At 53.6% G+C, this 43,052-nt stretch carries 37 protein-coding genes and 1 other RNA gene; 34 read left to right on the top strand and 4 right to left on the bottom strand.

The window, feature by feature from the left end; genetic code table 11:
* Nucleotides 1-362 precede the first annotated feature (362 nt).
* The 7 genes from ftsE to Pmgp_RS13100 all read left to right on the top strand — a co-directional run bounded on the left by ftsE (nucleotide 363) and on the right by Pmgp_RS13100 (nucleotide 6,945).
* Complete coding sequence (gene ftsE, locus Pmgp_RS13130; RefSeq protein WP_134214436.1) at nucleotides 363-1,049, top strand: cell division ATP-binding protein FtsE; 687 nt, start codon at nucleotides 363-365, stop codon at nucleotides 1,047-1,049.
* Complete coding sequence (gene ftsX, locus Pmgp_RS13125; protein WP_345789148.1) at nucleotides 1,027-1,926, top strand: permease-like cell division protein FtsX; 900 nt, start codon at nucleotides 1,027-1,029, stop codon at nucleotides 1,924-1,926. The genes ftsE and ftsX overlap by 23 nt, the downstream gene beginning before the upstream one ends.
* Nucleotides 1,927-2,032: 106 nt before the next feature.
* Entirely contained in the window at nucleotides 2,033-3,163 is a 1,131-nt protein-coding gene (locus Pmgp_RS13120; RefSeq protein WP_243119845.1) for a murein hydrolase activator EnvC family protein, read from the top strand.
* 157 nt (nucleotides 3,164-3,320) lie between these two features.
* Nucleotides 3,321-4,478, top strand: coding sequence for a S41 family peptidase (locus tag Pmgp_RS13115; protein WP_134214434.1), 1,158 nt, complete (start codon nucleotides 3,321-3,323; stop codon nucleotides 4,476-4,478).
* A 130-nt stretch (nucleotides 4,479-4,608) separates the two neighbouring features.
* Nucleotides 4,609-5,862: a PDZ domain-containing protein gene (locus Pmgp_RS13110; protein ID WP_134214433.1), complete on the top strand. Its 1,254-nt coding sequence runs from the start codon at nucleotides 4,609-4,611 to the stop codon at nucleotides 5,860-5,862.
* A gap of 135 nt (nucleotides 5,863-5,997) precedes the next feature.
* Complete coding sequence (locus tag Pmgp_RS13105; RefSeq protein WP_134214432.1) at nucleotides 5,998-6,192, top strand: CooT family nickel-binding protein; 195 nt, start codon at nucleotides 5,998-6,000, stop codon at nucleotides 6,190-6,192.
* A 144-nt stretch (nucleotides 6,193-6,336) separates the two neighbouring features.
* The gene (locus Pmgp_RS13100) at nucleotides 6,337-6,945 is read left to right on the top strand and encodes a uracil-DNA glycosylase (RefSeq protein ID WP_427910037.1); all 609 of its coding nucleotides are present in this window, start codon (nucleotides 6,337-6,339) and stop codon (nucleotides 6,943-6,945) included.
* A 26-nt stretch (nucleotides 6,946-6,971) separates the two neighbouring features.
* Here Pmgp_RS13100 and Pmgp_RS13095 read toward each other — a convergent pair whose 3' ends face one another.
* The gene (locus Pmgp_RS13095; RefSeq protein ID WP_134214431.1) at nucleotides 6,972-7,310 is read right to left on the bottom strand and encodes a DUF2508 family protein; all 339 of its coding nucleotides are present in this window, start codon (nucleotides 7,308-7,310) and stop codon (nucleotides 6,972-6,974) included.
* 154 nt (nucleotides 7,311-7,464) lie between these two features.
* Between Pmgp_RS13095 and Pmgp_RS13090 the strand changes: the two genes are divergently transcribed.
* The 4 genes from Pmgp_RS13090 to uvrA all read left to right on the top strand — a co-directional run bounded on the left by Pmgp_RS13090 (nucleotide 7,465) and on the right by uvrA (nucleotide 14,485).
* On the top strand, nucleotides 7,465-8,985 hold the full coding sequence (locus tag Pmgp_RS13090) for a substrate-binding domain-containing protein (protein WP_134214430.1): 1,521 nt from the start codon (nucleotides 7,465-7,467) through the stop codon (nucleotides 8,983-8,985).
* Entirely contained in the window at nucleotides 8,930-9,415 is a 486-nt protein-coding gene (locus tag Pmgp_RS13085; protein WP_134214429.1) for a hypothetical protein, read from the top strand. Before Pmgp_RS13090 ends, Pmgp_RS13085 begins: the two co-directional genes overlap by 56 nt.
* Nucleotides 9,416-9,426: 11 nt before the next feature.
* Nucleotides 9,427-11,448, top strand: a complete 2,022-nt coding sequence (gene uvrB, locus Pmgp_RS13080; RefSeq protein ID WP_134214428.1) for an excinuclease ABC subunit UvrB — start codon at nucleotides 9,427-9,429, stop codon at nucleotides 11,446-11,448.
* A gap of 160 nt (nucleotides 11,449-11,608) precedes the next feature.
* Nucleotides 11,609-14,485 carry an excinuclease ABC subunit UvrA gene (uvrA, locus tag Pmgp_RS13075; RefSeq protein ID WP_134214427.1) on the top strand — a complete coding sequence of 959 codons (2,877 nt, stop codon included), beginning with the start codon at nucleotides 11,609-11,611 and terminating at the stop codon, nucleotides 14,483-14,485.
* A gap of 97 nt (nucleotides 14,486-14,582) precedes the next feature.
* Here uvrA and Pmgp_RS13070 read toward each other — a convergent pair whose 3' ends face one another.
* On the bottom strand, nucleotides 14,583-15,062 hold the full coding sequence (locus tag Pmgp_RS13070) for a coiled-coil domain-containing protein (RefSeq protein ID WP_134214426.1): 480 nt from the start codon (nucleotides 15,060-15,062) through the stop codon (nucleotides 14,583-14,585).
* An 80-nt stretch (nucleotides 15,063-15,142) separates the two neighbouring features.
* Between Pmgp_RS13070 and uvrC the strand changes: the two genes are divergently transcribed.
* Nucleotides 15,143-17,005 carry an excinuclease ABC subunit UvrC gene (gene uvrC, locus Pmgp_RS13065; RefSeq protein WP_134214441.1) on the top strand — a complete coding sequence of 621 codons (1,863 nt, stop codon included), beginning with the start codon at nucleotides 15,143-15,145 and terminating at the stop codon, nucleotides 17,003-17,005.
* A 29-nt stretch (nucleotides 17,006-17,034) separates the two neighbouring features.
* On the opposite strand, the gene Pmgp_RS20920 is transcribed toward uvrC, so the two are convergent.
* Nucleotides 17,035-17,856, bottom strand: a complete 822-nt coding sequence (locus Pmgp_RS20920; RefSeq protein WP_134214425.1) for an REP-associated tyrosine transposase — start codon at nucleotides 17,854-17,856, stop codon at nucleotides 17,035-17,037.
* 628 nt (nucleotides 17,857-18,484) lie between these two features.
* Here Pmgp_RS20920 and Pmgp_RS20595 point away from each other — a divergent pair.
* From Pmgp_RS20595 to ssrA, 22 genes are all read left to right on the top strand, one after another.
* A complete protein-coding gene (locus Pmgp_RS20595; protein ID WP_282432905.1) occupies nucleotides 18,485-18,610 on the top strand; it encodes an HD domain-containing phosphohydrolase in 126 nt (41 codons plus the stop codon).
* 80 nt (nucleotides 18,611-18,690) lie between these two features.
* Nucleotides 18,691-19,500 carry a Cof-type HAD-IIB family hydrolase gene (locus Pmgp_RS13055; protein ID WP_134214424.1) on the top strand — a complete coding sequence of 270 codons (810 nt, stop codon included), beginning with the start codon at nucleotides 18,691-18,693 and terminating at the stop codon, nucleotides 19,498-19,500.
* A 440-nt stretch (nucleotides 19,501-19,940) separates the two neighbouring features.
* Nucleotides 19,941-21,953: an amylo-alpha-1,6-glucosidase gene (locus tag Pmgp_RS13050; RefSeq protein ID WP_243119843.1), complete on the top strand. Its 2,013-nt coding sequence runs from the start codon at nucleotides 19,941-19,943 to the stop codon at nucleotides 21,951-21,953.
* Entirely contained in the window at nucleotides 21,946-23,022 is a 1,077-nt protein-coding gene (locus Pmgp_RS13045; protein ID WP_345789149.1) for a bifunctional phosphoglucose/phosphomannose isomerase, read from the top strand. Before Pmgp_RS13050 ends, Pmgp_RS13045 begins: the two co-directional genes overlap by 8 nt.
* The gene (locus Pmgp_RS13040) at nucleotides 23,019-23,753 is read left to right on the top strand and encodes a PHP domain-containing protein (protein WP_134214421.1); all 735 of its coding nucleotides are present in this window, start codon (nucleotides 23,019-23,021) and stop codon (nucleotides 23,751-23,753) included. Before Pmgp_RS13045 ends, Pmgp_RS13040 begins: the two co-directional genes overlap by 4 nt.
* Nucleotides 23,754-23,912: 159 nt before the next feature.
* Nucleotides 23,913-24,785, top strand: a complete 873-nt coding sequence (gene rapZ / locus Pmgp_RS13035) for an RNase adapter RapZ (protein ID WP_243119842.1) — start codon at nucleotides 23,913-23,915, stop codon at nucleotides 24,783-24,785.
* A 42-nt stretch (nucleotides 24,786-24,827) separates the two neighbouring features.
* Nucleotides 24,828-26,171 (top strand): gluconeogenesis factor YvcK family protein, encoded by a 1,344-nt coding sequence (locus Pmgp_RS13030; protein WP_134214420.1) that lies wholly within the window; start codon nucleotides 24,828-24,830, stop codon nucleotides 26,169-26,171.
* Nucleotides 26,172-26,392: 221 nt separating this feature from the next.
* On the top strand, nucleotides 26,393-27,337 hold the full coding sequence (whiA, locus tag Pmgp_RS13025; protein WP_134214419.1) for a DNA-binding protein WhiA: 945 nt from the start codon (nucleotides 26,393-26,395) through the stop codon (nucleotides 27,335-27,337).
* Nucleotides 27,334-27,816, top strand: coding sequence for an acyltransferase (locus Pmgp_RS13020; RefSeq protein WP_134214418.1), 483 nt, complete (start codon nucleotides 27,334-27,336; stop codon nucleotides 27,814-27,816). The genes whiA and Pmgp_RS13020 overlap by 4 nt, the downstream gene beginning before the upstream one ends.
* 262 nt (nucleotides 27,817-28,078) lie before the next feature.
* On the top strand, nucleotides 28,079-28,681 hold the full coding sequence (locus Pmgp_RS13015) for a DUF1405 domain-containing protein (RefSeq protein WP_134214439.1): 603 nt from the start codon (nucleotides 28,079-28,081) through the stop codon (nucleotides 28,679-28,681).
* Between the two features lie 137 nt (nucleotides 28,682-28,818).
* Nucleotides 28,819-30,234, top strand: a complete 1,416-nt coding sequence (gene rpoN, locus Pmgp_RS13010; RefSeq protein ID WP_134214438.1) for an RNA polymerase factor sigma-54 — start codon at nucleotides 28,819-28,821, stop codon at nucleotides 30,232-30,234.
* 318 nt (nucleotides 30,235-30,552) lie between these two features.
* A complete protein-coding gene (gap, locus tag Pmgp_RS13005; RefSeq protein WP_134214417.1) occupies nucleotides 30,553-31,587 on the top strand; it encodes a type I glyceraldehyde-3-phosphate dehydrogenase in 1,035 nt (344 codons plus the stop codon).
* A 213-nt stretch (nucleotides 31,588-31,800) separates the two neighbouring features.
* A complete protein-coding gene (locus tag Pmgp_RS13000; RefSeq protein WP_134214416.1) occupies nucleotides 31,801-32,982 on the top strand; it encodes a phosphoglycerate kinase in 1,182 nt (393 codons plus the stop codon).
* A 176-nt stretch (nucleotides 32,983-33,158) separates the two neighbouring features.
* The gene (gene tpiA / locus Pmgp_RS12995; RefSeq protein WP_134214415.1) at nucleotides 33,159-33,926 is read left to right on the top strand and encodes a triose-phosphate isomerase; all 768 of its coding nucleotides are present in this window, start codon (nucleotides 33,159-33,161) and stop codon (nucleotides 33,924-33,926) included.
* A 73-nt stretch (nucleotides 33,927-33,999) separates the two neighbouring features.
* Nucleotides 34,000-35,544 (top strand): 2,3-bisphosphoglycerate-independent phosphoglycerate mutase, encoded by a 1,545-nt coding sequence (gpmI, locus tag Pmgp_RS12990; protein WP_134214414.1) that lies wholly within the window; start codon nucleotides 34,000-34,002, stop codon nucleotides 35,542-35,544.
* A 198-nt stretch (nucleotides 35,545-35,742) separates the two neighbouring features.
* Complete coding sequence (eno, locus tag Pmgp_RS12985; RefSeq protein ID WP_134214413.1) at nucleotides 35,743-37,038, top strand: phosphopyruvate hydratase; 1,296 nt, start codon at nucleotides 35,743-35,745, stop codon at nucleotides 37,036-37,038.
* A gap of 63 nt (nucleotides 37,039-37,101) precedes the next feature.
* Nucleotides 37,102-37,335 (top strand): preprotein translocase subunit SecG, encoded by a 234-nt coding sequence (secG, locus tag Pmgp_RS12980; protein WP_134214412.1) that lies wholly within the window; start codon nucleotides 37,102-37,104, stop codon nucleotides 37,333-37,335.
* Nucleotides 37,336-37,378: 43 nt separating this feature from the next.
* Nucleotides 37,379-39,442, top strand: a complete 2,064-nt coding sequence (locus Pmgp_RS12975) for a sodium-translocating pyrophosphatase (protein ID WP_134214437.1) — start codon at nucleotides 37,379-37,381, stop codon at nucleotides 39,440-39,442.
* A gap of 72 nt (nucleotides 39,443-39,514) precedes the next feature.
* Nucleotides 39,515-39,949: a PaaI family thioesterase gene (locus Pmgp_RS12970; protein ID WP_134214411.1), complete on the top strand. Its 435-nt coding sequence runs from the start codon at nucleotides 39,515-39,517 to the stop codon at nucleotides 39,947-39,949.
* Nucleotides 39,946-40,497, top strand: coding sequence for an HDIG domain-containing metalloprotein (locus tag Pmgp_RS12965; RefSeq protein WP_134214410.1), 552 nt, complete (start codon nucleotides 39,946-39,948; stop codon nucleotides 40,495-40,497). Before Pmgp_RS12970 ends, Pmgp_RS12965 begins: the two co-directional genes overlap by 4 nt.
* Before the next feature lie 244 nt (nucleotides 40,498-40,741).
* On the top strand, nucleotides 40,742-41,203 hold the full coding sequence (smpB, locus tag Pmgp_RS12960) for an SsrA-binding protein SmpB (protein ID WP_134214409.1): 462 nt from the start codon (nucleotides 40,742-40,744) through the stop codon (nucleotides 41,201-41,203).
* A 49-nt stretch (nucleotides 41,204-41,252) separates the two neighbouring features.
* Nucleotides 41,253-41,605: a transfer-messenger RNA gene (gene ssrA, locus Pmgp_RS12955) on the top strand.
* A gap of 374 nt (nucleotides 41,606-41,979) precedes the next feature.
* Here the strand turns inward: ssrA and Pmgp_RS12950 are convergent.
* Nucleotides 41,980-43,017 (bottom strand): tyrosine-type recombinase/integrase, encoded by a 1,038-nt coding sequence (locus tag Pmgp_RS12950; RefSeq protein ID WP_243119841.1) that lies wholly within the window; start codon nucleotides 43,015-43,017, stop codon nucleotides 41,980-41,982.
* Nucleotides 43,018-43,052 lie beyond the last annotated feature (35 nt).

The following is a 43,052-nucleotide window of genomic DNA, read 5'->3' as shown; positions in this document are numbered from 1 at the left end:
TTTACCCTCGAATACCTCTTTTAAAGAATGGCTATCATTGGCGGCGGCCCCTGGTTTCATATTGTCTTTTCATGGGTTTGCTTAGTTTCTTTCCATTTTTCAAAGATACTTGGACTTAAGAGCCTAATGTAACGGTTTTGCCTCATGATTCATCCTATCTTTCTGTAATGGCTCTCCCCTCCCGGGCTTAATTCATACTGCATAGTATTATCTCCCTATTTTCGTCAACAACTGCTTTTTGCCTTCAAACTATTAGTCCCCCTTTGCTTTTTGTCCCTTTTCAGGAAGGATTCAACGCTTTTGCCGTCGAATTTTTCTATAGTCTGTAGTATGCGTCGATTTTAAATTGAGAGGTGCGGGGATTGATTCAGCTGCAAAATGTGACCAAGGTTTACCCAGGTGGCAACAAAGCGCTCTCTGATGTTACCCTGCGCATTAATAAAGGCGAGTTTGTCTTTCTGGTCGGCCCCAGCGGGGCGGGCAAATCTACCCTGACCAAGCTTTTATACAGAGAGGAGCTTCCTTCTCGCGGCCAGATTATCTTCAACGGGAAAAACGTGGTGCGTATGCGCCAAAAGGATATTCCCTACCTGAGGCGTAAAATCGGTATGGTTTTTCAGGATTTTCGCCTGCTTTCGCAAAAAACCGTAGCAGAAAACGTAGCTTTTGCTTTGGAAGTAACCGGCGCTTCCAATCGGGAGATAAAAAAGACGGTGCCTGCCGTTTTAAGCATGGTAGGTCTAGCTGAAAAGGCGGGTGTTTTCCCGGGCCACCTGTCCGGCGGAGAGCAGCAGCGGGTGTGCGTGGCGCGGGCGATTGTGAACAACCCGATCCTGATCATCGCCGACGAGCCCACGGGCAACCTGGACCCGGAAACGTCCTGGGAGCTGATGAAGCTCTTTAAAGAAATTAACAGGCGTGGCACCACTATCATCATGGCCACCCACGCCTGGGATATCGTGAATGCCATGAAAAAACGGGTGGTTGAACTCACAGGCGGTAAAATCGTGCGGGACGAGGAAGAAGGTGCTTACCGCTATGAGGATTAAGACCATTTCTTATTATTTCCGGGAGGCCTTTCAGTCTGTAGTGCGCAACAGTTGGATCTCCATCGCGTCGATTGGAGTTGTAGCTGTTTCTTTGCTGATTTTAGGCAGTTCCATGCTGCTGGTGATGAATGCCAACAACATTGCCGCCAACCTGGAATCCAGCGTTGAAATCAGTGTGTTTCTAAAAGATCAGACCACTCCCGATCAGATTAAGGATCTTGAAAATAAAATAAGAGCCATGCCTGAAGTGACCCAGGTTGTTTTTATAAGCAAGCAGCAGGCTCTGGAAGAGATGAAGGAAAGCTTCGGTGATAAAAAAGATATCCTGTCCGGCCTGGAGGAAAAGAATCCGCTGCCTGACACTCTCCGTATAAAGACAATCACCGCCGGCCAGGTGGCGCCGCTGGCCGGTGAGTTTGAGTCGTTCGCCCAGGTGGACCAGGTACGCTATGGCCAAGGCGTGGTGGAAAAGCTGCTGGCCATGAGCAAGTGGGTCCGGGCGGCGGGACTGGCTACCATGATCCTGCTGGGAATCGCAGCGGTATTCCTGATCGCCACCACTATCCGCCTTTCTGTTTATGCCCGGCGCAAGGAGATCGGCATTATGAAATTCCTCGGGGCAACCGACTGGTTTGTCAGGTTTCCTTTCATCCTGGAGGGCATGGTGCTCGGGCTGGCCGGCTCGCTTATAGCTGTGCTGGTTGTTTACTTCGGATACCTCTCCCTGATCGGAAATATTCAGCTCTCACTGCCTTTTATGCAGCTGGTGACAGACCGTGATTTGATTAAACCGCTGATGGGAGGGCTTATTGGGCTGGGATTGATTATCGGTGCGACAGGTAGCTTGATCAGCATGCGCAGGTTTTTGAGGGCGTAGATAAGCTGAATTTCTAATTAAATGTAGGTTCGGATTTATCCGAACAAAATCAGTTAAGCAGTTGATAATGTTAGCCGGCAATATCTTATTTTAAAGGGTGATTTGTTTGTTTGCAGGTTTTTTTAAGAAAAAAACGTTGTTCCTGGTAGTGGCGATGGTGATACTGACGGGCACACTGGGTATAGCGTACGGCGAAGACCTGGAGGATCAGTTGAACCAAACCAGGGAGCAGTTGGAGCAGACGAGGTCTGAAGCCGACCAGGCCAGAGGCATTGTCAATGATTATGCGGGGCAGGTGGCTAACCTAAACAGCCAGATCACTCAGAGAAGCCTTCAGCTCAAGGAGTTGGAAGACAACATGGCCAGGGTCAGCGAAAATCAACGTCAGACCGAGGCCGAACTGAGAGATGCCGAGAAAAAACTTGACCAGAGTACGGAGATGTTAAACAAAAGGGTGCGCACTATGTACGAGGCGGGTAATGTCAGCTACCTTGAAGTTCTTTTTGAAGCGAGTGATTTCAGCGACTTCATCAACCGCCTTGAGATGTTAAAGCGGGTGGTGCAACAGGACGTATCAACTGTTAATCAGGTTAAAGCCGACCGTCAGAGACTTGACAATAAAAAGGCCGACCTGCAGGTCCAGCAGGAAATGCTCGCAGCTTTGATCACCGAGCAGGATGCGGCCCGCAAAGATCTTGCGCTCAGGCAAAAAGAGAAAAATATTCTATTAAGCAAGGCGGAGTCCGACTTGTGGGATATTGAAGCCGAGGAGGCCAGGCTGGAAGCTCAGGAACAGTCTATTTTGAAAGAGATCGCCCGACTGCGCTCGAAAGACCGTCCTGCCTCCAGCGGCGGGTTCGCCTGGCCGGTGCCCGGCTGGACTGATATTTCCTCACCCTTCGGCTACCGCGTACACCCCATCCTGGGCTCGACCCGTTTTCACTCGGGCATTGACATTCCCGCGGATTACGGGGACACCGTGGTGGCGGCTCAGGACGGCACCGTTATAGATGCGAGTTCCATGAGCGGTTTCGGCAATATTGTGATGATCGATCACGGCGGGGGCGTCACGACTCTGTACGCTCACCTGTCTAGCCAACTGGTTTACCAGGGTCAGGAAGTAAGAAAAGGGGACCCCATTGCCAGGATTGGCAGCACCGGGCTTTCCACGGGCCCGCACCTTCATTTTACTGTTTATGTCAACGGTGAACCGGTAGACCCGATGAACTATTTTTAATAAAACCTAAAGATTGTATGACTCCAACTATGCCGCCGGGATTATTGATCCCGGCTTGTGCTTCTAATAAGGGTAGAAATCCTTAATTATTGGACATGTTTGCCACAGTAATGTAGTATAATAACGTATGTGAAGACAGGAACGGCAGGTGTGAGTTTTGGACTATAATAATTACAAGACCAGGTCTGGCGGCGGCAAGTGGCTTAAGACGGCGGGGATTATACTGGTTGTCCTGTTTGTGTTGGTGGGCGGCCTTCTAGCCAGCGATTATAAACATTTCGGCAATTTGATTAAAGTGATCACTCTGGTGCGCACGCAGTACCTGCAGCCGGTAAACTCCACCCAGCTGGTGGACGGCGCCATAAAAGGCATTGTAGACTCGCTGGATGATCCCTACTCAGTGTACCTGGAACCGAAAACCTACGCGCAGCTCAAGGAGCAGATCAAAGGTTCTTTTGGGGGTCTGGGCATACTGGTGGGCTTAAAGGAGCAAAAGCTCACAGTAGTGCGCGCCTATCAGGGGACGCCGGCGGCCAAGGCGGGCATTCAAGCCGGTGATGTCATTTCCAGAATCGACGATAGAGACACCAGCGGCATTGATATGGAAACCGCCTTAAAGCTGATGAGGGGGCCTGTCGGTTCGTCTGTAAGCCTGACTGTAACCAGGCAGGGTAATGCCGAGCCGCTGCAGTTTGCCCTGGTCAGGGAGGAAATAAGTGTGCCTACGGTGGAAGGCCAGGTGCTGTCAGGCACGAAAATCGGCTATATTATTATCAGCCAATTTACGGAGCGGACAGCTGAAGAAATGAAAGCAACGCTCAGCAAGCTGCAAGGTGAGTACATTACCGGCCTGATTCTGGACCTCAGGGATAACCCGGGCGGCGAATTGGGCACCGCGGTAAATGTGGCGAAAAACTTTATACCCAAAGGCCCGATTGTTTTTATTGACTACCGTGTCGGTGAGGACCAGGAGTTTTCCTCCGAGGGCCGTACAATAGGGCTCCCTCTGGTTGTTTTGATCAACGGCGGCAGCGCCAGCGCTTCCGAGATACTGGCTGGAGCGGTGAAAGACACGGGCGCGGGTACACTGGTAGGCACTAAAACTTTTGGCAAGGGCGTTGTCCAGACTGTTTTCCCGCTGAACAACGGGGCCGGTCTGAAGTTGACTACCGCCCGCTATTTAACACCCAATAAAAATGATATCAACCAAAAAGGGGTCGAACCGGATGTCCTGGTGCAGCCCCTGGAAGACAAGTCCCGCGACGTGCAGCTTGACCGGGCGCTCGAAATAATTAAACAAAAAACCGCCGGTTAAATCCAAATACTGTACATTACTAACAGAAGTATTAAAAGATTTGGGGACATTGCTCTAAAAGAGGTGTCCCCTTTCCACAGATGAGTAAACTCGCAGCGGGAAATACTTTTCAGAGTTGAGGTGACGCCGCTTGTTTCCTTTTTCTGAAGTGCTGCCCTTAATCTTTATAAGTTTCCTGCAGGCCTTCGCCGACCCGGCTTTCCTGTTTCTTTTCCTGGTGGTGTTCGCTTTGATCGCCGTGCAGTACAACCGGATGGAAAGGTTGAGGACGGACTTTTTTGGGGTAAAGACCAGGCGGAGTGGGATCGACATACTCGTGGCCACGGGTTTCGGCCTGCTGGGCGGCCTGGCCGGCAGCTGCCTGCTGGTTTTTGTGGGCTTGACCATTTCCGGTGACTTGTATTACCTGTGGCCGGTGGCCGTTTTACTTATGCTGGTCAATATCCGCTTTTTATGCTTTGCCTACGCCGGGGGCATCCTGGCCCTGTCCAGCCTGCTGCTGGGATACCCGCAGATAAGCGTACCGCAGATCCTGGCCCTGGTGGCCATCCTGCACATGGTGGAGAGCTTTTTGATCCTGGCCAGCGGCCATTTAGGAGCGGTGCCCGCTTACGTCAAGGGGCCGGAGGGTAATGTGGTCGGCGGCTTCACTTTGCAGAAATTCTGGCCTATCCCCATTGTGGCGCTGGTGGTACTGGCCGGGAGTTCCATTGAAGGAAGCAGTGTGGCAATGCCTGACTGGTGGCCTTTAATCAACCCGGTTGTTCAGGGGGACCTCCAGAACCTCATTTTTATGCTGCAGCCTCTGGTGGCGGGGCTTGGCTATGGTGATATCGCCATTGCCAGGAGCCCGGTTGAAAAGAGCAGGCTTTCCGCACTTTTCCTGGGTATCTACAGCCTGACCCTGCTGGCGCTCGCGTTATTGGCCGGGCAAAGCAGGATAGTGGCTTTTTTCGCGGCGCTACTTTCTCCGCTCGGGCATGAAGCGGTAATATATATAGGCAAAAGGATTGAATTGAAGGGAAAGCCCCTTTATGTTCCCTCGGAGCAGGGATTACGAGTTATGGATGTGCTGCCGGGAGGACCGGCCTGGCGCTCCGGACTGCGCCCGGGGGATGTCGTTATGTCAATAAACGGGATCAGGCCTCTGAGTAATGCTGAATTCCGTTATTTGATGCAGAACTCCATACCGCCCGTGGCGGTAGACTACCATAGCCGCTCTGCCGGGACGTCCAGGAGTGTAATTGTGGCCCAGGCTGTACCGGGGCAAACCTGGGGCTTGGCGCCAGTTCCTGAAAGCAACGAAAGCCGGTACCTGGAACTGCTCACAACTGGCCCCTTGGGGCGGTGGCTGCAACAAGCCTGGGGCAAATTTATGCGTTGACTCTAATAGTGGGCGGGGATATAATCAAGTCAAAAGGCCCGGATGATATCAGTCTGAATAAGGAACATTGCGCGGCAGGACGCGAAGGCCTGTCCGGGTGACAGGCCGCAGCTGTTTTACGGAGGTGAAGATATTTTGTGTGAATCTAACGCTTATCTGAGGAAGCAGGGAGAGCAGGATGAGCTTTTCCTGGAAGCGGTGGACCGGGTTGTGCCATACGAGGATGGCTTGCTGCTGGAGGATATCTTTGGGAAGAGGAAAATGATCAAAGCCAGGATTGCTGAACTGTCCCTGGTTGACCACAAGATCATTCTGGAAAGGATTGAATAAGGAACAAGAATACAGAATTCAGGAGTCAGAATTCAGAATAGAGAATAAAAACAAATCACGCTGATCTGGGATGGACCGGTTGCGTGATTTTTTTTGCAGGAAAATCCGGGGTGCGGGAGAAAAGAACTTTTAGGGGGTGGTGTCGTGAACAAGGTTACTTACAGGGAAGACCACGATCTGAGCGGTGTTAACAGCCTTGAGGAGCTAAAAGAAATGGCTTTGCCCTGCAAACGCTGCGCTTTACGGGCCGGTTGCACCGGCGTGGTTTTCGGGGAGGGGAATCCCAATGCCAGATTGATGCTGATCGGTGAGGGACCAGGCGCTGACGAAGACCTGCAGGGGCGTCCTTTTGTCGGCAAGGCAGGCCAGCTGCTGGACCAGATCCTGGCTGCAATTAACCTGGACCGGTTCACACATACCTATATTGCCAATGTAGTAAAGTGCCGTCCGCCGGGCAACAGGGCGCCGCGTCCGGAAGAAGCCGGGCAGTGCCTGCCCTGGCTTTACAGGCAGATCGAACTGGTTTCCCCGGATCTGATCGTCCTGTTGGGGAGCACCGCCCTGCAAAACCTGATCGATCCGGAAGCAAGGATTACTAAAATGCGCGGCCAGTGGCTGGTCAGCAAAAGCGGCATAAAAATCATGCCCACCTACCACCCGGCCGCCCTCTTGAGGGATATGAACAAGAAGCGCCCTGTCTGGGAGGACTTCCAAAAGGTCAGGGATGAATACAAGATCATAGCTGAAGGATAAAGAGCCGGCCGATGTGCCCGGCTTTTTCATCCTGTGCAGATGGGCGCGTTATCCGCGTTGCCGGCAGGGGTGTGCACCATGTTTTCACAGGGATATTCCGCCAGGGCCGGCCAGGCCCGCACGCCCTCTCTCCTGGCCTGTTCCAGCAGCGCCATGTAGCGCCTTTCAGCCGCGTTAATTTTGAAAATAACATATTCGTCGAGGTCCCGGTCGATGTGGTCCAGTTCTCTGAGTGCCTCCCGCCAGTCGCGCCGGGCGTTCTCCACAGCAGTTACTAAAAAGGGAGGAGCAGGTCCTTCCAGTGCCTCTTTGATCCTGGTTATTTCTCCCTGGTACAGGTTTTTAAATGCTGAAACAACCTTCATCAATTATCACCTCATTATTAATTATAATGCAAAATATGGAAAATAGAAGATTAAATAACATAAATTGTAATATAATCGTTCGACTTACCGCTCAATATTTAGACAGGATTTTAGACATAATAAAAAATCAATAGCGGTAAACGGGGTGAAGGCCGTGTACGGTATAAAAAAATGCCTTTTATACTTGTTAGTCATGATTATCTTTATCACTACCATCCCGTTTTTATACGGGTGTTCTAAAAAGGGACAGCAGCAAAAGAAGATAGTCAGCAACGGCGGCCAGGAAATTAAAATAGCAGTCAGCCTGGCCGATATGGAAAGAGATGGCAACCGGATCATCAAAAAAATCATGTCGGACCGCCAGAGCGGCCAGGGCCAAAACAGCCAGCAGAATGGCACTCAAAGTCAGCAGGGAGGGCAGCAAGGCGGCCAGGGGCAAAGCGGTCAGCAGGCCGGCCTCGATGTTGTACCGGTGCAGGGCGGCGGACAAGGAACTCAGGGACAGCAGGGGGGACAGGGGCAACAGAGCGGCCTGCAGGGGCAGCAGCGGGTGAATATCAGCTGGCTGGATGCTAAAAACGATCCGGCTCAGCAGGAAAAGGACCTGGACCAACTCATAAACCAGAATGTTAAGGCGGTGGTTCTCCAGGTGGTGGACCCAGCCGCCGGACCCAGGCTGGTGCGCAAGCTGGCCCAGGCCAATATCAGGGTAATCGCTCTGGAAACACTACCGGTCAACTCACCGGTAGATGGGTACATTGCCTCCGACCATGCCCGGACCGGGGAGCTCATGGCCCGCTACATTCTTAGCGCTGCCCAGGGGCGCCCGTCTCCGCTGAAGACGGTCATTCTCCAGGGCGATAAAAATGACCGGGTTTCGCGTGACATCACTTCATCGGTGCTGGAATATTTGCGGGATCAGCCGCAGGTACAGGTGGTTCAGGTAAAGGAACACACACAAGGGAACCCGCAGCAGGCTACGGCTACTCTTGAGCAGGCGCTGGCTTCAGCCAACAACCAGATCGACGCTGTGCTGGCCACTGACAGCCGTATGGCTGCGGCAGCCGCCTCCTTGCTAAAGAGCCGGGGCCTGGACCAGCGGGTGATTACTGTGGGGGTGGGCGCTGACCAGCAAGCCACCCGCGCGCTGGCGGCCGGTGAGCATGACGCTGAAATTGATGTGATGCCCGATTTGATTGCGCAGTATGCTTTTGACGCTGCGGTGGGTATGGCCACCACGGGACACTGGCAGTACGATACCCAGGTTAAAAACGAGGACTTTGACGTGCCTGCCAAGGTAACCCCGGTACGCTTGATCACAAAAAGTGAAGCTTACCTTCTGGAGCAGCGCTGGAACAAGATGGGCGGCCAGCAGGCGCAGCAGGGACAGCAAGGGCAGCAAGGCCAGCAGGCACAGCAGAGTGGCCAGGGCCAACAGTCCGGCAGCCAGGGCAGCGGAAGTGGCAGCGGGCAAGAGGCTCAAGGCAGTTCAGGCCGTAAAACAACACTAAGGGTCACCACCCGGGATGGAAAAACCGTGGAGATGCAGATAAACGGTGAAATCAAAAAAATTGAGACTATAGACGGCGCCGGCGCCGGCAAAGCAGGCGGCGGACAAAGTGAAGGGAGCGGCTCCGGCGGCGGCCAGTCCGGCGGCGGGGGTGGGCAGTCTTGAAGGTTTATGTGAACCTCCTCCGGGACAAGCCCGTGGGTTTTCAGGGGCGAAGTTCTATAAAATTACCTATCAAACAGAGATAGCTGTAAATGAAATCAGAGTGGCGCCGGCGGCTCCCGCGGCAGCCAGACTTGTCCTGAAAGGTGACCTGTACGATGTGGAGCATGCCGAGCCGGCTGAAGCCAGGGTTAGTGCCAGGGAAGCCGCGGAAGCAAATGAATTTGCAGTTGTTGCCGCTGCTCCCGGTGTGGCGGTTGAGACGGTGGTTGCCGCGGGAGAGATTGCGCTGGAGGATACTGCCGCGGCGGCAAGCAGGCAGCACATACAAGGAGGACATTCCCTGCGGGGGTGTCCACTTTTTTTGCTAAAAAACAGAACATACTTTTGGTCTGTGGGTGCTTATGGTATACTAATAATATACTGCGAATAAGAGGTTAAGCCATGCGCACCTTTGAACTGAAGTCAGAATACAAGCCGCGGGGGGACCAGCCCGGGGCGATTGCCGCGCTGGTGGAAGGACTCAACAGAAAGCAGCGGGGACAAGTGCTGCTGGGCGCTACCGGCACCGGCAAAACCTATACCATGGCCCAGGTCATCCAGGCTGTGCAGCGCCCGGCCCTGGTGCTGGCGCCGAATAAGACCCTGGCCGCCCAGCTGTGCGGCGAGTTTAAGGAATTCTTCCCGGACAACGCGGTGGAGTATTTCGTCAGCTATTACGACTATTACCAGCCTGAGGCTTATATTCCGCATACAGACACCTATATTGAGAAAGACTCGTCTGTGAACGACGAGATCGATAAGCTGCGCCACTCGGCCACCTGCGCCCTTTTTGAGCGGCGGGACGTGATTATTGTGGCCAGTGTTTCCTGCATCTACGGCCTGGGCGACCCGGAGCAGTACAGCACCCTGGTGCTGTCCCTGCGCAAGGGCGAGCGTTACGACCGGGATTCTGTCCTGCGCAAACTGGTCAGCATCCAGTACGAGCGCAACGACATGAACTTTATCAGGGGCAAGTTCCGGGTACGGGGCGATGTGGTGGAGATCTTCCCGGCCTCAGCCTCGGAAAAGGCCATCCGGGTAGATTTCAACGGCGATGAAGTAGAGAGAATGCTGGAGTTTGATGTGCTTACCGGCGAAGTCCTGGGGGAGCGCCGGCATGTCTCGATCTTCCCGGCCAGCCACTACGCCATCTCCAACGAGAGAATGGAGCGGGCGGTTATAACCATTGAAGCGGAATTGGAGGAAAGGCTGGCCGAACTGCGCTCTGCGGAAAAGCTGCTGGAAGCGCAGCGCCTGGAGCAGCGGACCAGGTTCGACCTGGAGATGATGCGGGAGATGGGGTTTTGCAGCGGGATCGAGAATTACTCCCGCCATCTCACCGGCCGGGAGCCGGGACAACCCCCCTATACCCTGCTGGACTACTTCCCCAAAGATTTTATCATGTTCATAGATGAGTCCCACTGGGCGGTGCCTCAGGTGGGGGCGATGTACGAGGGGGACCGTTCCCGCAAGAAGGCGCTGATTGAATACGGCTTCCGGCTGCCGTCCGCCTATGACAACCGGCCCCTCACTTTTAAGGAGTTTGTTTCCCATTTAAACCAGGTGATCTACGTTTCAGCCACACCTGGCCCATATGAATTAAGCAACTGTGACCAGGTGGTGGAACAGATTATCCGCCCGACCGGGCTGGTGGACCCGGAAATCTTCGTGCGCCCCACCAGAGGCCAGATTGACGACCTGATCGGTGAAATCCGCCTGCGGGTCAGGCGGGAGGAAAGGGTGCTGGTAACCACCCTGACCAAGAAGATGGCGGAGGATTTAACAGACTATTTGCGTGAGATCGGGATCAAAGTGCGCTACCTGCACTCGGATGTCAAGACCATCGAGCGCATGGAAATACTAAGGGATTTGCGGCTGGGGGTATTTGACGTGCTGGTTGGGATTAACCTTCTGCGGGAAGGCCTGGACCTGCCGGAGGTCAGCCTGGTGGCTATACTTGACGCTGATAAAGAGGGCTACCTGCGCTCCGAGCGCTCATTAATCCAGACCACCGGGCGGGCGGCCCGCAATGTCGAGGGAAAGGTCATCATGTACGCGGACAGGGTCACAGACTCGATGAACAGGGCTATCTCAGAGACCAACCGCCGCCGCAAGGTGCAGATCGAGTACAACCAAAAGCACGGCATCACCCCGGAAACGGTGCGCAAAGCTGTACGTGATGTGATAGAAGCTACCAGGGTCGCCGAGCCGAAGGCTCTTTACGAGGCTGTGCCTCTCACAGGCAAAAGGATGACCAAGGCCCAGCTGCGGAAAACCATCGCATCCCTGGAAAAAGAGATGGCGCAGTCGGCCCGCCAACTGGCCTTCGAGCGGGCGGCCCAGCTCAGGGACATGATTATCGAGCTGCGCCTCCAGCTGAGAGGAGAAAAAGGCATCGGCCCCGCCATCCCCGACGCCCAGTAGTTGGGTGATGGGAAGTGGGAAGTGGGACGTGGGATCCAGGCAGTCCTCTTGGGTAGCAAACTGGGGGACGCAGGCAAACGGAGGGGGTGAGACAAGGGAACGGTTCTCTTGTCTCACATATGAGAAATTTATCTTAATAAGGATTTTGCAAGGAGATTTTATGCTGGACAAAATTGTAGTCAAGGGCGCCCGCGCCCATAACCTTAAAAACTTAGATATAGAGATTCCCCGGGACAAGTTTGTGGTGATTACCGGTATTTCCGGTTCGGGCAAGTCCTCATTGGCTTTTGACACTATCTATGCCGAGGGACAGAGGAGGTACGTGGAGTCGCTCTCCGCGTATGCCCGCCAGTTTCTCGGGCAGATGGACAAGCCGGACCTTGATTATATCGAGGGACTTTCACCGGCCATTTCCATTGACCAGAAGACGACCAGCCACAACCCCCGCTCTACCGTGGGTACGGTTACAGAGATTTACGACTACCTGCGCCTGCTTTACGCCAGGGTGGGGCGCCCGCACTGCCCGCGCTGCGGCAGGTTGATCGCCAGGCAGGCGGTGGAGCAGATGGTAGACCACCTAGCCTCCCTGACTGAAGGCACGCGGCTGCAAATCCTGTCTCCGGTAATTCAGGGTAAAAAGGGTGAGCATACGAAGATCTTTGAGGACATCCGGCGCAGCGGTTTTGTCCGGGTAAGAGTAGACGGCGAAGTGCTGGATGCTTCCGAAGAGTTTAAGCTTGACAAGAATAAAAAGCACACCATTGAAGTGGTGGTTGACCGGATTATTGTGCGGCCCGGCTCCGAAAGGCGGCTGGCTGACTCACTGGAGACGGCGCTGAAGCACGGCGGCGGTGTGGCGGTGGCGGCCTTGGCCGGCGGTGAGGAGATCACTTTCAGTGAAAACTTTGCCTGTGTTGAATGCGGCATCAGCATCACCGAGATTTCACCGCGCCTTTTTTCGTTTAACAGCCCTTACGGGGCTTGCCCTGACTGCACCGGCCTGGGGATAAAGAGGGAGATAGACCCCGACCTGGTCATCCCGGACCGGAGCAAGTCCATTGCCGCCGGAGCTATTGACGGGTGGTACAAGGGGAGCTATTCCTACCAGTTTTTAGAGGGGGTGGCCGGCCACTATGGCTTCAGCATGGAAACGCCGGTCAGCCAGCTTGCTCCGGAGCACCTGGACGTGATCCTGTACGGTACGCGCGGCAGGCGCTTCCACTTTGTCCTGCAAAATGATTTTTACGGCCGCAAGCATGAAATGTTTGTGCCTTTTGAAGGAGTTATCAACAATCTGACCAGGCGCTACAAGGAGACCAACTCCGAGCACCAGCGCGAGGACATTGAGCAGTACATGAGCAGCCGGGCCTGTCCCTCCTGCGGCGGAGCCAGGCTGAAACCCGAGGCGCTGGCGGTGAAGATCGGCGGCCTGTCCATATCTGAGGTCACCCGTTTCTCTGTGCTGGAGGCCCGGGAATTTTTCCACAGCCTGGAACTGACTGAGCGGGAACAGCTTATCGCCAGGCAGATTTTAAAAGAGATTAACGAGCGCATGGGCTTTTTGGTTAACGTGGGGCTGGACTACCTCACGCTGGACCGGGGCGCGGGGACCCTGGCGGGAGGCGAGGCCCAGCGCATCAGGCTGGCCACTCAAATAGGCTCGGGCCTGATGGGCGTGCTGTATATTCTGGACGAGCCCAGTGTCGGCCTGCACCAGCGTGACAACCAGCGCCTGCTGGGGACGCTGGAGCGGCTGCGGGATTTGGGCAACACGCTGATCGTGGTGGAGCACGACGAGGAAACCATGCTGAAAGCCGACCACATTATCGATATCGGTCCCGGCGCCGGGGAGCACGGCGGGCGGGTGGTAGCGACAGGGACTTATAAGGATATCGCCAAAAACCCCGCTTCTATCACCGGGCAGTACCTGAGCGGCAAAAAGGCCATACCGGTGCCTACCTTGCGCCGCAAGCCCAACGGCAGGGCGATTGAGGTGCTGGGGGCTGCTGAGAACAATTTAAAAAATATTGATGTATCCTTTCCCCTGGGTGTGTTTATCTGCGTCACGGGTGTTTCAGGATCGGGCAAGAGCACCCTGGTCAATGACATCCTGTACCGGAAACTGGCCCAGGAACTGCACGGAGCCAGGACTCAGCCCGGGCAAAACAGGGGTATCCGGGGTATTGAGCACCTGGACAAGGTGATCGATGTAAACCAATCCCCCATCGGGCGGACGCCCCGCTCCAACCCGGCCACCTATACCGGTGTGTTTAACGATATCAGGGATCTTTTCGCCCAGATTCCGGAGTCCAAAATGCGCGGCTATAAGCCCGGCCGCTTCAGTTTCAACGTGAAGGGCGGGCGCTGCGAGTCCTGCCAGGGCGACGGGATCATTAAGATAGAGATGCATTTTCTGCCGGATGTTTATGTTCCCTGCGAGGTCTGCAAGGGGTTGCGCTATAACCGGGAAACTCTTGAGGTCAAGTATAAGGGCAAGAGCATTGCCGATGTGCTGGGGATGACGGTAGACCAGGCGGTCGAGTTTTTCCGTCACATCCCCAAAATTTACCGCAGGCTGAAGACGCTGCACGACGTCGGGCTGGGGTATATCCGCCTGGGGCAGCCCGCCACTACTCTCTCCGGGGGAGAGGCCCAGCGGGTAAAGCTGTCGACCGAGTTGTCCAGGCGCTCTAACGGCAGGACTTTCTACATCCTTGACGAGCCCACCACCGGGCTGCACACCGCCGATATCGACAGGCTGCTGAAAGTGCTGCACCGCCTGGTGGAGGCGGGTGACACCGTGGTGGTGATCGAACATAACCTGGACGTGATCAAGACCGCGGACCACATTATCGACCTGGGCCCGGAAGGCGGGCACAAGGGCGGTGAGGTTCTGGCCGCCGGCACGCCGGAAGAGGTGGCGGCAGTGAGCAATTCTTATACCGGGCAGTTTTTGCAGAAGGTGTTGGAAAAAGGCCCGTACCTGAGCCTGGATTTGACGGAGGAAGCTGTGGAAATTTCTGGTTTTGGCGGCTGAGACGTAATATGTGATTTTTGGACGCAGGTTTAGAACACTGGAGATGTTGGATAATAATAGCGAAGTGAGACAAAAGAACCGTCCCGTTGTCTCATAACTATTCTGCCGGATGTTCCACCGGGATCTGGACATTTTGGCTGATAAGGTTGACTTCTTCTTTTAGAGTCTCCATTTCCAAACGCAGCTTGCCATACTCCCTGGCCAGCAAGTCAAACCACATTTCGTTTTTGCGGTTACTGGCGGTTACTGTCTCTCTTAGTTGGGCTACTTTGCTTTCCAGTACTTTTAAATCATTTTTAGCATCAGCAAGTTCATTTTTAGCATCAGCAAGTTCATTTCTGACATCAGCAAGTTCATTTCTGACATCGGCAAGTTCATTTCTGACATCGGCAAGTTCAATCTTGATATTACTGATTTCTTTAATAACTACCAATATTGTCTTCTTAATCTCGGCCATTTCGAGTTCCAAGTTTGTCAAGCGTCTTTCGAACCGTTCCTCAAAAGCTTTTTGGCCCTCAATATTAACCATGACCAATGATTTTATGTCTTCGAGGAGAACCATCATTTTATTATCCATGCTTAAAACACCTCGCTTTAAGCATATACTGTAAAATGCTTCCTGGCAAGTAAAAGATGATTATCGAAAGCGGTGTTAAAATGCAGCTTGAGGAGAAGTTAAAACATCTCCCCGCCAGTCCGGGGGTCTACCTGTATAAGGACGAAGCCGGTAAAATTATTTATGTCGGCAAGGCTTTGTCGCTCAAGAACCGGGTGCGCTCCTATTTCCAACCCGGTGCGCAGCAGCCGCCTAAAACCAGGCTCATGCTCGAAAAAGTGGCTGACCTTGACCTTATCGTTACCGACTCGGAAGTGGAAGCGCTGATTCTGGAGCAAAACCTGATCAAGGAACACCGCCCCCGCTACAATGTAATGTACAAAGATGACAAAAGCTACCCCTACCTGAAGGTAACCCTCAGGGACGATTTCCCCAGGGTTATGATTACCCGCCGTCATCTGAGAGACGGCTCCAGGTACTTTGGTCCCTACACCCGGGTGGGAGCGGTAAACGAAACCATGCGCCTGCTTAAGAAAATATTCCCTTTCCGCTCCTGCAAGCAGAAAGAGCCGGCAGCGAGGGGGAGGCCCTGCCTGAATTACCATATCAACCGCTGCCTGGGTCCGTGCGGCGGGCTGGTTGACCGGGATAAATACCGGTCCATGATCAATGAAGTGTGCCTCTTCCTGGAGGGGCGGCAGGAGGACCTGATCAAGCTCCTGGCGGCGAGGATGGAAGAGGCGGCGGAAAAACTGGAGTTTGAGCGGGCCGCCCGGCTGCGGGACCAACTGCAGGCGGTGCGCGAGGTGGTTGAGAGGCAGAAGATTATCACCGGCGGCTTTGAGGACCAGGATGTGGTGGCTGTGGCACAGGCGCCGGAAGAGGCCTGCGTGATGGTGTTTTTTGTGCGCGGCGGCAAGCTGATCGGCCGGGAGCATTTCATGCTGAAAGGGACGGAAGGTTTAAGCGGCCAGGATGTGCTGTCCGCTTTCATCAAGCAGTATTATACCGACGTTGACTTTGTGCCGGGGGAGATCCTGCTGGCCGCGGGGATTGGCGAGGAGCAGGCTGTCATTGAGACCTGGCTGACGGGCAAAAGGGGCGCAAGGGTATTGTTAAAGACGCCCCGGCGTGGTGAGAAGAAAAAATTGGTGGAGATGGTGGCCAAAAACGCCGGCTTAACCCTGGAGCAGGAACGTTTGGCGGCGGAGTCCCGCCGTGATCATACGGCGGAGGCGCTGGCCGAATTGGCCGGGGCGCTGGGCCTGGAAAATCCGCCGCTTCGCCTCGAATGTTACGACATATCCAACACCCAGGGGGTTGACAGCGTTGCCGCTATGGCTGTGTTCGTAGAAGGCAAGCCTGCCCCCGATCAGTACCGGCGCTTTAAAATACGCACCGTGGAAGGGCCTGACGATTTTGCCTCAATCCAGGAGGCGCTGCGGAGGCGCTTCACCAGGGCTGTGGAGGAGCGGGAGCTTTTGCACACCGGCCAGATTTCCAGCAGGGAAGCAAAATTTCATGTGCTCCCCGACCTGGTGATAATTGACGGCGGCAAGGGGCAGCTTTCCGCCGCCCGCCATGTCATGCGGCAGCTGGGTTTTTCCCGTATTCCCGCTTTTGGGCTGGCCAAGGAGGAGGAACTGCTTTTCGCCGAGGGCCAGGCCGAACCAATCAGCCTGGCGCCAACCTCCCGGGCGTTGCAGCTGCTGCAGCGTTTGCGGGATGAAACCCACCGCTTTGCCGTTACTTATCACCGCAGCCTTAGAGACAAAGCCGGGCTCAAGTCGCTTTTGGACGAGGTGGAAGGCATCGGCGAGGTGCGCCGCCGCTCTTTGCTGAAGGCCTTCGGCTCTTTGCGGGAGATTGAGAAAGCAACGACGGAGCAGCTGGCCGCGGTAAAGGGTATGAACAAAAAAGCGGCCCGGGCGGTATATGAGTTCCTCCATGGTGCCAGTTGTTGAATTGTTGAATAACTCCCAGCAAACGGGGATTAAAACTGTCCCTGCAACACCTTAGTCACTAATGACCGGTCCTTTTTAAGAAAACGGGCTACCTCGGAACGTTTATACGCATGATCTCGAACAGCTTCAATAATGAATTGTTTCCGTGCCTGCACACATCTCTGCAGGCGGCTTTCGCCCTGTAGTTCTTCAGTCGTGGTTTGAAGCCTCCCGGCTATAACGCCAGCCAACTCATCAAGACCGGGACGTTTTTCATTTTTATCATTACTCTTGCATTTGAATGGAGGTTGCTCTGTTAAACCTAATTCATATTCTTCAGCCTTTCCCTCCACCAATTCACGAACTCCTTTAGCTATCGGCTCATTAAAATAATCAGTCCAGAATCCCTGATTTACCAGAGTATCATTTCTTTTGCCGCACAGGTCGGAATAACTGCTCCAAGGATATTCGGACAAATTTTCCACCAGCCCTGCTTTCAAGGGATTTCTGTGTATATAACGGCAAAGAGATAAAAGGTACCTGTCATCCAGGCAAACCTGTGAACCGAATCTTCCTTGAAAAACATGCCCTACCCTTTCGTGGGTCTGGTTGAATATTCTTGCATATACACTATGGATACTGTGGATTACAACAGAAATGGATACCCTACCGGTTCGAATCAGCCAGTGCACATGATTCGTCATCAAAACATATGCGTAGACGTCGAACTCCAGCTCCCGACTATATTTCCGCCATAACCTGAGATATGCTTCGCGGTCCTTATCAGATAAGAACAAATCTTCCCGGTTATTGCCACGGGCTGTTACATGATAAATTGTATTGACTGCATGCGGACGAGGGTCTCTACCCATATTATCACCTTAATACTGATTCTCCACAGCATACCATTTCACCTTTTTTTGGACAAAATTATCAACAACTGGGCAATTTAATTCAACAATTCAACAACTGGCACCATTTAAACGTTTGCCGTTGTGGTTTCTGATTTCCGCATGCCGACGGGTCAGGCTGATATGCAGTCAGCTATTGATGCTGTAAATAAAGGGAACGTTTTTCGCTTTCTTACAAAGCCGTGTCCAACTGATGACTTTATAAGTGTGCTGGATTTGGCGTTAGTACAGTATCGTCTTGTAACCGCCGAACGAGTTCTTTTGGAGAAGACTTTAAAAGGCAGTGTTAAAATTTTAATAGACATTTTGACCATTGTTAACCCGATTGCCTTTAGCCAGTCTTCCCGTCTGCGCAGTAAGGCCCGAAGGCTTGCGGTCCGCCTGGGTCTGGAAAAACATGGGAAATTGAGCTGGCGGCAATGCTCTCGCAGATTGGCTGTGTTACTATACCAGGTGAGATATTGGAGAAGAGGTTACTTGGCGAAGCACTGACAGAAAGTGAAAATGAGATTTTTTTTAAGCGTTTTAACATGCTGACAGACTCAACAAAAATCAATTCGCCACATAATGACAAGGGGTAAACGACCGGATGGGCCTGTCAGGAAATGATATTTTTTTAGAAGCCAGAATTCTGGCCGTGGCCGACGTTATTGAGGCGATGTCATCCCACCGGCCTTACCGTCCTTCCCTGGGAATAGACAAGCGATTTTGCTGAGATTTCTTATATTTTATTTATGTGGTATAATCTGTATAAAATCCACAAGTTGAAATGAGATAAACCTAACAGGAGGAAATATGCGGGGAAAATACAAACTGGTCGCGGTGGATCTGGACGACACGCTGCTTGCCGAGGACCTGAGTATTACCGGCCGGGTCAAAGAAGCGGTGAAGGCGGTGCGTGCCAAGGGAGTGCATATAACAGTCTCCACCGGGCGCATGTACAGGTCCGCGGCGCGCATTGCCGGGGAGTTGGGTATTGAAATTCCACTGATCACTTACCAGGGGGCGCTGGTGAAGAATTCCCTGTCGGGGGAGGTGCTGGTGTACCGCCCGCTGCCCCTGGACTGCGCCAGGGAACTGATCGCCAGGGTTCACCAATTGGGCTATCCCATCAACGGCTACCTGGACGACCGGCTGCTGGTTGAGCGTGAAACCCCCGAAAGCCGCCGGTATGTGTCCATATCGGGAGTGCAAGCGGAAGTGGTAGGTGACTTGCTGCATTACCTTGACCGCGATCCTACGAAAATCCTGGCTATAGCGAAGGAACCTTTGATTGACCAGCTTGCCGCCGAACTGATTCCGCTTTACCGGGGCCGGGCTCATATAAGCAAATCGAAGCCTCATTTTCTTGAATTTTCCCACACGCAGGCCACTAAAGGACAGGCGCTGGCTTTCCTGGCGGATTATTTCGGGGTGCAAAGGGAGGAAGTTATGGCGCTGGGCGACAGCTACAACGACCTGGATATGCTGGAGTACGCCGGTCTGGGTGTGGTGGTGGCCAACGCCAGGGACGAGATCAAGGAAAAGGCTGACTACGTGACGTCCGCCTCTTATGGCGACGGTGTGGTGGAGGCGCTGGAGAAGTTTGTGCTAATTGGGTCGTGAGACGTGAGACGTGGGTCGTGGGTATATCCTGCATTCCTGCCGGGACTACCAGTTGTGGCGAATAAATTTGCACCAGTTTAGTCGTCGGGTATTATGTATTACCCCGAGGTCTTGGACCCTTAAGGCAATCTTTCATTCTCACGTCTCACGACCCACGTCCCACGACCAAAATTGCAGTTTAGATTCAACTGAACATTTTTTTTGAATTAAGACACACCTGCAGTTTCAGATACTTCTTTAGGCCTGTAATTACAGGCCCTGTGAGATTCTGATGCAGAGGGTAAATTGCGGAATTATTCCCGGGAGTTTAAGCAAAACTATCATTAGTCATAATAACAAGTGGGGAGCTCATCCCTAAATTACAGGTAGTTTTAAAAGAGACCGTTAAAATGAGACAAGAGAACCGTCCCCTTGTCTCAAACGGGGGGAGGGGGCAGGCGGTGTATTTTTTTGGTAAGAATGACTGGCGCACCTTTGAGCAGGGCGCTCAAAAAGAGTGGCTGGTGACCAACGGCATCGGCGGCTATGCCTCAGGCACCATTATCAACGCCAACACCCGCAAGTACCACGCCCTGCTGACCGCGGCCCTCAATCCGCCCGGCTGGCGGATGGTCCTGCTCAGTAAGCTTGACGAACGGTTTACGGCCGGTGACTGCACCTATAATTTAGCAGCCAATGAGCACAAGTCAGGTTTTTCGGAACTTGGATTTGTCCACCTGCAGCAGGTTGCGATCAACCCTATTCCTACCTTTACCTATAGTTTTGGAGATATTTTTCTGGAAAAGACAGTTTTCATGGTGCACGGCCAGAACACCAGCGTTGTTCTGTACCGGGTGCTCAACGGGGCCGAACCCGGCTTGCTGACCCTGACCCCCATGGTTAACTGCCGCGGCCACCACTTTATGACCAGTGCGGGAGAAATTAATTTTACCCAGAGTAAAGTAAAGGGCGGGGTCATGCTGGCAAGCAGGGAAGACATGCCTTCCCTGCTGCTCACTTGTGACGCTGGTGAATACATAGCCGACGGCAAGTGGTTTAACGGCATGTTTTACGCGGCGGAGCGGGAGCGGGGGGAAAACCCTTACGAGGACCTCTACCTGCCAGGTGTTTTTAAAATTCCGTTTGCGGCGGGGGAAAGCAAAACTATCACAGTGGTTGCCTCCACTGCCGAAACCGGCGGCCTGGACGGGGAAGAGCTGCTGCGGGCTGAAAAAAACCGGCTCAAGGAACTTGTAACTAAGGCGGGCTACAGGGATCACCTTGCCCGCGGCTTAGTGCGGGCAGCGGACGCGTTTATCGTGCAGCGGCGCTCCACCGGCAAAAAAACTGTGATAGCCGGTTATCCCTGGTTTGCCGACTGGGGGCGGGACGCCATGATTGCCTTGCCGGGGCTGACTCTGGTGACCGGGCGTTTCCAGGAAGCGCGCGAAATCCTGGACACATTCGCCGGCCATTGTCAAAAGGGGCTGCTGCCCAACGCTTTTTTTGACGGGCTGGCTGACCCGGTTTTCAATACCGTCGACGCCTCACTCTGGTTTGTCAACGCAGTCTACAAATACCTGGTTTATACCGCAGACCTGGAATTTGTCCGGCATAATCTCTATGACACAGTAAAAGAAATTATCGACTGGTACATGAAAGGCACTGACTACGACATAGTAATGGATCAGGACGGACTTCTCAGCGCCGGGTCCCCGTGTGTGCAGCTGACCTGGATGGACGCCAAGGTGGATGACTGGGTGGTGACCCCCAGGCACGGCAAGGCTGTGGAGATAAACGCCCTCTGGTATAACGCGATCCGGGTGTTTAACCTGCTGTCGGTCCTTTTGGGGCGGGATGCTCTTTACGCGGACCTGCCGGATAAAATCAAAGCTAGTTTTCAGCAGGAGTTTTGGGACGAAAGCGGCGGTTATCTTTATGATGTGGTGACTCCGGCAGGCGCGGACAGCAGTGTCAGGCCAAACCAGCTGCTGGCGGCAAGCCTGCCGTACAGCATGCTTAGCCGGGAGCAGGCAGTACTGGTGGTGCGAAAAGTCTGGCGGGAGCTTTATGTTACCTACGGTATCCGCAGCCTGTCACCGTGGGACCCTTCCTACCAGGGGGTTTACAGGGGCGACCGGCTGAGGCGTGACGGCGCTTACCACCAGGGCACCGCCTGGAGCTGGCTGATTGGACCTTTTATTACCGCCTACCGGCGGGCGCACAACTACAGCGCGGACAGCCTCACCCAGGCCCGGCTGTTTGTTGCCCCCTTCCGCAGCCAGCTGCGTGACCACGGGGTAGGGTATATTTCCGAGATATTTGACGGTGACGAGCCGGCTTTCCCGCGGGGGTGTATCGCCCAGGCCTGGGGAGTGGCTGAGGTGTTGCGGGCTTATGTGGAAGATGTGCTGGAAATTCAGCCCCCGGGGCGGAAAAAAATAAAGGAACTGGAAGGAGGCAAAAATCATTAACCAGCAGTTTGATTTAAACAATGTTGAGGGACTGTGCAGGATTGACTCGAAGGGTATGCTGGCGGCGCTGGACGGTCTGCCGCTGCAGTGTTCGGAGGCTTGCGGCAATTTGAGTGAACAGGTTAAACTGCCCGAAATTGAAGCCATCTCCAATATCCTGGTTACCGGGCTCGGCGGCTCGGCCATCGGGGGAGACCTGCTCAGGGTATACGCCGCCGACAAGATTTCCATACCTGTAATTGTAAACAGGGATTATACCGTGCCTGAATTTGTCGGGCCTGACACACTGGTTTTTGCCATCAGCTATTCCGGCAATACTGAGGAAACCCTGAGCGCTTACGAGCAGGCACAGGCCAGGGGGGCTTCCGTCATTGTCATTTCCACCGGCGGAAAACTAGGCGAGATGGCCTTGCGGGACGGCGTGCCCCTGGTGAAGGTACCGTCCGGCTACGCGCCGCGGGCGGCAACCGGCTTTTTATTTATCCCCGCGCTGAAAATCCTGCAGCGGCTGGGTTTTTTGCCCGGTTTGGACGGCGAAATAATGGCGATGGCCGGTTTTGTCAGGGAACTGCATACGAAGCTCGGCGCCCAGTCCCCCATGGCGGAAAACCCGGCCAAACAGATTGCCTGCAAGCTCCATCAAAAAATACCTGTAATCTGGGGTTCTACCGGCACTACCGAGGTCGTGGCGCAGAGGTGGAAGGGGCAGATTAACGAGAACGCCAAGGTGCCGGCCTACTGGAACGTTTTCCCCGAGCTGAACCATAATGAAATTGTCGGCTTCCAGCTGCCGGCGGAGATTCTGAAAAGGATACACGTGATTATACTCAGGGACGGGCAGGATCATCCCCAGGTGCAAAAACGCATGGAAATTACCAAAGGAGTAATCAAGGATGTAGTCGACGGGTACACGGAAGTCTGGTCTTCCGGCGACAACGCCCTGTCCAGGCTTTTTTCCCTGATCTACACCGGCGACTACACGAGTGTGTACCTGGCCGCGCTTTACGGCATCGACCCCGGGCCGGTTAAAGTGATCGATTATCTCAAGCAGGAGCTGCAAAAACTTTGAAACTATTCGCAGACTACCATACCCATACTACATACAGCGACGGCCGGGGCACCCCGGCCGAAAACATCCGGGCGGCCGCCGGCCGGGGGCTGGCGGCGGTGGCCATAACCGACCACGGGCCCAGGGGTATCGGCATCGGCGTGGCCGGGCCGGAAACCTTCCTGACTATTAAGGAAGAAGTAGCCGGGCTGGCTGACAGTTTTCCGGAAGTAAGGGCGCTGGTGGGCGCCGAGGCGGCTGTCATCAGCAGCGACGGCCGCCTGGACCTGCCTGAAGAAATCATAGGACAGCTTGACCTGTTGCTCGCGGGCCTGCACCCTTATTATGTACCGGACAGGCTTGGCGACGCCCTGTGTTACACCCTGCCCAACCTGGCGGCCAAGCTGAGCAGGAGCGCCCGGGCCAAAATGCGCAATGCCAATACCAAGGCTCTTCTTGGCACGGTTTACAGCTACCGGGTCGACATTATCAGCCACCCGGACCTGATGCTGCCCGCGGATCCCGACGAACTTGCCAGGGCCTGCGCCGGGAGGGAAACCGCCCTTGAAGTTAATACCGGGCACCATTATAATAAAGAAGAAATCGTCCGCGCCGCCGCGTACAGGGGGGCCAGGCTGGCCATTAACAGCGACGCCCATTACCCTGAGACGGTGGGGGACCTTGCCTCCGGTATAGCCCTGGTGGAGAGGCTGCGGTTCCCCGCGGAAATGATCATCAACGCTGTACATTGAGACGTGGGACTTGGGCCGTGAGAAGTGGGACATTTATAAAGAGTATGATATTCTAGGGAAACAAATCTTTCGCCTAAGTGAAAAGATTGCCATATAGTTAATCTTTTTCCCACGTCTTACGTCCCACGTCCCACATCTTATTGGGGGGGGGTATCTATTTTGATCACGCCAACACCGAAGCTTGTTATTGTCACCGGCCTGTCCGGCGCCGGCAAGACTCAGGCCCTGCGCAGCCTGGAAGACCTGGGCTTTTTTTGCGTGGACAACCTTCCCCCCGCGTTGATTCCCAAATTTGCCGAACTCTGCGCACAAGCGGCCAGTAAAATTAATAAAATGGCATTGGTAGTTGATATCAGGGGCGGGGAGTTTTTCAACACGCTCTTCGAAGTGCTGGCGGAACTCGACGCAAATGGCATCAGGTACGAGATACTTTTCCTGGAGGCCTCCGACGAAACCCTGGTGAGGCGGTTCAAGGAGTCCAGGAGGCGCCACCCGCTCAGTTCACACGGGGAAGTACTGGACGTGATCCGGGAAGAGCGTAATTTGCTGCGGGAACTCAGAGGAGGAGCGCACAAGGTTATCGACACCTCAGGTATGACCGTTAAAGAACTCAAGGAAGAAATATCAGCTATCTTTGCTGACAGCGCCGCCCCTGCCGGACTGCACATAACCTTGATTTCATTTGGCTATAAATACGGCATACCGCTTGATTCCGACCTGGTTATTGACGTCAGGTTCCTGCCCAACCCGTATTACCAGGCTGAACTGCGCGCCTTTACCGGCAACGATCCTGTGGTGCGGGACTTTGTCTTCAAATCGGAAACAACAGAAAAATTCATGGCCAAGTTTGCTGACTTTGTGGAGTTTCTCATTCCGGAATACATTAAAGAAGGTAAAACAACCTTAATGATTGCCATCGGCTGCACGGGAGGCATGCACCGCTCTGTCGCCCTGGCTAACCGGCTGAGGGATATTCTTAGTGAAAAGAATTACCGGATCACGGTCCGGCACAGAGATATCAGCAGGGTATAGGATCGCGGTTAAAAACATTTAAAGAGTACAGGAGCTGAAAAAATGATCCTGCTCAAATGGCTTTATCCGGGGATGAAGGTAAAACGCTGGCTGCTGCTGACGCTGGCAGGCTTACTGCTGGCAGTGATTGGAGTAGACCTTTTGATGGAAGGCAGGTTTCTGGGGGATTTCGCCCGTTCCATCCACCGTTTGGAGTACGCCTTACTGGGTGAAGAATATAACCATATAGCCGGTGTGGCAATTATTATTTCAGGTTTAGCCGTGATGGCTGTCGGTATTTTACGGGCGTTCCACTCCATTGCCGGCGCGCTGGCGCCCGAGCAGGAGGGCAGGATGGCCGAGGTGATTTACGCCAGGCACAGCCTCAAACGCGGGCCGAAAATTGTGGTTATCGGCGGCGGCACGGGGCTTTCAGTTCTCCTGCGCGGCCTCAAGGAGTATACCAGCAATCTTACCGCCATTGTTACAGTAGCCGATGACGGAGGAAGTTCCGGCCGCCTAAGAGGTGAACTCGGCATTCTGCCGCCCGGGGACATCAGAAACTGCCTGGTGGCGCTGGCTGACAAGGAGCCGCTGATGGAAGAGCTGCTGCAGTATCGCTTTTCAACTGGCGAACTGGCGGGGCACAGCATCGGCAACCTGCTGCTGGCAGCTTTGACCGACACAACCGGCGGGTTTGATCAGGCCATACGCGGTTTGAGTAAAGTTCTGGCTGTGCGCGGCCAGGTGCTGCCGGCCACTCTCTCTAATGTTACTCTTTATGCCGAGCTGGCCGACGGCAGGGTGGTGCAGGGAGAGTCCAAAATATCCCACACTACAGGCAGAATTAAAAAGGTGTTTCTGAAGCCTTCCCGCTGCCTGCCCACGGCTGAGGCGCTGTCGGCGATCAGGGAGGCGGACGCGGTCGTGCTTGGGCCCGGCAGCCTTTATACCAGCATTATTGCCAACCTTTTAATAAAAGGAATCCCTGAGGCTCTGGCCAAGACGCAGGCTATTAAGATTTATGTGTGCAATGTGATGACTCAACCGGGTGAAACCGGGGGATACACCGCGTCTTCCCACCTGCAGGCAATTATTGCCCACGCCGGAAAGTTTCTGGATTACGTGGTGCTCAACACCGGTCAGGTACCGCCCAGACTGCGCGCCCGTTACCGCCAGGAAGGGGCGGAGCCGGTGGCGGCCGACCTGGCTGAGGTGGAAAAACTGGGGATCCAGGCGGTGTGTGAAGACCTGGTCTACCGGACCGAGGTAGTGCGCCACCACTCCGACAAGCTGGCCAGGACTATTTTGCGCCTGATTTTTTCAGTAAAAATGCAGTATGAAAAGGTAAGCTATTTGAGCAATCATAAAGAAGAGGAGCCTGACAGGGAAATCTCTCAATCATGAGTATAACCGGCCAATCTTTCAGCTGGTCTGAAATTGTTGGTTCGATTTCAATCGAACAAGGCGCGTTAGAGCCGGACGTGGGTGTGGTTGGAGCCAATGGGGCATTGTGCGACTGAAGTCGCACCTACATATATAAACAGCATTATTTTAGGGTAGTATGCGGCGGGGGTTTCCCCGCGTTTTTTGTGGTATAATATTGCCAAAAGAGGAGAGGAAACTGTTTGTCCTTTTCGGCGGTAACAAAAAGTGAACTGGCGCGGGTGGTCGGCCAGCGTTCCTGCTGCCGCCTGGCCGAGCTGGCTGCCCTGGTCAAAATGGATGGCAGTATCCAGCTTAGCGGCGGGCGGCAGCTGTCGTTGAACATTATAACTGAAAACGCCGCTGTGGCACGGAAGATTTTTTCCCTGGTTAAAAACCTCTTCGGCCTGCAAACCGAAGTACTGGTACAGAGAAAGAACCGTCTGAAAAAGAACAATGTCTACCTGGTGCGCTTTCCCCCTCAGCAGGGGATGAGCGAGATCCTGCAGCGGCTGGGCATGCTGGACGGGACAGGCCGGCTCAAGGAGATACCTCCCTCTGCCATGCTGCGCCGTGATTGCTGCCGCCGTTCTTACCTGAGGGGTGTGTTTCTGGGCGGAGGCTCGGTTAACAGCCCGGAAGGGACTTACCACCTGGAGATAGTCACCGGCAGCGAAAAGTTCGCTGAGGTTGTCACCAGGCTGATGAACAGGTTCAGCCTGGACGCCAGGACCAGCCGGCGCAAAAACTGCAGTGTCATCTACCTGAAAGAGAGCGAGCATATCATCAGTTTTTTAAATATAATAGGCGCCCATTCGGCCCTGTTGAACTTTGAAAACGCCAGGATCTATAAAGGTATGCGCAACAGGGTCAACCGCCTGGTCAACTGTGAAACGGCCAACCTGAACAAAACGGTGAACGCTGCTGTGCGCCAGATTGAAAACATAGAATTGATTAGAGATACGCTGGGGCTGGACAATATGCCGGACTCCCTGAAGGAAACCGCGGAGGTCAGGCTCAAGTACCCGGACGCCTGCCTCAAGGAGCTGGGCAGCCTGATGCAGCCGCCGGTTGGCAAATCATGTGTCAATCACCGCCTGCGCCGGATAGAAGAGCTTGCTGAAAAAATAAGGGGCGGCAAGTTATGAGAAAGCTTGAAGTATTTCCTTCTCCCGGTGCAAATAACGCGATGCGTTACTCCTTTCAGATTGTGGGCCTCCCCAGGGTGGCCTTTAATTTCCTGGTTATTACCCTGTGCCGCTACCTGCCCTTTTTCGGCCTGAAAAATTTTTTGCTGCGGCTTATTGGTGTAAAGATTGGCAAAAGCGCCTCCGTAGGATTGATGGCCATGTTTGATATTTTTTTCCCCGGTTTAATCTCGATTGGTGACAACAGTATTATCGGTTATAACGCCACTATCCTTACCCACGAGTTCCTGGTGCGGGAGTACCATAAAGGGCCTGTGGAGATAGGCGCCAACGTGCTGATCGGCTCAAATGCCACAATCCTGCCGGGCGTCAGCATAGGGGACGGAGCGGTGGTAGGCGCCGGCTCCCTGGTCAACAGGGATATCCCGCCCGGAGCGCTGGCCGCCGGCGTCCCCGCGAGAGTGAGACGTGAGAAGTGAGATGTGAAACGTGGGCCGTGGGCCGTGAGAATGAAAGAAAGCCTTAGTGGTCCAAGACCCAGAAGGAATGCAAAATATTCCGACGTCCGACGTCTGACGACCGACGACTGAAATCGTAGGTGCAATTTTAACCGACTAAGGTCACAATAAGTCCGGATAAATCCGGACCTACAATTAGTTTGTAAGAAGTGTGGCAAAGCTGCTACTTTTTGAGACAGGAGAACCGTCCCTTTGTCTCAGTTTAAGGGAAAGGAAAGAGGACTTGATACTGATAAAGCTCTGGCGGGATTTTTGGCGTGACCCCTGGCAGGCCCGCTTTACTGTGCCTCTGGTGGTTATCAACGCCCTGGGTTCCGGGTTCGGGTACTACTGGTACCACGAACAGCTGGCGGCAACACCCTTTTATAACTGGCTTTTTGTGCCGGACAGCCCCCTTGCCAGCACGCTGGTCACCCTGGCGCTGCTCATGCGCGGGGATACCGCTCTAAAACGCCTTTTTCAAACGGTGGCCTTTACCGCGGCCATTAAGTATGGTATCTGGGCTATGGTGATCATTACCCAGTACTGGGGCATGGGCGGGCCGGTAGGTATTGTCGAGCTGGCGCTCTGGTTTTCCCACCTGGGCATGGCGGTTGAGGGCGGCATCTTTTTAAAGAACCTGCAGCTTGACCGCACAACTGTCACTGTTACAGGCATATGGATGCTTTTGAACGACTTTATGGACTATGTGGCCGGGCTGCACCCTTACCTTTTTGCCCAGGGGCAGGAATTTTTAGCTGTTGCCGCGGCACTGGCGCTGTCATTCTTGATTACCGGCAGCCTGGCCATGCGTCAAAGGATTGTGACAGCCAGGCAGCCCTCTTAAAAAAACAGGGCCCTTTTTTCTATAAGAAATGAGATAATTGCTTGATATTATTGATCTCGAGGCAGGAAAAAGCCCTGTTATCAGAGAATATAATAAATTAAGTCAGGAAGTTCTTTTTTTCTCAAGGGGTGAATCAGGTGCGAGTGGGTTACGGACTGAATATTGAGCAGACACAAAAGTTAATCATGACCCCCGAACTGCGGCAGGCAATTACTGTGCTGCAGCTTTCCGCGCTTGACCTTTCCATGTATATAGAAGAGCAGTTCCAGGAAAACCCTCTCCTTGAATTAAGGGAGGAAGAAGCAGATAAAGGGTCGGAGCTTGCCGCCAAAGAAAAGCCGGTTGAAGGTGAGGAGCAAAAACGGGAATACGACCTGGACTGGGAAGAGTATTTCCAGGACAGCAGCGATCTGGGTTTCGCCCGCCAGGAAAAGCAGTGGGAGCAGCCTGAGTACAGCTATGAGAATTTTGTATCCAAGGCGCCGACCCTTTCCGAGTACCTGCTGTCCCAGTTATATTTGTGTACTTGCACGATCAACGACATGCGTATTGGTGAATATTTAATCGGCAACATAGATGAAAAGGGCTACCTGCGGGTTTCTCTGGAGGAAGTGGCGTCACAGCTGAAAGCTGACGCTGACGATGTGGACCGGGTACTGCGTCTGATCCAGAGTTTCGACCCGGCGGGTGTGGGCGCCAGAAACCTGGAAGAATGCCTCCTGATCCAGTATAAATTATTGGGAATTAAGAATGACAATGTGAAAAGGTTGATAGAAGGGCACCTGGAAGACCTGGCCAAGGGAAAATTAAGCAAGATCGCCCATGAGCTGGGCGTGACAGTTAAGGAAGTCCAACTTGCGACGGATATCCTCAAAACCCTGGATCCCAAACCCGGGCGCAATTTCTCAAGCCCCAACGAAAACCGCTACATTGTTCCTGATATAGTCCTGGAAAAAGTAAGCGGGGAGTACGTGATCCTGATTAATGACGTGTACATTCCCAGGATCATGATCAACTCCACATACCGCTCAGTGCTTACCAAAGATAAAAACTATGACGTTGACACCCGCCGCTTTGTGGAAAGCAAGCTTAACGCGGCGGCCTGGCTGATCCGCAGCATAGAACAAAGGCGCCTCACTTTATACAAGGTGGCTAACTGTCTTGTTGAAATGCAGCGGGACTTTCTGGACCACGGCATCAAATATTTAAAGCCGCTGAATTTGAAGATGGTGGCGGAGAAAGTTGGCCTGCATGAATCTACCATCAGCAGGGCTACTTCCAACAAATATATCCAGACCCCGCAGGGTGTTTTTGAAATGAAATATTTCTTCTCAACGGGACTGAACAATGCGGCCGGAACCACCACATCATCCGAGTGCATCAAGAAAATGCTGCAGGAAATCGTTGCCGGGGAAGACAGCAGGATTCCTCTGAACGACCAGAAGATATCAGAAATTTTTAAACAGAAGGGGATTAGTATTTCCAGGCGCACCGTCGCCAAGTACCGTGATGAACTGGGCATACCCTGTATAGGAAAAAGAAAAAGATATTAGAGCCTTTACTGATAATTACTGCATTGTTGTTGAATTGACTTTGTAATGTGCAGATTGACACCAAAGCCCTGGCAAGAATTTTGAAAATTCTTTGTATTTTTTTTGAGGCTGCAAGTTTTTCAGGAGCCTTTAGTGTCGCCGGATTTAAGCTGGTTAAAGAAAATTATGGGGTACGGGCGTAAAGCTTGTACCCCATAATTTCTCCCCCAAAGTGTAATTAACGGAAGGATCTTTTTACACGGGCGGAGAATATAGAGTGTACTATTTTCATAAAATGTGGCTAAAAAGGTATACTAATGAAGGGAGCGATTTGTTCAAATGGGGTATAGGATTGGTATAAATGGATTGGGAAGGATTGGCCATGATGTTTTAAGGTGTGCCCTGAATCGCTCTGACCTTGAAGTAGTGGCTGTCAATCACAAGTCCAGGAGGATCCCGGTAACAGATACCTACGCTCACTCAGTCGCGCACATGCTCAAGTATGACTCCATCTACGGTATTTTTGACGGGGATATCGGGGCTAAAGAAGGCGCTATTTTTGTGAACGGGCGTGAAATAAAGATTTTTGCTGAAGCAGACCCGGAACGCCTGCCGTGGAAAGAGCTTGGCGTTGACTATGTAGTGGAGTCGACAGGGAAGCTGAACAACCCTGCCGAAGCGGAAAAACATATTAAGGCAGGCGCCAGGAAAGTTGTCCTGAGCGGTCCGGCCAAAGGCGGAGAGTGCCTGACGGTGGTCATGGGGGTCAACGAGGAGAAATACGACCCGGCGGTGCACCATGTGGTTTCCAACGCTTCCTGTACAACTAACTGTCTGGCGCCGGTGGCCAAAGTGATCAACGACAGTTTTGGCATAGTGAAGGGATTGATGACCACTGTCCATGCCTATACTAATGACCAGCAGCTGCTCGACATGCCCCACCGGGATTTAAGAAGGGGCAGGGCCGTTGACATGTCCATCATTCCCACCACGACAGGGGCGGCCAAGGCGGTAGCGCTGGTTTTACCCGAGTTGAAGGGCAAGATTAACGGTTTTTCGATGCGGGTACCGGTCCCGACCGTTTCAGTGGTCGACTTTGTGGCTGAACTGGCAAAGCCTGCAACTGTGGAAGAGATAAACAACGCTCTTAAGGAAGCTGCCAATGGTTATCTTAAAGGTATTCTGGATTACTGTGAGCTTCCTCTTGTATCAGTTGATTTCAAAGGCAACTCCCACTCAGCTATAATTGACGCCCTGTCCACCATGGTTATTGAAGGGAATATGGCCAAAGTTATTGCCTGGTATGACAATGAATGGGGTTACTCGGAGCGGGTCCTGGACCTGCTGACCTATATGGCCGCGAAGGAAGCATAAACTGCCGGCCGGCATCATATGCAGCGTATGCTTATATAAAAAAAATTTGGTTATATTAATTTTACCTAATAAAGCGCTGTAAGATAAAGACAGTTTACGTCAGGGCCGGTGAGGCCGGGAGTGGATCAGACACACCGGCCAGCCGGCGATACCGGCTGAACTGGCATGTTTTACAGCGCTTTGCAGGGATATTGGAAAGGAGGTGTCATACACATGGCCAAAAAAACTATTAGGGACATTGATGTGTCAGGCAAGCGGGTCCTGGTAAGAGTAGATTTTAACATCCCGCTGGATAACGGCCAGGTGACCGAGGATAACCGGATCGTCACGGCGCTGCCCACCATCAATTATCTCATTGAGCAGAAAGCAAAGATAATTCTCATTTCCCACCTCGGGCGGCCCAAGGGGCAAGTGGATGAAAAATACAGGATGGATCCAGTGGCCAGACGCCTTTCGGAACTTCTTGGCAAAGAAGTGGTCAAGCTTGGTGACTGTGTCGGTGATGAGGTGCGGGCAACAATAGAAAAAATGCAGGCCGGCGACGTCATACTGCTGGAAAATGTGCGCTTCCACCCGGAAGAAGAGAAAAACGATGAGAAATTTGCCAGGCAGCTTGCGGATCTGGCTGATATTTATGTTAATGACGCTTTCGGCGCGGCGCACCGGGCTCATGCTTCAACTGACGGTGTGGCTGAGTTCTTACCTGCGGTGGCAGGCTTTTTAATGGAAAAGGAACTGGACATACTGGGCAGGCTGCTTACCCACCCCGAGCATCCTTTTGTCGCCATCCTCGGCGGCGCCAAGGTGACGGATAAGATAGCGGTTATTGCGAACCTGCTTGATAAAGTGGACACCATGATTATCGGCGGCGGAATGTCTAATACATTCCTGAAGGCGCAGGGATATGACGTCGGCAAATCCCTGGTGGATATCAGCAAAGTGGATCTGGCCAAGAGTATGATCAGTGAAGCAAAAAGCAAGGGGGTCAGGCTGCTCCTGCCCGTGGATGTGGTGATAGCGCCTGTGGCCGCGCCTGATGCTGAGCAGAAGAATGTCCCCGTGGACCGGATTCCGCCTGAGTGGATGGCTCTTGATATTGGAGCCGACACGGTAGCTCTGTTTACTGAAGCTCTCAAAACAGCCAGCACCATTGTTTGGAACGGCCCCATGGGAGTTTTTGAAATGGCTCCTTTCGCCAAAGGGACTGAGGCGATAGCCGATGCCATGGCCGAGAGCAAAGGCGCCACTATTGTAGGCGGCGGTGATTCGGTCGCCGCTGTCATAAAAGCGGGCGTAGCCGGTAAGATAACCCATATGTCCACCGGCGGCGGCGCTTCCCTGGAATTCTTAGAGGGAAGAAAACTGCCCGGCGTAGAAGCGCTTATGGATAAATGAGACGTGGGAAATGGGAAGTGAGAAGTGGGATTTAGGCATTCCTCTCGGGAATTCTAAGAGCCATACATACTGTAACTGTCACCATAAGATATAAATTCTTTTAAGACCCGGTAGGAATACAGGATATACCCACGGCCCACGTCTCACGACTCACGGCTAATACGGGGGGTGAGTATATGTCGCGCAGGCCCATCATTGCGGGAAACTGGAAAATGCATAAAACCATAGCGGAAGCTCTTGCCCTGGTACAGGAGATAAAAGAGGCGGCAGCCGGCTGTGACGGAGTCGAGGTGGCTGTGTGTCCTCCTTTTACCGCCCTGGCTCCCGTGGTTGAAGCTTTAAGAGGCACGGACATAGCGGTCGGAGCGCAGAATGTGCACTGGGAGGACAAGGGCGCCTATACCGGGGAAATATCGCCGGTAATGCTGCGGGACGCCGGCTGCCGTTACGTGATCATAGGCCATTCGGAGCGGAGGCAGTACTTCGGCGAGACCGATGAAAACGTCAACCGCAAGGTGAAAGCGGTTTTTGCCCAGGGCCTCACCCCGATCATGTGTGTGGGCGAAACACTCGCTGAAAGAGAAGCAGGTGTTACTGAAAAAGTTGTGCGGACCCAGACTGAGGCGGGGCTGGCCGCTCTAACCGGCGAGCAGGTGGCCGGCATGGTCATAGCTTATGAGCCGGTCTGGGCTATCGGGACAGGTAAAACCGCCTCAGACGAGGATGCCCAGCAGGTGATCAGCTTTATCCGGGGCATCGTAGCTGGACTATACGGGGACAGCGCCGCCGGGCGCGTACGCATCCAGTACGGCGGCAGCGTCAAGCCGGAAAACGCCGCGGGGCTGATGGCCAAGCCCGATATCGACGGCGCCCTGGTAGGCGGCGCCAGCCTGGAAGCCGCAAGCTTCACAGGAATTATAAGAGCAGTAGTGAGTAGTGAGTAGTCGGTAGTCAGTAAAATTATTTTTTCCGACTACTGACTACCGACAACCGACTACCGAATTTGGAGGTAAGGTTTTGACAGTAAATGGAAAGACCCTGGTTTTGCTGATCCTAGACGGCTGGGGTGTGAATCCCAGTCCGGAGGGCAACGCTATAGCCAGGGCTGACTTGCCGAATTACAAAAAAATCCTGGCCGGTTACCCGCACAGCCTGCTTACCTGTTCAGGCGAGGAGGTTGGGCTGCCGGAAGGGCAAATGGGCAACTCGGAGGTAGGGCACCTTAATATTGGGGCCGGCCGGGTGGTCTACCAGGACCTTACCAGGATCACCCGGGCGGTCAAAGACGGGAGCTTTTTTAAAAACGAAGTTTTGCTGGACGCGGTAAACCGCGCCAGGGAAAGCGGCGGGGCTCTGCATTTAATGGGCCTGCTGTCCGACGGAGGGGTGCACAGCCATATCAACCACCTGTACGCCCTGTTAGCCCTGGCGGCAAAGGAGAACATGCGCAAAGTTTTTGTGCACGCGTTTCTGGACGGGCGCGACGTGCCGCCTGCCAACGCCAAAGAATATACTGAACCTTTGGAAAAAAAATTCAGCGAACTGGGCTTTGGGGCCGCAGCCACCATTATGGGCCGCTACTTCGCCATGGACAGGGACCGCCGCTGGGACCGGGTGGAGAGAGCCTTTAACGCTATGACCTGCGGCGAGGGCTTCCATACCGAAACCACGGCTGAGGCGATTGACCGGGGCTACGCGAGAAGCGAGACCGACGAATTTATCCAGCCGACAGTGATCATACACCACGACGGCATGGCCGTCGGCAATATCCGCAGCGGCGACTCAGTTATTTTTTTTAACTTCAGACCTGACCGGGCCAGGGAGATAACCAGGGCTTTCGTCGACCACAATTTTAGCGGTTTTACCAGGAAGAAAGGTTTTCCCGGTGTTCATTTCACCTGCATGACCCTTTACGATAAAAGTATTGACGCGCCTGTCGCTTTTAAGCCGCAGTCATTAAACAACACGCTGGGGGAGGTTCTCAGCAAAAACGGAATCAGCCAGCTGAGGCTGGCGGAAACAGAAAAATACGCCCACGTTACGTTTTTTTTTAATGGGGGCGTGGAGGAGCCGAACCCGCTGGAAGAAAGGATCCTGATACCCTCACCTAAAGTAGCCACCTATGACCAGAAGCCTGAAATGAGCGCGAACGAAATCACCGAAAAGTTTCTAGAGCAGTTGGAGGCCGGACGGCACGGGGTAATCATTATGAATTACGCCAACCCTGATATGGTAGGGCACACCGGAGACATGGAAGCCACGGTCAAAGCTTTAAACACAATAGACAGCTGTCTGGGGAAGGTGGCCGCCGCCGTGCTTGAGCGTGACGGCACGCTTCTGATTACGGCCGACCACGGCAATGCCGACGAGATGAAGGACAAAGAGGGCCATCCCCACACCGCCCACACTACCAACCCCGTGCCCTTTATCTTAGTCAAACGCGACACAGCCGGCATCCGCTTGCGGGACGGCTGCCTCAGGGATATAGCGCCGACCATGCTGCAGCTGTTGGGCATAGCCAAACCGCCGGAGATGACGGGAGATACACTGATTGAGTCATAGGACGTAGGCTATAACGAGTCGTAGGGCGTAGGCTATTGGCCGTAGGTATATTATGAATTTCTACGGGTCTTCAACAAAAGAGGATTGGTTGATGCCTACCCCTTAAAGTTTACGACTTGTTTTTTTAGAAACTGGAAAACTAAAAGTAAGGGATGGGCCTTGAGGCGCCTGTCCATAACTTAGAAGGAGTGATACCTTATGTCTACCATTATTGATGAAGTAATTGCCCGGGAAATCCTGGACTCGCGCGGCAACCCGACTGTCGAGGTCGAGGTTTATTTGGAAGACGGGACTATGGGCAGGGCCGCTGTCCCCTCCGGAGCGTCGACCGGCGCTTATGAAGCGGTGGAATTAAGAGATAACGATGAAAACCGCTACAATGGCAAGGGCGTGTTAAAAGCTGTTGAAAACGTCAACTCCATTATCGCCCCTGAAGTTGAAGGCTATGACGCCACCGACCAGCTGGGCATTGACCAGGCCATGATTGAACTCGACGGCACGCCCAATAAAGGCAGGCTGGGCGCGAACGCCACCTTGGCCGTGTCCATGGCGGCGGCGAAGGCCGCGGCCGCGGCGCTGGGACTCCCACTTTACCAGTACCTGGGCGGGGCCAATAGCAAAGTGCTGCCCGTGCCGATGATGAATATTCTAAACGGCGGCAAACACGCCGACAACAATGTCGACATCCAGGAATTCATGATCATGCCCGTTGGCGCCGCCGACTTTGCCGAAGCGCTGAGAATGGGCGCCGAGGTTTACCACAAGCTTAAAAGTGTCCTGAAAAAGAAAGGCCTGAACACCGCCGTGGGTGACGAGGGTGGTTTCGCCCCCATGCTCGGCTCCAACGAGGAAGCCCTGGAAGTGATCATCGAGGCTGTCACAGCCGCCGGCTACAAGCCGGGTGAGCAGGTAATGCTGGCTTTAGACCCCGCCGCCACAGAGTTTTACAAAGGCGGCAAGTACGTTTTCGAGGCCGAGGGTACCAGCCGCAGCGCCGCTGAAATGGTAGACTACTACACCATGCTGGTGGACAAGTACCCCATCATATCCATTGAGGACGGTTTGGCCGAAGACGACTGGGATGGCTGGCGCCTGCTGACTGAGCGCCTGGGCGGCAGGATCCAGATTGTGGGTGACGATATTTTTGTGACGAACACGGAGCGGCTGGCCCGCGGCATTAAGGAAGGCGTGGCCAACTCGATCCTGATCAAGCTAAACCAGATCGGCACCATCACCGAAACACTGGACGCCATTGAAATGGCCAGGCAGTCCGGCTACACCGCTGTTGTTTCGCACCGTTCCGGTGAGACTGAGGACGCCACTATCGCCGACCTGGTGGTAGCTGTTAACGCCGGCCAAATTAAAACGGGGGCCCCCTGCCGCACCGACCGGGTGGCCAAATACAACCAGCTGCTCAGGATAGAGGAAGAACTCGGGGGTTTGTCCCTGTACAAAGGGAAGAAGACTTTCTATAATCTCAGGCACCTCCTGTGATTTACAGATTTTTCACATTATGATATAATGTCTTTTGGTATTTTAGTCAGAGGAGGGAAATAGGTGGGCGCAGCAAAAATTATACTGACCGTATTTCATGTACTTCTGTCGATAGGCCTGATTACAGCCGTAGTTCTGCAGTCCGGCAGGAGCGCCGGCCTCTCCGGAGTTATTTCCGGCGGCGCCGAAACTCTGTTTGGCAAGAAAAAAGGGATGGACGAGCTTTTAGGCAAGGTCACTATCGGTGTCGCTGTCCTGTTCGGATTGACAGCGCTTGTTTTGGTTGTTATTCAATAGAAGTTTCTTAGGATGAGGAGGAAATAAGCCAGTGCAGGAATCTATGACACTAGCCGCAATCGGTGCAATTGTTGGGGCGGTAGCCCTGCTCTTTGCTCTTGTGACTTTTGCCGCTATTCTGAAAGAGTCGATGGGTACGCCCAAAATGAAAGAGATATCTGAGGCGATCCAGGAAGGCGCCATGGCCTACCTGAACCGCCAGTATAAGACGTTGATACCGTTTACCATTATTATCGCCATTTTACTGGTCCTGGTGCTGCCGAGGCTGGACCCCCGCGTGCAGGGGGGCGCCCTGGCCGTATCATTCCTGGTAGGCGCCATCAGCTCGGCTATTGCCGGATACATCGGCATGAACAGCACTACCAAGTCCAACGCGCGCACCGCGGAAGCCGCCCGGAGCTTCGGCCTGGGCAAAGCTTTAAAAGTATCTTTCCGCGCCGGCGCGGTTATGGGCCTTTCCGTGGCGGGTCTCGGCCTGCTGGGAGTTTCGGTATTATTCCTGATTTATAAAGACCCTGTGGTTATTAACAGCTTTGCCTTCGGCGCCAGCGCCATCGCGTTCTTCGCCAGGGTAGGCGGCGGTATCTACACCAAGGCCGCCGATGTGGGCGCCGACCTGGTCGGCAAGGTTGAGGCCGGTATCCCCGAGGATGACCCGCGCAACCCGGCCACCATCGCCGACAACGTGGGCGACAACGTGGGCGACACCGCCGGCATGGGCGCCGACCTGTTCGAGTCTTACGCGGCCACAACCATCGCCGCCATGATCATCGGCAATTCCATTTTTGGAGTTAAAGGAGCGCTCTTCCCCCTGGTGGTAGGCGCTATCGGTATTATCGCTTCCATTCTGGGCACCTTCTTTGTCCGCACCGGTGAGGGCGGCAACCCGCAGGCGGCCCTGAATGTGGGCCTGTGGTCGACCAATGTTATGACAGCCATAGGCGTTTACTTACTGGCCAGCTGGACCTTCGGCAGCGAGGGTCTGGGTATATTCTTCGCCGTACTCGCCGGCCTGATCGTCAACGTGGCCATCGGCGCCCTGACCGAGTACTACACCGCCAACAACAAACCTCCCTGCCTGCGCATCGCCGAGGCTTCCAAGACCGGCCCGGCCACCAACGTCATTCATGGCCTGGCGGTGGGCCTGGAGTCTGTGTTTTGGCCGATGGTGTTTTTCGCGGGAGCTATTTATTTCGCCTTCTGGGTAGCCGGCTGGATTCAGCCCACCCACGCTATTTACGGTATCGCCATGGCGGCCATGGGCATGCTTTCCACCGCCGGTATCGTGGTGGCCATGGACTCTTTCGGACCTGTCGCCGACAACGCCGGCGGGATTGCCGAAATGGCCGGGCTGCCGCCTGAAGTCCGCCAAAAGACCGATAAACTGGACGCTGTGGGTAACACCACCGCCGCTATCGCCAAAGGTTTTGCCATCGGTTCCGCCGCCCTGACCGCGCTGGCCCTCTTCCAGGCCTTTGCCGATGAAGTGGTCAGGAACCCCAAACTGCAGCACCTGCTTACTAACGGCCACCTGGTGATCAACCTTAACGACCCCCTGGTCCTGGTAGGACTGCTGATCGGCGCTTCGATTCCTTTCGTGATCGGTTCCTCCACCATGCGCGCGGTTGGTGAGGCTGCCTACGGCATGGTGAACGAAGTGCGCCGCCAGTTCCGCGAAATCAAGGGAATCATGGACGGGACTGAAAAACCGGACTACGCCCGCTGCGTCAGTATCGCTACCGGCGCCGCCATTCAAAAGATGATCTTCCCTGGTCTGGTGGCTGTAATCATGCCACTGATCGTTGGATTCGGCCTGGGCGCGCTGGCCCTGGCCGGTTACCTGGCCGGCCTGACTGCGACCGGTGTCTTGATGGCGCTTTTCCTGGCCAACGCCGGAGGCGCCTGGGACAACGCCAAGAAATGGATTGAGGCGGGTAACCTGGGCGGCAAAAAGGTAGACGGGCAGCCAAACCCGGTGCACCAGGCGGCTGTTATCGGTGACACCGTGGGTGACCCCTGCAAGGATACTTCAGGGCCGGCGATGAACCCGCTGATCAAGGTAGCCGGTACAATCTCCCTGATTATCGGCTCGGTTCTTTTCCACTAAAACAAAAAACGCCGGGGCAACCCGGCAGTTTTTTTAGAATCCGAATAATAAAAGCGGAAGGATGTGACTTCATTGACCAAACCGCTTAAAGATGAAACTAATATCTGTTTTGGCTGCAGCCCGAACAACCCCATCGGGCTCAAGATGGAGTTTGAGGACGACGGGGATGTCTGCAGGGCTTACTACACAGCCCGCCCTGAGCATATGGGCTGGAACGACGTGGTGCACGGCGGCCTGGTCGCCACCATGCTGGATGAAGCTATGGGCAGGTGGCTGTGGGTCAGGAACCTGATCACCATGACCGCTGAAATGACCATCCGTTACAGCAAGCCGGTCCCGGTGGGTGTCAGGCTGACCGTGGAAAGCAGCGGGGTGTCCCAAAAGGGAAAGCTGATCGAAATGACTGCCCGGATTATCCTGCCGGACGGCTCACTGGCCGCGCGGGCCAGGGCCAAGTTTTTGAAAGTCGGGCCGGGCAATTTGCCTGAGAAAGGTGACGCAGAATGAACAGAGAAGAAGCTCTGGCACTATTAAAGAAAAACCTTACCAACAAGAACCTATTTAACCACTCTCTCGCCGTTGAAGCGGTGATGCGCCGGCTGGCCAAACATTTTGGCCAGGACGTGGAAGTCTGGGGCCTGGCCGGGCTGCTGCACGACATTGACTACGACCGCACCAAGGACGATCCAGAGAAGCACAGCCTGGAAGGTGCGGAGTTGCTGGCTGAGCTTGGGCTCTCCGAAGAAATCGTATATGCGGTGAAAGTGCATAACTCCCGCCACGGGCTGCCCCGCCTGTCATTGATGGACAAGGCCCTTTTCGCCACCGACCCTCTAACCGGCATGATTGTAGCCGGGGCCTTAATTCGCCCGGAGAAGAAATTAGCGGCCATAGACGTGCCGTTTTTAATAAACCGCTTTCACGAAAAAAGCTTTGCCCGCGGCGCCAACAGGGAAACGATCAAGGCCTGCTCCGAGATGGGACTTTCACTGGAAGAGTTTCTGGGACTCGGGCTGGAGGCCATGCAGGGAATTGCTGCGGAGTTAAAACTATAATTGGTGTAGTCGGGGACATTCCAATCGGGGACATTCCTCCGACCTCAGAGTGCTGCCGATAAGAGAGGTGTGTCCCCATTCCTATGTCTTTGTCTTGCCACGGGCATATGCATTCTTATACCTCCTTGACAAAAAAAACGGCACTGCTATAATTAAATTGCAAATGAGATAACCGTCTTGTCTTGTAATACCCTTATCCGCGTCACAAGCTGGAAAAGGGGTTTATTTTTCGGGAGATACGGGTATGGCTGTTAAAACTGTCACTGAAAACCGAAAGGCCAGGCATGAATACTTCATCCTGGAGACTTACGAGGCCGGCCTGGCTTTGACCGGGACCGAGGTCAAGTCCCTGCGCGCCGGCAAGGCCAACCTGCAGGACAGCTATGCCCGCGTTGAAAACGCCGAGTTGATGCTGTATAATATGCATATAAGTCCTTATGACCAGGGGAACCGGTTCAACCACGAGCCCAAGCGCACCCGCAGGCTGCTGATGCACAAGCAGGAGATCCTGCGGCTTTTGGGCAAGACCAGGGAAAAGGGCCTGGCCTTAATCCCGCTGAAGGTTTATTTCAAGGACGGCCTGGCCAAGGTCGAGCTGGCCCTGGCCAAAGGCAAGAAGCTTTACGACCGCAGGGACGACATCGCCGCAAGAGACGCGAGGAGGGAAATAGACCGGGCGGTAAAGGAAAAGCTGAGACTTCATTAGAAAATTTAACTGTCACAATAACTCTTGGGCCTATGACCCAAAACAACATGGGGGCGTAATGGGTTCGACGGGGGAAGCGGTGGCAGGAGGAGCGAGCCGGGGTTTCCATCAGCCCGCAAAACGGTGGAAAAATTATAATTGCCAACAACGAATACGCCTTAGCAGCTTAATTGCTGTTAACCTTCTACCCGCGCTGGGCCCGTGGCCCGGGCCAGGGGGTCATTTAAACGGGCTGGCTCAAGTCCCAATTCTCGGAGGGTTTGAGCAAGATCTATCGAGATAGTGCCAAGGGAGCCCGGCTGTAGGCGCCCGCGGCGCGAAACCTAAACTGCAGCCTGCGCTCGGAGAAACTCCTGTGGTCGGTCTTCCGGACGGTGGGTTCGATTCCCCCCGCCTCCACCATAATGTGTGATCAATTTAGATGCAGGGCTGTTTTGCCCAGTAACCATGCGGATTTGCGAGCCTTTCGAAGCGATTTTGGAAGGCTCGTTTTCCGTAGATGCATTTCGAGTTTTTAGACATGCCTTGGGGATTTGAACCCTCGAATAGATTTATCGTGGAGTTGTCAAATTTGGTTTAGTCCCTAAACTCGTAATTTTAGAAAATGTTAATAAATGTTAGATAAATGGATTCCTTCTGGAAATACTATATTTAGCTCTTATCTACTGGCAGGATAGGGCATATTCCGTTTTTTGATGTATTCCGATTATTTATCAAACCATGCTGGGAACGCAAGACAACTCATTACGCCCCCAGCGATTTATCGGGATATTGTTTTAGCCCAATCCAAGTAGACGCTTGATCATTTCTTCGTTGCCGTCCCATGTAGCCTCTTCAGCTTCCGGACTAACTGAGCCGGTCACAACCGATGCACTCTCAATGGCTTTGCGCTTCATCTCGTTGTCTGCGCGGGCATAGATCAATGTTGTCATCGGATCGTTATGACCAAGAAACTGAGCTAGCAATTCTAGTGGCATTCCTGCCTGATACAGAAGCATGGCACGCGTTTTTCTGATCAAGTGTGGGTGAACACAATCAGGGACTTCTGAGCACTCAGCTTTTGCAGAATCTCCGTATTTGCTGACAAATCTGGCCACGTTGTCATCAGACATCTGCCCCTTTTTGCCATGCCGAATCGTATAGAACATGGGAACAAATCCGTCTTTTTGGGGATGGAAGGTTTTCGCGTATCTGTGAAAATGCTGAATTGTACCATCGCTAATCGGTACACTTCTCGGTTTGTCCCCTTTCCCTAATAAATAGACAACTTTTCCTACCGGATCAAAATCACAAAAACGCATGGATAGCATTTCGCAGTCACGGGCAGCTGAGTCATACATTAACACCAAAAAGAATAAATCGCGAATCCCGATTTTCTTGGATGGGTCAGGTTGGCGAAGAACAGCGGTTATTGCATCCTTGGACATATACTCCAGCATGAAGGACTTGTTCACATCTTTTTGCAGCGGGATACCCCGCAGGTCTTCCAGATAAAAAACAAGTGTTGGTTCGATGCTGGCTACATAACGAAAAAATGAGCGGATGCGTGCTAGTCGGTGATTTCGTGTAGACGGAGTCCATCCTTTTGTCTGCTGCATTTTATCCAGAAAATTCATCACGTTCTCGCGGGAAAGATCCGCAAAGGTGAGGCTCTCAACACGCTTACCGGTTGCGCAACAGACGAAGGAAAGCAGCATATTCCACACCTGCTGCGTGGCTAGGATCGTATGCGAGCTGCGCCGAGCCTGTTTAGGTAGGAAAATGGTAAAAAACTCTCGCAGATGTGAGAACAGGTTATCTTTACTCTTCTTCAAAATCATAAACCTCCGGTATGATACCGTCTGAGCGA

The organism is Pelotomaculum propionicicum, from assembly GCF_004369225.1.
In the GTDB taxonomy this organism is placed as follows: Bacteria; Bacillota; Desulfotomaculia; order Desulfotomaculales; family Pelotomaculaceae; genus Pelotomaculum_B; species Pelotomaculum_B propionicicum.
The sequence above is the reverse complement of the archived record's forward strand: the minus strand, read 5'-3'. Positions and strand labels throughout refer to the sequence as shown.

Bases quoted from the DNA above. Each gene is read 5' to 3' on its own strand.
- Pmgp_RS13055 (WP_134214424.1), top strand. From the start codon at position 18,691: ATGCGGGGAAAATACAAACTGGTCGCGGTGGATCTGGACGACACGCTG.
- uvrC (WP_134214441.1), top strand. From the start codon at position 15,143: ATGCAGCTTGAGGAGAAGTTAAAACATCTCCCCGCCAGTCCGGGGGTC.
- Pmgp_RS13030 (WP_134214420.1), top strand. From the start codon at position 24,828: ATGATCCTGCTCAAATGGCTTTATCCGGGGATGAAGGTAAAACGCTGG.
- smpB (WP_134214409.1), top strand. From the start codon at position 40,742: ATGGCTGTTAAAACTGTCACTGAAAACCGAAAGGCCAGGCATGAATAC.
- gap (WP_134214417.1), top strand. From the start codon at position 30,553: ATGGGGTATAGGATTGGTATAAATGGATTGGGAAGGATTGGCCATGAT.
- uvrA (WP_134214427.1), top strand. From the start codon at position 11,609: ATGCTGGACAAAATTGTAGTCAAGGGCGCCCGCGCCCATAACCTTAAA.
- Pmgp_RS13095 (WP_134214431.1), bottom strand. From the start codon at position 7,310: ATGAAGGTTGTTTCAGCATTTAAAAACCTGTACCAGGGAGAAATAACC.
- Pmgp_RS20595 (WP_282432905.1), top strand. From the start codon at position 18,485: ATGGGCCTGTCAGGAAATGATATTTTTTTAGAAGCCAGAATTCTGGCC.
- uvrB (WP_134214428.1), top strand. From the start codon at position 9,427: ATGCGCACCTTTGAACTGAAGTCAGAATACAAGCCGCGGGGGGACCAG.
- Pmgp_RS20920 (WP_134214425.1), bottom strand. From the start codon at position 17,856: ATGGGTAGAGACCCTCGTCCGCATGCAGTCAATACAATTTATCATGTA.
- Pmgp_RS13000 (WP_134214416.1), top strand. From the start codon at position 31,801: ATGGCCAAAAAAACTATTAGGGACATTGATGTGTCAGGCAAGCGGGTC.
- eno (WP_134214413.1), top strand. From the start codon at position 35,743: ATGTCTACCATTATTGATGAAGTAATTGCCCGGGAAATCCTGGACTCG.
- tpiA (WP_134214415.1), top strand. From the start codon at position 33,159: ATGTCGCGCAGGCCCATCATTGCGGGAAACTGGAAAATGCATAAAACC.
- Pmgp_RS13070 (WP_134214426.1), bottom strand. From the start codon at position 15,062: ATGGATAATAAAATGATGGTTCTCCTCGAAGACATAAAATCATTGGTC.
- Pmgp_RS12975 (WP_134214437.1), top strand. From the start codon at position 37,379: ATGACACTAGCCGCAATCGGTGCAATTGTTGGGGCGGTAGCCCTGCTC.
- Pmgp_RS13020 (WP_134214418.1), top strand. From the start codon at position 27,334: ATGAGAAAGCTTGAAGTATTTCCTTCTCCCGGTGCAAATAACGCGATG.
- Pmgp_RS12965 (WP_134214410.1), top strand. From the start codon at position 39,946: ATGAACAGAGAAGAAGCTCTGGCACTATTAAAGAAAAACCTTACCAAC.